The 55,108-nt window shown below is 71.9% G+C and carries 51 protein-coding genes and 1 pseudogene (2 of these 52 only partly in view); 20 read left to right on the top strand and 32 right to left on the bottom strand.

Features of this window, described 5'->3' with window-relative positions; all coding sequences use genetic code 11:
- Both ACLQ2N_RS11125 and ACLQ2N_RS11120 read left to right on the top strand, forming a co-directional pair.
- Nucleotides 1–368, top strand: partial view of a DUF4865 family protein gene (locus ACLQ2N_RS11125; protein ID WP_425811592.1) — the 3' portion only. It extends 214 nt beyond the left edge of the window; 368 of the gene's 582 nt are visible here — the last part of the coding sequence; the start codon falls outside the window, past its left edge; the stop codon is at nucleotides 366–368.
- Nucleotides 362–1,282: a phosphotriesterase family protein gene (locus ACLQ2N_RS11120; RefSeq protein ID WP_425811590.1), complete on the top strand. Its 921-nt coding sequence runs from the start codon at nucleotides 362–364 to the stop codon at nucleotides 1,280–1,282. Before ACLQ2N_RS11125 ends, ACLQ2N_RS11120 begins: the two co-directional genes overlap by 7 nt.
- A gap of 15 nt (nucleotides 1,283–1,297) precedes the next feature.
- Here ACLQ2N_RS11120 and ACLQ2N_RS11115 read toward each other — a convergent pair whose 3' ends face one another.
- Nucleotides 1,298–2,512 (bottom strand): ROK family protein, encoded by a 1,215-nt coding sequence (locus ACLQ2N_RS11115; RefSeq protein ID WP_425811588.1) that lies wholly within the window; start codon nucleotides 2,510–2,512, stop codon nucleotides 1,298–1,300.
- Nucleotides 2,513–2,667: 155 nt separating this feature from the next.
- Between ACLQ2N_RS11115 and ACLQ2N_RS11110 the strand changes: the two genes are divergently transcribed.
- The 3 genes from ACLQ2N_RS11110 to ACLQ2N_RS11100 are packed head-to-tail and all read left to right on the top strand — an operon-like array spanning nucleotide 2,668 to nucleotide 4,936.
- Nucleotides 2,668–3,891 (top strand): MFS transporter, encoded by a 1,224-nt coding sequence (locus tag ACLQ2N_RS11110; RefSeq protein WP_425811586.1) that lies wholly within the window; start codon nucleotides 2,668–2,670, stop codon nucleotides 3,889–3,891.
- Nucleotides 3,795–4,136, top strand: coding sequence for an SCO4225 family membrane protein (locus ACLQ2N_RS11105; protein WP_425812352.1), 342 nt, complete (start codon nucleotides 3,795–3,797; stop codon nucleotides 4,134–4,136). The genes ACLQ2N_RS11110 and ACLQ2N_RS11105 overlap by 97 nt, the downstream gene beginning before the upstream one ends.
- A 44-nt stretch (nucleotides 4,137–4,180) precedes the next feature.
- Nucleotides 4,181–4,936 carry a maleylpyruvate isomerase family mycothiol-dependent enzyme gene (locus ACLQ2N_RS11100; RefSeq protein ID WP_425811584.1) on the top strand — a complete coding sequence of 252 codons (756 nt, stop codon included), beginning with the start codon at nucleotides 4,181–4,183 and terminating at the stop codon, nucleotides 4,934–4,936.
- A gap of 12 nt (nucleotides 4,937–4,948) precedes the next feature.
- Here ACLQ2N_RS11100 and ACLQ2N_RS11095 read toward each other — a convergent pair whose 3' ends face one another.
- The gene (locus ACLQ2N_RS11095; RefSeq protein ID WP_425811582.1) at nucleotides 4,949–5,662 is read right to left on the bottom strand and encodes a TetR/AcrR family transcriptional regulator; all 714 of its coding nucleotides are present in this window, start codon (nucleotides 5,660–5,662) and stop codon (nucleotides 4,949–4,951) included.
- Nucleotides 5,663–5,806: 144 nt separating this feature from the next.
- Between ACLQ2N_RS11095 and ACLQ2N_RS11090 the strand changes: the two genes are divergently transcribed.
- A complete protein-coding gene (locus ACLQ2N_RS11090) occupies nucleotides 5,807–6,271 on the top strand; it encodes a nitroreductase/quinone reductase family protein (protein WP_425811580.1) in 465 nt (154 codons plus the stop codon).
- A gap of 38 nt (nucleotides 6,272–6,309) precedes the next feature.
- Here ACLQ2N_RS11090 and ACLQ2N_RS11085 read toward each other — a convergent pair whose 3' ends face one another.
- The gene (locus ACLQ2N_RS11085; RefSeq protein ID WP_383300891.1) at nucleotides 6,310–7,524 is read right to left on the bottom strand and encodes a geranylgeranyl reductase family protein; all 1,215 of its coding nucleotides are present in this window, start codon (nucleotides 7,522–7,524) and stop codon (nucleotides 6,310–6,312) included.
- A gap of 184 nt (nucleotides 7,525–7,708) precedes the next feature.
- Here ACLQ2N_RS11085 and ACLQ2N_RS11080 point away from each other — a divergent pair, with 184 nt between their 5' ends.
- Both ACLQ2N_RS11080 and ACLQ2N_RS11075 read left to right on the top strand, forming a co-directional pair.
- Nucleotides 7,709–9,073: a dipeptidase gene (locus ACLQ2N_RS11080; protein WP_425811578.1), complete on the top strand. Its 1,365-nt coding sequence runs from the start codon at nucleotides 7,709–7,711 to the stop codon at nucleotides 9,071–9,073.
- Between the two features lie 96 nt (nucleotides 9,074–9,169).
- Nucleotides 9,170–9,853, top strand: a complete 684-nt coding sequence (locus ACLQ2N_RS11075; protein WP_425811576.1) for an MBL fold metallo-hydrolase — start codon at nucleotides 9,170–9,172, stop codon at nucleotides 9,851–9,853.
- A gap of 236 nt (nucleotides 9,854–10,089) precedes the next feature.
- On the opposite strand, the gene ACLQ2N_RS11070 is transcribed toward ACLQ2N_RS11075, so the two are convergent.
- Both ACLQ2N_RS11070 and ACLQ2N_RS11065 read right to left on the bottom strand, forming a co-directional pair.
- Nucleotides 10,090–11,127 (bottom strand): NUDIX domain-containing protein, encoded by a 1,038-nt coding sequence (locus ACLQ2N_RS11070; protein WP_425811574.1) that lies wholly within the window; start codon nucleotides 11,125–11,127, stop codon nucleotides 10,090–10,092.
- Between the two features lie 111 nt (nucleotides 11,128–11,238).
- The gene (locus ACLQ2N_RS11065) at nucleotides 11,239–11,505 is read right to left on the bottom strand and encodes a hypothetical protein (protein WP_143625684.1); all 267 of its coding nucleotides are present in this window, start codon (nucleotides 11,503–11,505) and stop codon (nucleotides 11,239–11,241) included.
- Nucleotides 11,506–11,670: 165 nt separating this feature from the next.
- On the opposite strand from ACLQ2N_RS11065, the gene ACLQ2N_RS11060 reads away from it, so the two are divergent.
- A complete protein-coding gene (locus ACLQ2N_RS11060) occupies nucleotides 11,671–12,243 on the top strand; it encodes an excalibur calcium-binding domain-containing protein (RefSeq protein ID WP_425811572.1) in 573 nt (190 codons plus the stop codon).
- Nucleotides 12,244–12,287: 44 nt separating this feature from the next.
- Here the strand turns inward: ACLQ2N_RS11060 and ACLQ2N_RS11055 are convergent, their stop codons facing one another.
- From ACLQ2N_RS11055 to ACLQ2N_RS11045, 3 genes are read right to left on the bottom strand one after another with little or no spacing between them, the layout of a single operon-like run.
- Nucleotides 12,288–13,199, bottom strand: coding sequence for a carbohydrate ABC transporter permease (locus tag ACLQ2N_RS11055; protein ID WP_425811570.1), 912 nt, complete (start codon nucleotides 13,197–13,199; stop codon nucleotides 12,288–12,290).
- Entirely contained in the window at nucleotides 13,196–14,110 is a 915-nt protein-coding gene (locus ACLQ2N_RS11050) for a carbohydrate ABC transporter permease (RefSeq protein WP_425811568.1), read from the bottom strand. The genes ACLQ2N_RS11055 and ACLQ2N_RS11050 overlap by 4 nt, the downstream gene beginning before the upstream one ends.
- A gap of 16 nt (nucleotides 14,111–14,126) precedes the next feature.
- Nucleotides 14,127–15,416 (bottom strand): ABC transporter substrate-binding protein, encoded by a 1,290-nt coding sequence (locus ACLQ2N_RS11045; RefSeq protein WP_425812350.1) that lies wholly within the window; start codon nucleotides 15,414–15,416, stop codon nucleotides 14,127–14,129.
- Between the two features lie 263 nt (nucleotides 15,417–15,679).
- Here ACLQ2N_RS11045 and ACLQ2N_RS11040 point away from each other — a divergent pair, with 263 nt between their 5' ends.
- Nucleotides 15,680–17,716, top strand: coding sequence for an NPCBM/NEW2 domain-containing protein (locus ACLQ2N_RS11040; protein WP_425811566.1), 2,037 nt, complete (start codon nucleotides 15,680–15,682; stop codon nucleotides 17,714–17,716).
- Here the strand turns inward: ACLQ2N_RS11040 and ACLQ2N_RS11035 are convergent.
- Nucleotides 17,706–18,665 carry an ROK family protein gene (locus ACLQ2N_RS11035; protein ID WP_425811564.1) on the bottom strand — a complete coding sequence of 320 codons (960 nt, stop codon included), beginning with the start codon at nucleotides 18,663–18,665 and terminating at the stop codon, nucleotides 17,706–17,708. The genes ACLQ2N_RS11040 and ACLQ2N_RS11035 overlap by 11 nt on opposite strands.
- Nucleotides 18,666–18,841: 176 nt before the next feature.
- Here ACLQ2N_RS11035 and ACLQ2N_RS11030 point away from each other — a divergent pair, with 176 nt between their 5' ends.
- A complete protein-coding gene (locus tag ACLQ2N_RS11030; protein ID WP_425811562.1) occupies nucleotides 18,842–19,870 on the top strand; it encodes a LacI family DNA-binding transcriptional regulator in 1,029 nt (342 codons plus the stop codon).
- 10 nt (nucleotides 19,871–19,880) lie between these two features.
- On the opposite strand, the pseudogene ACLQ2N_RS11025 reads toward ACLQ2N_RS11030, so the two are convergent.
- From ACLQ2N_RS11025 to ACLQ2N_RS11000, 6 genes and pseudogenes are all read right to left on the bottom strand, one after another.
- Nucleotides 19,881–21,178 (bottom strand): annotated as a pseudogene (locus ACLQ2N_RS11025) (DUF6986 family protein).
- A gap of 171 nt (nucleotides 21,179–21,349) precedes the next feature.
- Complete coding sequence (locus ACLQ2N_RS11020; protein WP_425811560.1) at nucleotides 21,350–22,312, bottom strand: electron transfer flavoprotein subunit alpha/FixB family protein; 963 nt, start codon at nucleotides 22,310–22,312, stop codon at nucleotides 21,350–21,352.
- A gap of 57 nt (nucleotides 22,313–22,369) precedes the next feature.
- The gene (locus ACLQ2N_RS11015; protein ID WP_425811558.1) at nucleotides 22,370–23,155 is read right to left on the bottom strand and encodes an electron transfer flavoprotein subunit beta/FixA family protein; all 786 of its coding nucleotides are present in this window, start codon (nucleotides 23,153–23,155) and stop codon (nucleotides 22,370–22,372) included.
- A 202-nt stretch (nucleotides 23,156–23,357) separates the two neighbouring features.
- Nucleotides 23,358–23,864: a flavin reductase family protein gene (locus tag ACLQ2N_RS11010; protein ID WP_425811556.1), complete on the bottom strand. Its 507-nt coding sequence runs from the start codon at nucleotides 23,862–23,864 to the stop codon at nucleotides 23,358–23,360.
- Nucleotides 23,865–23,907: 43 nt separating this feature from the next.
- A complete protein-coding gene (locus tag ACLQ2N_RS11005; RefSeq protein WP_376451235.1) occupies nucleotides 23,908–23,988 on the bottom strand; it encodes a putative leader peptide in 81 nt (26 codons plus the stop codon).
- A 72-nt stretch (nucleotides 23,989–24,060) separates the two neighbouring features.
- Nucleotides 24,061–24,387 carry a TlpA family protein disulfide reductase gene (locus tag ACLQ2N_RS11000; RefSeq protein WP_425811554.1) on the bottom strand — a complete coding sequence of 109 codons (327 nt, stop codon included), beginning with the start codon at nucleotides 24,385–24,387 and terminating at the stop codon, nucleotides 24,061–24,063.
- Nucleotides 24,388–24,605: 218 nt separating this feature from the next.
- On the opposite strand from ACLQ2N_RS11000, the gene ACLQ2N_RS10995 reads away from it, so the two are divergent.
- Nucleotides 24,606–25,328, top strand: a complete 723-nt coding sequence (locus ACLQ2N_RS10995) for a lysophospholipid acyltransferase family protein (RefSeq protein WP_425811552.1) — start codon at nucleotides 24,606–24,608, stop codon at nucleotides 25,326–25,328.
- Between the two features lie 73 nt (nucleotides 25,329–25,401).
- Here ACLQ2N_RS10995 and ACLQ2N_RS10990 read toward each other — a convergent pair whose 3' ends face one another.
- Genes ACLQ2N_RS10990 through ACLQ2N_RS10980 form a run of 3 tightly spaced genes read right to left on the bottom strand, consistent with a single transcriptional unit; the run spans nucleotide 25,402 to nucleotide 28,654 of the window.
- Nucleotides 25,402–26,484 (bottom strand): threonine aldolase family protein, encoded by a 1,083-nt coding sequence (locus ACLQ2N_RS10990; protein ID WP_425811550.1) that lies wholly within the window; start codon nucleotides 26,482–26,484, stop codon nucleotides 25,402–25,404.
- Entirely contained in the window at nucleotides 26,463–27,230 is a 768-nt protein-coding gene (locus ACLQ2N_RS10985) for an SDR family NAD(P)-dependent oxidoreductase (protein ID WP_425811548.1), read from the bottom strand. The genes ACLQ2N_RS10990 and ACLQ2N_RS10985 overlap by 22 nt, the downstream gene beginning before the upstream one ends.
- A 26-nt stretch (nucleotides 27,231–27,256) precedes the next feature.
- A complete protein-coding gene (locus ACLQ2N_RS10980) occupies nucleotides 27,257–28,654 on the bottom strand; it encodes a DUF6421 family protein (RefSeq protein ID WP_425811546.1) in 1,398 nt (465 codons plus the stop codon).
- A gap of 251 nt (nucleotides 28,655–28,905) precedes the next feature.
- Here ACLQ2N_RS10980 and ACLQ2N_RS10975 point away from each other — a divergent pair, with 251 nt between their 5' ends.
- The gene (locus tag ACLQ2N_RS10975; protein WP_425811544.1) at nucleotides 28,906–29,589 is read left to right on the top strand and encodes a glycerophosphodiester phosphodiesterase; all 684 of its coding nucleotides are present in this window, start codon (nucleotides 28,906–28,908) and stop codon (nucleotides 29,587–29,589) included.
- Nucleotides 29,590–29,593: 4 nt separating this feature from the next.
- Here the strand turns inward: ACLQ2N_RS10975 and ACLQ2N_RS10970 are convergent, their stop codons facing one another.
- The gene (locus ACLQ2N_RS10970; RefSeq protein ID WP_425811542.1) at nucleotides 29,594–30,148 is read right to left on the bottom strand and encodes a GNAT family N-acetyltransferase; all 555 of its coding nucleotides are present in this window, start codon (nucleotides 30,146–30,148) and stop codon (nucleotides 29,594–29,596) included.
- 232 nt (nucleotides 30,149–30,380) lie between these two features.
- Here ACLQ2N_RS10970 and ACLQ2N_RS10965 point away from each other — a divergent pair, with 232 nt between their 5' ends.
- From ACLQ2N_RS10965 to ACLQ2N_RS10945, 5 genes are all read left to right on the top strand, one after another.
- Complete coding sequence (locus ACLQ2N_RS10965) at nucleotides 30,381–30,974, top strand: DUF5134 domain-containing protein (protein WP_425811540.1); 594 nt, start codon at nucleotides 30,381–30,383, stop codon at nucleotides 30,972–30,974.
- Between the two features lie 86 nt (nucleotides 30,975–31,060).
- A complete protein-coding gene (locus ACLQ2N_RS10960; protein WP_425811538.1) occupies nucleotides 31,061–31,996 on the top strand; it encodes a M56 family metallopeptidase in 936 nt (311 codons plus the stop codon).
- A 72-nt stretch (nucleotides 31,997–32,068) separates the two neighbouring features.
- Nucleotides 32,069–32,761 (top strand): phosphatase PAP2 family protein, encoded by a 693-nt coding sequence (locus tag ACLQ2N_RS10955; RefSeq protein WP_425811536.1) that lies wholly within the window; start codon nucleotides 32,069–32,071, stop codon nucleotides 32,759–32,761.
- Between the two features lie 72 nt (nucleotides 32,762–32,833).
- Nucleotides 32,834–33,535 carry an HAD family hydrolase gene (locus ACLQ2N_RS10950; protein WP_425811534.1) on the top strand — a complete coding sequence of 234 codons (702 nt, stop codon included), beginning with the start codon at nucleotides 32,834–32,836 and terminating at the stop codon, nucleotides 33,533–33,535.
- A 70-nt stretch (nucleotides 33,536–33,605) separates the two neighbouring features.
- Entirely contained in the window at nucleotides 33,606–33,785 is a 180-nt protein-coding gene (locus tag ACLQ2N_RS10945; protein ID WP_202541586.1) for a hypothetical protein, read from the top strand.
- Between the two features lie 141 nt (nucleotides 33,786–33,926).
- Here the strand turns inward: ACLQ2N_RS10945 and ACLQ2N_RS10940 are convergent, their stop codons facing one another.
- The 7 genes from ACLQ2N_RS10940 to ACLQ2N_RS10910 all read right to left on the bottom strand — a co-directional run bounded on the left by ACLQ2N_RS10940 (nucleotide 33,927) and on the right by ACLQ2N_RS10910 (nucleotide 41,605).
- A complete protein-coding gene (locus ACLQ2N_RS10940; RefSeq protein ID WP_425811532.1) occupies nucleotides 33,927–34,307 on the bottom strand; it encodes an ArsR/SmtB family transcription factor in 381 nt (126 codons plus the stop codon).
- Nucleotides 34,308–34,386: 79 nt separating this feature from the next.
- Nucleotides 34,387–35,466, bottom strand: a complete 1,080-nt coding sequence (locus tag ACLQ2N_RS10935; protein ID WP_425811530.1) for an aldose epimerase family protein — start codon at nucleotides 35,464–35,466, stop codon at nucleotides 34,387–34,389.
- Nucleotides 35,467–35,567: 101 nt separating this feature from the next.
- Complete coding sequence (locus ACLQ2N_RS10930) at nucleotides 35,568–36,602, bottom strand: LacI family DNA-binding transcriptional regulator (RefSeq protein WP_425811528.1); 1,035 nt, start codon at nucleotides 36,600–36,602, stop codon at nucleotides 35,568–35,570.
- A 109-nt stretch (nucleotides 36,603–36,711) separates the two neighbouring features.
- The gene (locus ACLQ2N_RS10925; RefSeq protein WP_425811526.1) at nucleotides 36,712–37,776 is read right to left on the bottom strand and encodes an ABC transporter permease; all 1,065 of its coding nucleotides are present in this window, start codon (nucleotides 37,774–37,776) and stop codon (nucleotides 36,712–36,714) included.
- Entirely contained in the window at nucleotides 37,773–38,747 is a 975-nt protein-coding gene (locus tag ACLQ2N_RS10920) for an ABC transporter permease (protein ID WP_265870103.1), read from the bottom strand. Before ACLQ2N_RS10920 ends, ACLQ2N_RS10925 begins: the two co-directional genes overlap by 4 nt.
- The gene (locus ACLQ2N_RS10915) at nucleotides 38,744–40,399 is read right to left on the bottom strand and encodes a sugar ABC transporter ATP-binding protein (protein WP_425811523.1); all 1,656 of its coding nucleotides are present in this window, start codon (nucleotides 40,397–40,399) and stop codon (nucleotides 38,744–38,746) included. The genes ACLQ2N_RS10920 and ACLQ2N_RS10915 overlap by 4 nt, the downstream gene beginning before the upstream one ends.
- Nucleotides 40,400–40,516: 117 nt before the next feature.
- Entirely contained in the window at nucleotides 40,517–41,605 is a 1,089-nt protein-coding gene (locus ACLQ2N_RS10910; RefSeq protein WP_425811521.1) for an ABC transporter substrate-binding protein, read from the bottom strand.
- Nucleotides 41,606–42,117: 512 nt separating this feature from the next.
- Between ACLQ2N_RS10910 and ACLQ2N_RS10905 the strand changes: the two genes are divergently transcribed.
- On the top strand, nucleotides 42,118–44,421 hold the full coding sequence (locus tag ACLQ2N_RS10905; RefSeq protein WP_425811519.1) for a beta-L-arabinofuranosidase domain-containing protein: 2,304 nt from the start codon (nucleotides 42,118–42,120) through the stop codon (nucleotides 44,419–44,421).
- Between the two features lie 53 nt (nucleotides 44,422–44,474).
- Here ACLQ2N_RS10905 and ACLQ2N_RS10900 read toward each other — a convergent pair whose 3' ends face one another.
- Complete coding sequence (locus ACLQ2N_RS10900) at nucleotides 44,475–45,314, bottom strand: phytanoyl-CoA dioxygenase family protein (RefSeq protein ID WP_425811517.1); 840 nt, start codon at nucleotides 45,312–45,314, stop codon at nucleotides 44,475–44,477.
- 155 nt (nucleotides 45,315–45,469) lie between these two features.
- On the opposite strand from ACLQ2N_RS10900, the gene ACLQ2N_RS10895 reads away from it, so the two are divergent.
- Nucleotides 45,470–46,474, top strand: coding sequence for a LacI family DNA-binding transcriptional regulator (locus tag ACLQ2N_RS10895; protein ID WP_425811515.1), 1,005 nt, complete (start codon nucleotides 45,470–45,472; stop codon nucleotides 46,472–46,474).
- Between the two features lie 86 nt (nucleotides 46,475–46,560).
- Here ACLQ2N_RS10895 and ACLQ2N_RS10890 read toward each other — a convergent pair whose 3' ends face one another.
- The 5 genes from ACLQ2N_RS10890 to ACLQ2N_RS10870 all read right to left on the bottom strand — a co-directional run.
- Complete coding sequence (locus ACLQ2N_RS10890) at nucleotides 46,561–49,836, bottom strand: LamG-like jellyroll fold domain-containing protein (protein ID WP_425811513.1); 3,276 nt, start codon at nucleotides 49,834–49,836, stop codon at nucleotides 46,561–46,563.
- 231 nt (nucleotides 49,837–50,067) lie between these two features.
- Entirely contained in the window at nucleotides 50,068–51,165 is a 1,098-nt protein-coding gene (locus ACLQ2N_RS10885; protein ID WP_425811511.1) for an NADH:flavin oxidoreductase/NADH oxidase, read from the bottom strand.
- A gap of 118 nt (nucleotides 51,166–51,283) precedes the next feature.
- Nucleotides 51,284–51,562 (bottom strand): DUF1876 domain-containing protein, encoded by a 279-nt coding sequence (locus ACLQ2N_RS10880; protein ID WP_425811509.1) that lies wholly within the window; start codon nucleotides 51,560–51,562, stop codon nucleotides 51,284–51,286.
- Nucleotides 51,563–51,636: 74 nt separating this feature from the next.
- Complete coding sequence (locus tag ACLQ2N_RS10875) at nucleotides 51,637–52,017, bottom strand: hypothetical protein (protein WP_425811507.1); 381 nt, start codon at nucleotides 52,015–52,017, stop codon at nucleotides 51,637–51,639.
- Between the two features lie 37 nt (nucleotides 52,018–52,054).
- Nucleotides 52,055–55,108: the 3' portion of a glycosyl hydrolase 115 family protein gene (locus ACLQ2N_RS10870; protein ID WP_425811505.1), read on the bottom strand. 159 nt of this gene lie beyond the right edge of the window; only the last 3,054 of its 3,213 coding nucleotides appear in the window; its start codon lies beyond the right edge, outside the window — the gene reads right to left on this strand; it ends in the stop codon at nucleotides 52,055–52,057.

The raw sequence follows: 55,108 nt of genomic DNA, 5'->3' as shown, positions 1-55,108 counted from the left end.
GGGGCTCGGGATTCCAGGGCGTGGTCCGGGACTTCGGGCGCCCCGTGGTGCAGCACTGGACCGGGCTCTCGTACGAGGAGGGGCCCGCTTCGTCCGCGCTCCCCCGCTCGGCGACCCGCCACCGCTCGCCCGTACCGGCGTCGCTCTCCCCGGCGGACGCGGTGGAAGCGGCGCTGGAGGAGAGCCGCCGGCTCGCGCGGTCGCCGGGCGCCGTGGCCTCCGCGCTGGCGGCCGATCCGCGCCACTGGGAGCTCCTGCACTTCACGCTCTGGGACCACGACGCCCCGGCCGCGCCCGGCGAGCGTTTCCAGGTGCTCCACCTCAGCCGCCCCGAGCAGGACCTGATCGCGAAGGGGCGCCAGTGGTAGCCGCCGTCCGTACCGTCCTCGGTGACATCGCACCCGGGGAACTGGGTGTCTGCGACGCCCACGACCACCTCTTCCTGCGCAGTCCGGTGCTGCCCGGGCAGGAGCTGGACGATCCGGGCTCGGCGGCCGACCGGCTCCGCGCCTTCCACGCGCTGGGCGGCCGGGCCGTCGTGCAGTGGACGCCGCACGGCATGGGGCGCGGGGCCGGCGCTCTGGCCGCACTGTCCCGGGCGACGGGCACGCACGTGGTCGCCGCCACGGGGCTGCACCAGGCGGCGCACTACCCGCCGGAGCTGCTGGACCGGATCAGGGACCGCCTCGCCGCGCTCTTCGTCGCCGAACTCACCGAGGGCATCGGCGCCACCGGGGTGCGGGCAGGCCTGATCAAGGTGGCCGGCGCCTTCCACACGCTCGACGCGCACGCCCGGCTCACCATGACCGCGGCGGCCCGGGCCCATCACCGCACGGGGGCGCCGATCGCCGTCCACCTGGAGCTGGGCACGGCCGCGCTCGACGTCCTGGAGCTGCTGTGCGGGGAGCTGGGCGTCCCGCCGCACCGGGTCATCCTCGGGCACCTCGGCCGGTCCCCGGACGGGGCGGTGCAGCGGGAGGCGGCGCGGGCGGGCGCCTTCCTGGCGTTCGACGGGCCGTCGCGGGCCAATCACGCGACGGACTGGCGGCTGCCGGACGAGCTGGCGGAGCTGGCCGGGGCGGGGTTCACCGGGCAGTTGCTGCTGGGCGGTGACACGACGGTCCCGGAGACGCCCGGCATGCCGTACCTGCTGCGCCGGCTGCGGCCCCGCCTCGAGGAGGCGCTGGGGCCCGAGGTCATGGAGGCGGTGCTGGTGGCGAATCCGGCGCGGGCGTTCGCGTTCGAGGCGCCGGTGCCGGACGTGGCGTCGCGGGGCGTCTGAGCCCGGCGGGAGCTCTCAGGCCAGCGCCACCAGGGGGTCGTCCAGGACCGGCTGCCAGGCCAGTTCCGCCGCACCGACCAGGCTGTTGTGGTCCAGGGTGCAGGGCAGGATCGGCACGCTCCCGCTGCGGCCCCAGAGGCTGCGGTCGGCCACGACCGCCCGCAGCCGTTCCGGGTCGGCGTCGAGCAGGGCGCGGTGCAGCCCGCCGAGGATGATCCGGTCCGGGTTGAGGATGTTGACGAGACCGGCGAGCCCCAGTCCGAGCCGGTCGATCAGCTCCTCGGCGGCGGTGCGCACGGCCGGGTCCCCGTACTCGTGGCGCAGCAGGTCCCCGGACTGCTTGAGGAGCGACTCCTCGGGGCCCGGCGTGCGCCCGGCGGCGGTGAGGAAGGCGAGCGGGTCCGTCTCGACGTCCAGGCAGCCGCGCCCCCCGCAATGGCAGGGGCGGCCCTCGGCGTTGACGGTGAGGTGGCCGACCTCCAGGGCGAGCCCCGAACTCCCGGTGTGCAGGCGGCCGTCGAGAACCAGCGCCCCGCCCACGCCCCGGTGCCCGGTGGCGACGCACAGCAGGTGCTGGGCCTCGCGACCGGCGCCGTGCCGGTGTTCGGCGAGCGCGGCGAGGTTGACGTCGTTGCCGGTGAACGCCGGTCCCTCGATGCCCGCTTCGCGTACGCAGGTGGCGAAGATCTCGCGGACCGGGGCCCCGGCGGGCCAGGCGATGTGGAGCGGGTTGAGGGCGGTGCCCTCCGGCTCGGCGACCGCCGACGGCACGGCGAGCCCGGCGCCGACGCACCGCAGTCCGCTCTCCCGCAGCAGCCGTGCGCAGTGGTCCACGACCTCGCCGATGACCTGGGCGGGGTCGGCGGTGATGGTGACGCTGCCGGGGGCGGTCGCGACGAGCCGGCCGCCGAGGCCGACGAGCGCGGCCCGGAAGCCGTCCGCGTGCACCTGGGCGGCGACGGCGACCGGGCCGGACTCCCGTACGGCCAGCCGGTGCGAGGGCCGGCCCTGCGAACCGGCCGCCGAACCGGGGCTGGAGTCGACCCGGATGAGGCCGAGGGCTTCCAGCTCGGCGGCGACCGCGCCCGCCGTCGCGCGGGTGACCCCCAGCTCGGAGGTGAGGACCGCACGCGTGGGCGCGCGTCCGGTGTGGACCAGTTCCAGGGCGGGTCCGAGCGCGCTGCGGCCCCTCTCCAACTTCGTCCGGGTGGTGGTCGCCTTGCCGTTCATGGGGGCGAGTCTCCCATGATCCGGAGGTTCCTTTGACGCCGTGGTGGCCGACTTGCCCCGGGTGACGAGCCCTCGCGCACTCCGGAACCAAGCGCTTCGGGCCGGGCGGTGCATCCGTCTTGCACCGGCCGCCGGGCCACCCCTATGCTGAGTTTGTGCCGCAACTAAACAAACTGCGGACGGCACTCCCGGGGGGACCTGGCGGCAACACCGCCCCGCTCTCGTCGGCCCGTCTCCGTACCGCGCTGACCGTGTTCTTCGCCCTCGACGGTTTCCTCTTCGCCGGCTGGGTGGTCCGCATCCCGGCCATCAAGCACCAGACCGGCGCCTCGGCCGCCACCCTCGGCCTCGCACTCCTCGGCGTCTCCGCCGGGGCTGTGGTCACCATGACGCTCACCGGCCGGCTCTGCCGCCGGTTCGGCAGCCACGCGGTGACCGTGGTCTGCGCCGTTCTCCTCTCCCTCAGCATCGCACTGCCCGCCCGGACGCACTCGGCTTTGTCGCTGGGGCTCGTACTCCTGCTCTTCGGTGCCGCGTACGGCGGGGCGAACGTCGCGATGAACAGCGCGGCGGTGGACCTGGTCGCCGCCCTGCGCCGCCCCGTGATGCCCAGCTTCCACGCCGCGTTCAGTCTCGGCGGGATGCTCGGCGCGGGGCTCGGCGGGCTCGTCGCGGGCGGCCTCTCGCCCTCCGTCCACCTCTCCCTCCTGACCGGGACCGGACTGGTCGTCACCGCGCTCGCGGGACCGGTCCTCCTGCGGCACCCGGCGCCCGTGGCCCCGGAGCAGGCAGACGCCCCGCCCGCCGGCCGGTCCGCGCAGCCAGTGTCCGGGCGGGCGCGCAGGGTGGTGCTGCTGTTCGGCCTGATCGCGCTCTGCACCGCGTACGGTGAGGGCGCGCTGGCCGACTGGGGCGCCCTCCACCTGGAACAGGACCTGCACGCCCGCCCCGGAGTGGCCGCCGCCGGATACTCGCTGTTCGCACTGGCCATGACGGCGGGACGACTCAGCGGCACCGCCCTCCTCGAACGGCTCGGGCAGACCCGCACGCTGGTGGCGGGCGGCGCCACGGCCGCCGCCGGGATGCTCCTGGGCGCGCTCGCCCCGACGGCCTGGCTGGCCCTGCTCGGCTTCGCGGTCACCGGGATCGGCCTCGCCAACATCTTCCCGGTGGCGGTCGGCCGGGCCGGCGAACTGGCCGGACCCGGCGGGGTCGCGGCGGCCTCGACGCTCGGGTACGGCGGCATGCTGCTCGGGCCGCCCGCGATCGGGTTCCTGGCCGACTGGTTCTCGCTGCCGGTGGCCCTGACCACGGTGGCGGTGCTGGCCGGTGCGGCGGCGGCCCTGGGCTACGGCGCCCGCAAGGCGGCGCACGTCTGACCTTCATCGCCCACGAGGACGCCCCGTTCGCCGGTGTCCGGCTGTTCCTGCCGGCGGCGCCGACCGTCTTCGCGTTCCTGCTCGGCAGTTCGGCGGCCGGGGCGGAGTCCTTCGGCCCCGCCTGGTTCATGTACCTGGCGCTGACGGTAACCGTGCTGGTGCAGTCGCCGGCGCTGGCCCGTTTCGTACAGCTGGTACGCGGCGCCGCCCGCCGGAACCGCACGATCCGCCCCGAGGGCGCCTGACCGTACCGCCCTCCGGGGCCCCGCCCGGGTGGCACAATCCGGCCATGGAGATCACGGAACACATAGCGGCCCTGGCCGCCGAGGGCCGCCTGCTGGCGGATGCGGCGGGCGAGGCGGGCACCGGGGCCCCGGTGCCGACCTGTCCCGACTGGCGGGTGCGCGATCTGCTCAGGCACACCGCGATGGTGCACGCCTGGGCCGCCGCCTTCGTACGCGAGGGGCACACCTCGTACGTCCCCGACGGCGGCGAACCGGAGCTGGACGGACCGGAACTGCTGGCCCGCTTCCGCGAAGGACACCGGCTCCTGGTGGACGCGCTGGAGAACGCGCCGCAGGACGTGGAGTGCTGGTCGTTCCTCCCCGCGCCCTCACCGCTCGCCTTCTGGGCCCGCCGCCAGGCCCATGAGACGACGATCCACCGGGTGGACGCCGAGTCCGCGCGCGGCGGCGGCCTCTCCCCCGTCGCTCCCGCCCTCGCGCTGGACGGCATCGACGAACTGCTGCGCGGAATGCACGCCCGCCCCAAGAGCCGGGTGCGCACCGGGACCCCGCGCACGCTGCGGGTCCGGGCGACCGACACGGACACGGTGTGGACCGTACGGCTGTCCGCCGAGCCGCCGTCGGCGGTGCGCGAGGAGGGACCGGCCGCGGCATCCGCCGTGGACTGCGAGCTGAGCGCGCCGGCCGGGACGCTCTACCTGGCCCTGTGGAACCGGCTCCCGCTCTCCGCCCTCACGGTGGCGGGCGACGAGGGGTTGGCCAGGCTCTGGCGCGAGAACTCCTCGATCACCTGGTCCTGACGCCGTACCGGCTCAGCCGCGCCGGCCCAGGAGGCCCACCGTGCGGGCCAGTTCCGTGACCGCCTGGCGGAAGAAGACCTCGCGGGCCTCCACCACCCGATTGAACTGGCCGAACACCTCGAAGGAAATCAGCCCGAACAGCTGCGCCCAGGCCGCGACGAGCGGGGCGGCCACCGCCGGAGCCAGCCCCGGGGCCACGTCCGCGGCGAGCCGTTCGGCCTCCGGGCGCAGCTCGTCCGGGAGCGGCGCAAGCGCCAGGCCCTCGTCGCGGCGGGCCTCCTCCACGATGGCGATGAGCACCATGCCGACGCGTGCCGCAGGGCCGACGGTGTCCTGCGGAGCCGAGTAACCGGGCACGGGCGAGCCGTAGATGAGCGCGTACTCGTGGGGGTGGGCCAGCGCCCAGTCGCGTACGGCGCAGCCGACGGCGACCCAGCGGGTGAGACCGGTGGCGGGGGCGCCGGGCTCCGCGTCGGCGGCGCGGTGGGCACGCTCGGCGGCCTCGCCGACCGCGTCGTACGCGTCGACGATGAGAGCGGTCAGCAGGTCGTCCCGGCTGGGGAAGTAGCGGTAGAGGGCCGAGGAGACCATGCCCAGTTCGCGCGCCACGGCGCGCAGCGACAGCTTTGCCGCACCCTCGGCGGCGAGCTGTTTCCTCGCCTCGTCCTTGATGGCGGCGGTGACCTCGATACGGGCCCGTTCCCTGGCTCCCCGGATAGCGCTCATGGGCCTCAGTCTGCCACGCGTACAGAGCAGCGACCAATAACGAGAGCAGTGCTCTTGCTTTTGAACAGCGCTTCCGTGCACACTGATCTCAAGCGAGAGCACCGCTCTCGGAAACGCTCTTCTCCACCGTGGGGGTCACACGCCATGTCTCCGTCGCAGACGCAGCCGTACTACCTGCAGGGCAGCCCGCTCAACGTCCGCTTCAACAGCCTCGTCGGCTGGCTCGCGCGCCACGGGATCAGCCTGCTCGGCTCGCAGGAGCTGTCGGTGCGGGGCCGCAAGAGCGGCCGGATGCAGCGCGTCCCGGTCAACCCGCACACCTACGAGGGTGTGCGGTACCTGGTCTCCGCCCGCGGCCACTCGCAGTGGGTGCGCAACATGCGGGCGGCGGGCGGCGGGGAGCTGCGCCGCGGCCGTCGGACGCGGGCCTTCTCGGCGGTGGAGATCGCGGACGACGCGCACAAGGCGGCCGTCCTCCGCACCTACCTGGAGCGGTGGGGCTGGGAGGTCGACCAGTACTTCCAGGGCGTCACGGCGAAGTCCACCGACGCCGAGATCCTGGCAGCCTGCCCGGACCACCCCGTCTTCAGGATCGCCGACGCGGGCTGACGCACCGGACGGCGCGTCAGCCCTTGAAATCCCGCGTTCTAGCGGTCCATCGCCGAGAGCGCCCGCTGGGCCAGCGGGTGCGAACGGACCAGCTCGGCCAGCGAGGTCGTGCCACGCGTGATACCCGCGAACGCGTTCCACGCCGGGCGGAAGCCCGTCAGAACGGCGTGCAGCAGGCCCGGGCGCCGCTCGAACAGCTTCAGCATGCGCCGGCCCACGCTCATCTCGACGCCGAGTCCGGCCTTGATGGCAAAGGCGTAGTTGAGCGCCTGGCGGCGGGCGTCCACCGCGTCGTGCGCCTCGGCGACGCGCACCGCCCACTCACCGGCGAGCCGTCCCGAGCGCAGCGCGAAGGAAATGCCCTCGCGGGTCCACGGCTCCAGCAGCCCGGCCGCGTCACCGCACACCAGCACCCGGCCGCGCGAGAGCGGCGAGTCCTCGCTGCGGCAGCGCGTGAGGTGGCCCGAGGAGATCCTGGGCTCGAATCCGGCGAGGCCGAGCCGCGCGACGAAGTCCTCCAGATACCGCTTGGTGCCGGCGCCGTCGCCGCGCGCGGAGATCACGCCGACCGTCAGGGTGTCGCCCTTGGGGAAGACCCAGCCGTAACTGCCGGGCATCGGGCCCCAGTCGATGAGGACGCGGCCCGCCCAGTCCTCCGCGACGGTGGGCGGCACGGGGATCTCCGACTCCAGGCCGAGGTCGACCTGGTCGAGCTTCACCCCGACATGCGCTCCTATCCGCCCGGCACTGCCGTCGGCCCCGACCACCGCCCGGGCCAGGACGGTCTCGCCGCCGGACAGCACGACCGCGACCGTGCGCCGGTCGGGCACCGCGGCGCCGTGCTGCTCCACCCGTGAGACGGTCGCGCCGGTGCGCAGTTCGGCACCGGCCTTCTGCGCCTGCTCGACGAGCCCCGCGTCGAACTCGGGGCGGTTGATGAGGCCGAAGAGCATCCGCTTGGAGCGGCGGGTGCGCGCCAGCCTGCCGTTGAGCGAGAAGGTGACCGCGTGGATCCGGTCCCGCAGAGGCAGTTCGAACCCGGGCGGCAGCGCGTCGCGCGAGTACCCGATGATGCCGCCGCCGCACGTCTTGTAACGGGGCAGCTCCGCCTTCTCCAGGAGCAGTACCTTACGGCCGGCGACGGCCGCCGCGTATGCCGCGGAGGCTCCCGCCGGTCCGGCGCCGACTACGACGACGTCCCACACGGACGACTCTTCGTGCTCATGTCCGGCGTCTGCGTTCTCGCTGCTCACGATGTGCTTCTGCTCCCGATCCGACCAGTGGCCCAAGCTGCTCACGGCATCCTACGGCGCGTTCTGTCCGAGAACCGCTGTGGGAGGATCGCCCGAGTCTCCGACGTACCCGCGACGCCGCACTCCAGGCGGGCGAGTGACCGGAAACGTACACATAACGTCGCACCCACCAGGAGCGTGCCCCATGACCGGCCATCCGATTTCCGAGACCGTCGCCTCACTGATGCCCCGCGCCAAGGCGGAGCTGACCGAGCTGGTGGCCTTCCAGTCGGTGGCGGACCCCGCGGTCTATCCGAAGAGCGAGTGCGAGGGCGCCGCCGAGTGGGTCGCCGCCGCGCTGCGCACCGAGGGCTTCCAGGACGTGGCCCTGCTCGACACCCCGGACGGCACCCAGTCCGTCTACGGCTTCCTGCCCGGTCCTGCGGGCGCTCCGACCGTGCTGCTCTACGCGCATTACGACGTACAGCCGCCGCTGGACGAGGCCGCCTGGATCTCCCCGCCGTTCGAGCTGACGGAGCGTGACGGGCGCTGGTTCGGCCGGGGGACGGCCGACTGCAAGGGCGGCTTCATCATGCATCTCCTCGCGCTGCGCGCCCTGAAGGCGGACGGCGGGGTCCCCGTCTCGGTCAAGGTGATCGTGGAGGGTTCGGAGGAGCAGGGCACCGGCGGTCTGGAGCGGTACGCCGAGGCGCACCCCGGACTGCTGGCGGCCGACACCATCGTGATCGGTGACACGGGCAACTTCCGGGTGGGGCTGCCGACGGTCACCTCGACGCTGCGCGGCATGACGATGCTGCGGGTCCAGCTGGACACGTTGGAGGGCAACCTCCACTCCGGCCAGTTCGGCGGTGCCGCGCCCGACGCGCTCGCCGCGATGATCCAGCTGCTCGCGTCACTGCGCGCCGAGGACGGCTCGACCACGGTCGACGGCCTGACCGCGGACGAGGAGTGGGACGGCCTCCAGTATCCGGAGGAGGAGTTCCGCAAGGACGCCAAGGTCCTCGACGGGGTCGGGCTCATCGGCACCGGCACGGTCGCCGACCGGATCTGGGCGCGGCCCGCCGTCACCGTGATCGGCATCGACTGCCCGGCCGTGATCGGCGCGACGCCCTCCGTGCAGGCGAGCGCCCGTGCGCAGATCAGCCTGCGGGTGCCGCCGGGCCAGGACGCGGGGCAGGCCACGAAGCTCCTGACCGCGCACCTTCTCGCGCACGCCCCGTGGGGTGCGAAGGTCTCGGTCGAGCAGGTCGGCCAGGGACAGCCGTTCCGCGCGGACGTCGCGAGCCCGGCGTACACCGCGATGGCCGACGCCATGCGGATCGCGTACCCGGGCCAGGAGATGCAGTCCTCCGGCATGGGCGGCTCGATCCCGCTGTGCAACACGCTGGCCGGGCTCTACCCGGAGGCGGAGATCCTGCTGATCGGGCTCAGCGAGCCGGAGGCGCAGATCCACGCGGTGAACGAGAGCGTGTCGCCCGACGAGCTGGAGCGGCTGTCCGTCGCCGAGGCCCTGTTCCTGCGCAACTACGCGGAGTCGAAGGCGGTCTGAGCCCTCGCCGGGACCGGCGGCGGCTACGCGTTGAGCGAAGCTCGCCGAGAGCGTAGATCCATGCGGTGGCCGTCCGCCGCCGCTTACGTTCGCCGCATGGATCTCGTGGAAGTGCTTCCCCGGTTGCACATGTTCCGCTTCCCGATCGGCCAGGCGTACCTCTGGCGCGACGGGACGGAGCTGACCCTGATCGACGCGGGCGACGTGAACGCGGCGCCCGCCATCGAGGACGCGGTGCGCGGCCTCGGCCACGACCCCGCCGACATCGCCCGGATCGTCATCACCCACGGCCACCGGGACCACTACGGCGCCGCCCAGGAGCTGGCCGACCGCCACGGTGCCGAGATTCTGGCGCACCGGCTGGACGCGCCGGTGATCCGCGGCGAGGAGAAGGTCGGGGAGCCGGTGCTCCTGGACTGGGAACGCCCGCTGTACGAGCACGCGCTGACCGTTCCCCCGGCGCCTGCGACCCGGGTCGACAGCGAACTGTCCGACGGGGCGGTGCTGCCGTTCGGAGGCGGGGCGCGGGTGGTCCACTCCCCCGGGCACACGCCCGGCTCCATCGGTGTGCATCTTCCCCGGCACGGCGTGCTGTTCACCGGCGACTGCGTGGCCGGGGTGGGCCGGGTGATGCTGGGCGTCTTCAACATCGACCGGGAGCAGGCCGTGGCCTCGTTCCGGAGGCTGGCCGCGCTGGAGCCGGCCACGGTCTGCTTCGGTCACGGCGACCCGCTCACCGAGGACGCCGCCGCGGTCCTGCGGGCCGCAGGCCCTGTCTGAAGTTCCCCGCCTGCGCACCGACCGCCGCTGCGCCCACGCTCCGCGCGGACGACGGGAAACTTCAGACAGGACCCAGTGCCGCGTCAGCCAAGGTTTGCCCGGTAAGGAGCGGCGTCAGGTGCGTGCTCTCGGCGGGCCGGCCGGAAGCCCTCGTACAGGACGTGCTCGGGCTTCCGGCCGTGCGGCGAGAGGGCGTGCATGGCGTCGCGACACGGCGAACCTCGGCTGACGCGGCCCTAGCCGACCGGGACGCCGGCCTCCAGGTTGAGCACGGCTGAGCGTTCGCGCGCCCGCAGTGCCCAGCACAGCCGCTCGTAGCGGGTGGGCGGCAGCAGGGTGGCCGCCTCCGCCTCGGTGACGAACCGCCAGCCGCGGAGCTCGGAGCCGGGGAGCAGCAGCCGTTCCGCGTCGGCCCGGGGCAGCAGTCCGCCGTCGAAGAGGAGGCGCAGACCTCCGTACCCGGGCGGGTCGGGCGCCTCCCAGTCGATGACGAGCAGCTTGGGCACCCGTTCGAGCTGGATGCCGATCTCCTCGGCGACCTCCCGGATCCCGGCCTGGGCCGGGGCCTCGCCCGCCTCCACGACGCCGCCGGGAAACTCCCAGCCGGGCTTGTACGTGGGGTCGACGAGCAGGAACCGGTCGTGCTCGTCGAAGAGGAGCACCCCGGAGGCGACGGTCTCCGCGGTGGGCTCCGGGGTCTGGACGATCTGGCAGGCGGGGGCCGCGCCGGTGCGCACGGCCTCCGCGATCCGCTCGGCCGTCTCGCGCGGGGTGAGCACGCTGTTGTCGATGGTGTGGGCGTCCCCGGTGATCCAGCCGAGGGCCGATCGGTACGGCTCGATCCGGTCGTACGCCCAGCGGCCGGTCGGGTCCACCCCCTCCGCGTCGCCCGGGTACTGAGCCCGGTGGGCGATGCGGGTGCGCAGGATCGTTTCGTCAGGTGAGAGCAGCACATGACGCACCGGTATGCGCCGGGCGGCGAGGCCGCCGAATATCTCGTCGCGGTACTCCTGCCGTAGGAGGGTCATCGGCACGACGAGGACTCCGCCCAGCTCGGCGAGGAGCGCGGCGGCGGTGTCCACCACCAGGCGCCGCCAGATCGGCAGGTCCTGGAAGTCCGTCACCTCGGCCAGTTTCTTCTGGGGCAGCAGGCTTCCGAGCCCCGTCCCGGTGAGTTCCGGGTCGTACAAGGTGCTGTTCGGGATCAGATCGATCAGTTCACGCGCGGCGCTGGTCTTTCCGGCGCCGAACGCACCGTTGATCCAGACGATCACGGTTCCCCCTCTTCCGTAGCAGCCCCCTGTGGCTTGCCCGCAACACCCTGCCGCGAAAACCCGCCCGAGGCGATGCGTTGCGCGGACGGGACGACGGGGGCCGTGCACGGGCTACGGCGTATCGCCCCGCCAGTCCCACTTGTCCGGCTCGTCCGGGCGCGGCCCGTACTCCGCGCGGCCTCCCGGTCCGTACGCACCGATCTCGGTGACCAGGGCGGAGCCGTCCGCGAGGGCCACCGGTGTCCACCCCGTCACGTCCAGGAGCAGTCCGTCCAGCGGCCCGCCGACCAGTTCGCGGTACTCGCGGCCGGGCCGCGGGCCCGGGTCGGGGTCTTCGTGGTCGGCGCCGTACACCCGCCGTCGCATGATCTCGTCCATGCACGCAGGATCGCACCCGCCACTGACAACGGCGGGCCCGCGCGGACCGTGGCGGGACACCGGCTCCACACGATGGTCACAACTCCATCACTTACGGAGGATTGACCTCCCGCGCGTTCGGCGCCGTGGCTACGGTCGTCCCTCCACGCGCCTTCTGGGGATCCCATGTCGCACAGCCCTTCGCCGCAGACGCCGCCTTGGGGGCCGCCGCCGCAACCGTCCCCGTTCGGTCCGCGGGGTCCGGGCGCACCCGGGGGCGGCGCGCCCCGCTGGGCGAGGAAACGGATCGTCATCCCGGCGGCGGCCGTCCTCTTCCTCATCGGTGCGGGCATGGGCGCCGCGGGCGGGGACTCCGGCGCGGAGGGGACCGAGGCCGCGGCGAAGTCCTCGCCCGCGCCGACCGTCACCGCCACGGTGTCGGTCACGCCCGCGCCGGACCCCGCCGTGACCGAGACGGTCACCGCGAGCCCCGAGGCGGTGCCGACCGTCACGAAGACGAAGACCGTCAGGGTCACCGTCGCGCCGGAGGCCCCCGCCGGGACCTCCGACGACTCCGGTCCGGACGACTCCGGCCCGGACGACTCCGGTTCCGGCGGCGGGGGCTCGGGAGGCGGCGGCTCGGCGTACTACGCCAACTGCACCGCCGTCCGCGCGGCCGGCGCGGCCCCCATCCACCGGGGCGACCCGGGGTACGGCCCGCACCTCGACCGCGACGGGGACGGCGTGGCCTGCGAGTAGGGCGCTTCCGGCCTGTCCGGCGGCACTCCGCCGGACAGGCCCCGTCACCCCTTTCCGGACCCCAGGGTGAGCCCGGCGATGAAGTGCCGCTGGAGCAGCAGGAAGACGACGAGGGTCGGGAGCGCGACGATCACCGAACCGGCGGCGAGCAGGTTGTAGTCCGTGAAGAACTGCCCGCGCAGGTTGTTCAGCGCGGAGGTGATGGGCAGCTTGTCGCCGTCGGAGATGAAGACCAGGGCCCACAGGAAGTCGTTGTACATCCAGGTGAACTGGAGCGTGCCCAGCGCGGCGAGCGCCGGGCGGCACAGCGGCAGGGTGATCCGCCAGAACCGGGTCCACACCCCTGCCCCGTCCACCACGGCCGCCTCCAGGATCTCCGGCGGGAGGGTGCGCATGAAGTTGGCCATGACGAACACGCAGAAGCCGATCTGGAAGCCGATCTGCACGAGGATGACGGCCCAGAAGGAGTCGAACATCGTCATCGAGTCGGACATCCAGTAGGGCAGCGGAATCCGGTTGAAGACGACGTACAGCGGGGTGACGATCACCTGCTGCGGGAGCAGGTTGCCCGCCGCGAAGAGCATCAGCAGGACCAGCCCGCCGCGCAGCTTCAGCCGGGCGAGCGCGAAGGCCACGAACGAGGCGAGGAACAGGGTGATCAGGACGCCCGGCACCGCGATGATCAGGGTGTTGACGAAGTACTTCGTCATGCCGGAGTCGATGAACGCCTGCCGGTAGTAGTCCAGGGAGAGATGGCGTGGCAGCGAGAAGTAGCCGTACTCGGAGGTCTCGTCGTACGGCCGCAGGGACGCGTACACCGCGAGCAGCAGCGGGGCGAGGAAGGCCAGCGAGACCGCCATCAGGAAGGCGTGCACACCGAGTCGCCCGGGGCGGAGCCGGCGGCGGGCCGCGGCAGGGGCGGCCGGGACCGCGCGGGTGGTCTGCGTGGTGGTCATCGGTCTTTCTCCCCTCGGAGCTCCTGGACCAGGTACGTCGCCACGAATCCGAGGGAGACGGTCAGCAGGACGACGGCGATCGCGGAGCCGAAGCCGATGCGGCTGGCCTCGCCGATGATGTTGTCGGTGACGAGCACCGACAGCAGTTCCAGGCCGTTGCGGCCGTGGTTGACCGCGTACACGATGTCGAAGGCGCGCAGCGACTCGATCACGGTGATGACGCCGACGATGACGTTGACCGGCCGCAGGGTCGGGAAGACGACGCGGAAGAAGGTCTGCGCCTCGCTCGCCCCGTCGATCGCCGCCGCCTCCTTGAGCGACTGGTCGACGGCCTTGAGCCCGGCGAGGTAGAGGATCATCACATAGCCGGTGTGGCGCCAGGCAGCGGCCAGCAGGATCATCCAGATGTTGAGGTCCGGATCACCGAGCCAGTCCGTCGGGGTCTCCGTGTCGCCGATGACCGCGTTGAGCGCGCCCTGGTCCCGCGAGAACACGAGCTGGGCGATGAAGCCGACCACCGCGAGCGAGAGCACGACGGGCATGTACAGCGTGGACTGGTAGAACCGGCTGAACCGCACGCCCCGGTCGATCAGCACGGCCAGGAGCAGCCCGAACGGGGTGGCGACGAGGCCGAGGAAGGCGAGCCAGAGCAGATTGTGCCGGGCGGCGGGCCAGAACTGCGGGTAGTTCGTGAACAGGTTCGCGTAGTTCCGGGTCCCGACCCACTCGATGTCGCCGATCCCGTCCCAGCTGGTGAACGAGAGGACGACGGAGGCCAGGGTCGGGCCCCAGACGATGGCGAGGTCGAGCAGGACGGGCAGACCGAGCAGCACACCCAGCACGGCGAGGTCGCGGCGGGTGTACCGCCGCGTGCCCCGTCGCCCGGTGCGCCTCCCCGAGATGAACGGCACGGTGCGTACTCCCGGTTCAGTCCGAGGCGAAGATGGTCTTCTTCTGCCGTTCGATGTCGTTGACCAGGCCGTCCACGTCGTCGGGACTGCTGATGAACTTCTGGATGGCGGGGATCATGACCGTGGACGAGAAGTCCGGGCGGGTGTCCCGGTCGAGGAACTGCGAGATCTGCTTGGCACCCGAGACGAGCGCGACGGCCTTCTTCTGGATCGCGGAGTACCCGGAGGTGTCCGCCTCCTCGCTGACCGCGATGTTGTTGGGGTCGCCCTTGAGGTAGATGTCCTCGGCCTTTCCGGTGGCGAGCCACTTCAGCAGGTCCTTGGCGCTCTCCAGCGTCTTCTTGTTCTTCAGGTTCTTGGACTTCTTGGCGAGCAGGAAGCCGTCGATGGGCGCCTCCACGGCGTCCTGGCCGTGCTCGGGGTTGATCACGGGGAACGGGAAGAAGTCCAGGTCGGCCTGTTCGTCCTTGGGGAACTGCTGCCCGGGGTGCGGCAGGCCGAGCACGGTCATGCCCGCCTCGCGCTTTTGGAGACTGGTGGCGGCCTCCTGCCAGGTACGGCCGTTGGCGCCGGGCTGGCAGTACGGGAGGAGGCGCCGCCAGGTGTCGAAGACCTCCCGGACACGCTTGTCCGTCCAGGCTTCCTCGCCGGCCATGAGGCTCTTGTGGAATTCGTATCCGTTGGTGCGCATGTTGATGTAGTCGAACGTGCCCATGGCGGGCCAGCCGTCCTTGTCGCTGAAGGCGATGGGGTCCAGCTTGTCCTTCTTCATCTGCCTGGCGAGCGCCACGTACTCGTCGAGTGTTTTGGGCACCTGATAACCGCGCTCGCCGAACAGGCTCTTCCGGTGGAAGACGGCCCACGGATAGTAGTAGTACGGGGTGAGGTACTGCTTGCCGTCCTCGCCGGTGGACTGGTCCTTCAGGGCTTCGGAGAATCCCGTGTAGTGCTGCCAGTTGTCGCTGATGTCGTACAGCAGGCCCTTCTTCGCGAAGAACTGCATGCGGTACCCGGCGAACCACATGAAGACGTCGTCGGGCTTGCCCTGGAGATAGCGGTTGATGTTCTCCTGGAAGGTGTTGTGGTCGACGGTGTTGACCTCGACCTTCCGGCCGTCCGACTGCTCGGCGTACGTCTTGAACGCGTCGGCGAACGCCTTTTTGGGAACGGGGTCGGACGCGTTCGATCCGAGGGTGATGGTCTTTCCGTCCCCGCCGGGGCCTTGGCCGCACGCGGTGAGCAGAGCGGGCAGCGTGACCGCACCGGCACCGAGCGCCGCGCCTCGCAGCAGGCTCCGCCGGGACATCCGGTGTCCCGCGACACTGCCGGGCAGATCCGATCTGTTGTACGAGTGTGCCATGACCCCGTCCTCCGGAAGGCAACCGAACACAACCGATCGTGCGCTTGGATCTCACTCCCAACATGGGGCGCAGTCAAGGGTTTTGACGAGATGTAGGTGACAGGGCATTCGCCCTCTTCCAACAGAGTTCAACACGCTCTAACGTATTCGCTCGTCTTGGCGTGCACATGTCGCCACCTGATCCGGCACGAGTACGGAGGAACGTAACGATGCGTCATCTTCCAAGCCGTCCCACCCGAACGAACCGCCACAGAGTCCTGGGAGCCCTGGCCGCGGGCCTCCTGTGTACGGCGGGGGTCGTGGCTCCCGCCGCCGCGCACGCCCCGGCACCGGCGCCGACCGCCGGGCCCCGGGCCGCGAACGGACTGGCCCTCACCCCGCCCATGGGCTTCAACAACTGGAACTCCACGCATTGCCGGGCCGAGTTCAACGAGGCGATGGTCAAGGGAATCGCCGATATCTTCGTGGAGAAGGGGCTGAAGGACGCCGGGTACGAGTATGTCAATCTGGACGACTGCTGGGCGGTTCCGGAGCGCGACGCGGATGGGAAGCTGGTAGCCGATCCGGTGCGCTTTCCGCACGGCATCAAGGCGGCCGCCGACTATGTGCACGCGAAGGGCCTGAAGCTGGGGATCTACACCAGCGCCGGCACCAGGACCTGCGACAGCGTGGGCATCCCCGGCGCGCTCGGCCATGAATTCAGTGACGCCCGGCAGTTCGCCGAATGGGGCGTCGACTATCTCAAGTACGACAACTGCAACAACCAGGGCGTGGACGCGAAGGAGCGTTATACGACGATGCGCGACGCGCTCGTCGCGACCGGCCGGCCCATCGTCTACAGCATCTGCGAATGGGGCCAGAACAAGCCCTGGGAGTGGGCCGCCGAACTGGGCAATCTCTGGCGCACCACGGGCGACATCAACGACAGCTGGGGCAGCATGCTGTCGATCATGAAGCAGAACCTCCCGCTGGCCGCCGCGGCCGGCCCGGGGCACTGGAACGACCCCGACATGCTGGAGGTCGGCAACGGCGGGATGACGGACACCGAGTACCGCACCCACTTCTCGATGTGGTCGGTGATGGCGGCGCCGCTGCTCATCGGCTCCGACCTGCGCACCGCCTCGCAGGAGACGTTCGACATCCTCTCCAACGAGGAGGTCATCGCCGTCGACCAGGACCCCCTGGGCCGGCAGGGCGAGGTGCTCTCCTCCGAGGACGGGCGCTGGGCCGTCGCCAAGGAGATGCAGGACGGCTCGCGGACCGTGGCGCTGTTCAACGAGACCGGCAGCGCGCAGCGGATCTCCACCACGGCCGCCGCGGTGGGCCTGCCGCGCGCCTCCGGGTACACCGTCCGCGACCTGTGGGAGCACACCACCCGCAACACGGCGGGCGCACTCTCGGCGACCGTGCCCGCGCACGGCACCGTGCTGCTGCGCGTCGCCGCCGGCCACCGCTGGGCCGCGCACCCGCCGGCCGTCGAACTCGCCCTGGAGGGCAGCCCGCTGGTCGAGGCGGGCCGCACCACCGCGCTGACGACCGAGGTCACCGACCTGGGCCGCACGCCCGCGCTCACGGTGTCCGCCGCGCTCACCGGCCCGGAGGGCTGGCGGGTCGAATCCGCGTCGGCGACGAGCACCGCGGCGCTGCCCACCGGCCGCGCGCTGGCCACCCGGTGGCGGGTGACGGCCCCCGCCGGAACGGCCCCCGGCGGCTACGACCTGACGCTCACCGCCCGGTACCGCACCCCCGCCGGTGAGCGGATCCGGTCCACCGTCCCGTTCCGGGCCCATGTGGTGGTCCCGCCCCCGGCCGGGGGCGGCTACCTCAGCGACCTGCCGCAGCTCAGCGCCTCCAACGGCTACGGCCCCGTCGAGAAGGACACCAGCAACGGCGAGAGCGCCGCGGGCGACGGCCATCCGCTGACCATCGGCGGCCAGGTGTTCGCCAAGGGGCTCGGCGCGCACGCGGCGAGCAGCGTCGAGTACTACGCGGGCGGCGCGTGCACCGCCGTGACGGCGCAGGTGGGGGTGGACGACGAGAAGGGTGCCAAGGGCAGCGTGACCTTCGAGGTCCGGGCGGACGGCGAGAAGGCCGCCTCGACCGGGATCCTCACCAACGCGATGGCTCCGCAGACCCTCTCGGCGGACGTGACCGGGGCCCAGGTCGTCCGGCTGGTGGTCACGGACGCCGGCGACGGCGTCGACTCGGACCACGCGGACTGGGGGGACCCGCGGATCACCTGCTGAGCGGGTCCGCGAGCGGCCGGGCGGTGGTGGCCAGCGCGGCCGCCGCCGCACCGACCAGGCCCGCGTCGTTGCCCATGACCGCGGGCACCACCGTCAGGTGCTGGACGAAGGAGAGCGTGGCGTACCGGCGCAGCGCCGTACGCAGCGGGGCGAACAGGAGGTCGCCCGCCCCGGCCACCCCGCCGCCGATCACCGCGATGTCGATCTCGACCAGGGTCGCCGTCGCGGCGATCCCCGCGGCCAGGGCCTGCGCGGCGCGTTCGAAGGAGGCCGCGGCGACCGGGTCGCCGGCCCGCGCCGCCGCCGCGACGCCGACCGCGGTCGCGTCGCCGTCCGGGCCGGGCAGCCAGCCGGCGTTCAGCGCGCGGCGCGCGATGTTGGGGCCGCTCGCGATGCGCTCGACGCAGCCGCGCGCCCCGCACGGGCAGAGGTCGCCGTCGAGGTCCACGCTGATGTGCCCGATGTGGCCGGCGTTCCCGCTGGGGCCGGGGTGCAGGGCTCCGCCGAGGACGAGCCCGCCGCCCACACCGGTCGAGACCACCATGCACAGGGCGTTGTCATGACCGCGCGCCGCGCCGAGCCAGTGTTCCGCCGCGGTGATCGCGACGCCGTCGCCGACCAGCGTGACCGGAAGGCCGCCCGTGGCGTCGGCGACCCGCTCGACCAGGGGGAAGCACCGCCAGCCGGGCACGTTGACCGGGCTGACCGTCCCTCCGGCGGCGTCCACCGGGCCCGCGCTGCCGATGCCGACGGCCGTCGCGTCCCCCCAGTGCGGGGACGCGGCCAGATCGGCCAGGACGCCGCCGACCGCCTCCATGACGCGTTCGCCGCTCTCCCGGGCGGGCGTCGGCCGCTGCGCGCGCGCCACGAGCGTGCCGTCCCGGTCCACCAGCGCACCGGCGATCTTGGTGCCCCCGATGTCCAGGGCGGCGACGAGGTCGGTTTGCATCGGTGTGGCTCCGGGGTGTGGACGGGACCTGCGGCTCAGGTGCACAGTGTGCCCAGTCTCCATCCCCTTGACAACGTTGTCCAGGGCCTATGCTCGACGCCACACCCCTCCGGGAGCACGCACGGCAGCCGCCGTGGCCCGCCGGGACCGCCCGACCGACGACAGGACAGCGCACCGTGGCCGAGACCGCCCGTCATCCCGAGCCCCGTTACGGCAACCGGCCGACCATGAAGGACGTGGCCGCCCGGGCCGGGGTGGGCCTGAAGACGGTCTCGCGCGTGGTCAACAGCGAGCCGGGGGTCACCCCGGACACCGAGCGCCGTGTGCAGGAGGCCATCGAGGCGCTGGGCTTCCGCCGCAACGACAGCGCGCGGGTACTGCGCAAGGGCCGCACCGCCTCCATCGGTCTGGTCCTGGAGGACTTGGCCGACCCCTTCTACGGGCCGCTGAGCCGCGCGGTCGAGGAGGTGGCCCGCGCGCACGGCGCCCTGCTCATCAACGGTTCCAGCGCCGAGGACCCGGAGCGCGAGCAGGAACTGGTCCTCGCCCTGTGCGCGCGCCGGGTCGACGGGCTGATCGTGATCCCGGCCGCGGACGACCACCGCTATCTGGAGCCGGAGATCAAGGCCGGGGTCGCGACGGTGTTCGTGGACCGCCCGGCCGGGCAGATCGAGGCGGACATGGTCCTCTCGGACAGTTTCGGCGGGGCCCGCGAGGGCGTCGCCCATCTGATCGCGCACGGGCACCGCCGTATCGGCTTCATCGGTGACCAGCCGCGCATCCACACCGCGACCGAGCGGCTGCGCGGTTACCACGCGGCCATGGCGGAGGCCGGGATAACCGTCGAGGACGCCTGGGTCTCGCTGGGCTCCACGGACCCGGGCCGCGTCCGTGCCGCCGCCGAGGCGATGCTCGCGGGCCCGGAGCCGGTGACGGCGCTCTTCTCCGGCAACAACCGGGTGACGGTGACGGCGGTACGCGTCCTCGCGGACCGGGAGCGGCCGGTCGCCCTGGTCGGCTTCGACGACATCGAACTGGCGGACCTGCTCGGCATCACCGTCGTCTCCCAGGACCCGGCGGCGGCGGGCCGCACCGCCGCCGAACACCTCTTCCGGCGCCTGGACGGGGCCGGACACCCCCCGGCGCGCGTGGAGCTCCCGACCCGTCTGATCGCCCGCGGTTCGGGAGAGATCCCGCCGGCCTGAAGGAGGGCCCTCAGGGCGCGGTGACCGTCAGGGTGCCGCGCCGGGCGAGGCGAAGGCGTCGAGGTCCGCGCGGGTCAGCCCGGTCAGCTCCGCGACCTCCCCGGTGTCCAGGGCGCCGCAGTCGATGCCGCGCAGCAGGTAACCGCTGAGCGCCTTGGCGGTGGCCGGTTCGTCCATCACGTCGCCGCCGGCCTTGGCCACGTACGCGGCGAGCCGGGCGGCGGCCTGCTCCAGGCCCTCGCGGTAGAAGGTGTAGACGGCCGCGTACCGGGTCGGCAGGTGCCCGGGGTGCATGTCCCAGCCCTGGTAGTAGGCGCGGGCCAGGGCGCGCCGCGTGAGGCCGTAGTGCAGCCGCCATGCCTCGTGGACCTGAGAGGCGGGGCCGACGGGAAGGACGTTGGTCGAGCCGTCGGAGACGCGGACGCCGGTCCCGGCGGCGGCGACCTGCATGACGGCCTTGGCGTGGTCGGCGGCCGGGTGGTCGCTCGCCTGGTACGCCGCGCTGACGCCGACGCAGGCGCTGTAGTCGAACGTGCCGTAGTGCAGCCCGGTGGCCCGCCCCCGGGCCGCGTCGATCATCCGGGCCACGGCCGCGGTGCCGTCGGCGGCCAGGATGGACTGGCTGGTCTCGATCTGGATCTCGAAGCCGATCCGCCCGTCCGGCAGTCCGTGCGCCTGCTCGAAGGCTTCGAGGAGCTGGACGAAGGCGGCGACCTGTTCGGGGTACGTCACCTTCGGCAGGGTGAGGACGAGCCCGTCGGGGAGTCCGCCCGCCCGCATGAGGCCGGTGAGGAAGACGTCCGTGGTGCGGATGCCCCGGTCCCGGACGGCGGCTTCCATGCACTTCATCCGGATGCCCATGTACGGGGCGGCGGTGCCGTCGGCGTACGCCTCCGAGACGAGCCGGGCCGCACGGGCGGCCGCCTCGTCCTCCTCGGCGTCGGAGCGGGGCCCGTAGCCGTCCTCGAAGTCGATCCTCAGGTCCTCGACCGGTTCGCGCTCCAGCTTGGCGCGTACGCGGTCGTGGACCGGTCCGGCCAGCTCGTCCGGGATGCCGAGCACCCCGGCGAGTGCCGCCGCGTCGGGGGCGTGCTCGTCGAGCGCCTTCAGCGCCTCGTTGCCCCAGGTGCGCAGGGTGCCTGCCGTGAAGGTGTCGCCCGGTACGTAGACCGTGTGCACGGGCTGGCGGGTGCCGGGGTCGCCCGGGTAGCGGCGGGCGAGTTCGGCGTCCACCGGCGCGAGGGAGGCGCTGATCCCGTCGCTGACCGCACCGGCGAGGCTCGTCGCCACGTTCTCCTGCTGACCCATCGTCCGCACCCTCCATACTCCGCTTGTTTCCGCTTCCCGGAAACAGCAATCCGTATAGTGAAGTTATAAGGCGGTCGCATCCGAGTCAACGGTCACCGGAAACGGCCCGGGGCCGCACGGTGCGTTCACCGTGCGGCCCCGGGCCGTCGCTCGTGCGAAACCGTTCGACGATCAGCCCTTGCGGGTGTTGATCTCCTCGGTGAGCTGGGGGACGACGTCGAAGAGGTCGCCGACGACGCCGTAGTCCACGAGGTCGAAGATCGGGGCCTCGGCGTCCTTGTTGACCGCGACGATCGTCTTCGAGGTCTGCATCCCGGCCCGGTGCTGGATCGCGCCCGAGATGCCCGAGGCGATGTACAGCTGCGGGGAGACGGACTTGCCGGTCTGGCCGACCTGGTTGGTGTGCGGATACCAGCCCGCGTCCACGGCGGCACGCGAGGCACCCACCGCGGCACCCAGCGAGTCGGCGAGCGCCTCGATGACCGCGAAGTTCTCCGCGCCGTTGACACCACGGCCACCGGAGACCACGATCGCGGCCTCCGTCAGCTCCGGACGGCCCGTCGACTCACGCGGCGTACGCGAGAGCACCTTGGTACCGGTGGCCTGCGCCGAGAAGGAGACCGCGAGGGTCTCGACGGCACCGGCGGCCGCGGCCGGCTCGACCGGGGCGGAGTTCGGCTTGACCGTGATGACCGGAACGCCCTTGGAAACACGGGACTTGGTCGTGTACGAGGCGGCGAACGCGGACTGCGTGGCGATCGGGCCCTGGTCGCCGGCTTCCAGGTCGACGGCGTCGGTGATGATGCCGGAGCCGATCCGGACCGCGAGGCGGGCGGCGATCTCCTTCGCCTCCGCGGAGGAGGACAGCAGCACGGCGGCCGGGGACACGGCGTCGAAGGCGGCCTGGAGGGCGTCCACCTTCGGCACGACCAGGTACTCGGCGAACTCGGGGGCATCAGCGGTCAGCACCTTGACCGCGCCGTGCTCGGCAAGCACGCCGGCGGTCTCCGCGGCGCCGTTGCCCAGGGCGACGGCGACGGGCTCGCCGATGCGGCGGGCGAGCGTCAGCAGCTCCAGGGTGGGCTTGCGGACGGCACCGTCCACGTGGTCGACATAGACGAGAACTTCAGCCATGGGACTTCAATCTCCTGCGTGTGCGAGGGAGTGCGGGGGTGGTGAGGGGGCCGGGGCTCAGATGAACTTCTGACCGGCCAGGAACTCGGCCAGCTGCTTGCCGCCCTCGCCCTCGTCCTTCACGATCGTGCCCGCGGTGCGGGCCGGGCGCTCGGTCGCGGAGTCGACCGCGGTCCACGCACCCGCCAGACCCACCTGCCCGGCGTCGATACCCAGGTCGTCCAGGTCCAGGGACTTCACCGGCTTCTTCTTCGCCGCCATGATCCCCTTGAACGACGGATAGCGGGCCTCACCGGACTGGTCGGTCACCGACACGACCGCCGGGAGCGACGCCTCCAGCTCCTCCGACGCACTGTCCCCGTCCCGGCGGCCGCGCACCACACCGCCCTCGACCGACACCTGCGACAGCAGCGTCACCTGCGGCACACCCAGCCGCTCCGCGAGCAGCGCCGGAACCACACCCATCGTGCCGTCCGTCGACGCCATCCCCGAGATCACCAGGTCGTACCCGGTCTCCTCGACCGCCTTCGCCAGCACCAGCGACGTACCCAGCGCGTCCGTGCCGTGCAGATCGTCGTCCTCGACGTGAACCGCCTTGTCCGCACCCATCGACAACGCCTTGCGCAACGCGTCCTTGGCATCCTCCGGACCCACCGTCAACACGGTGACCTCCGCATCGTCGGCCGCCTCCGCGATCTGCAACGCCTGCTCGACCGCGTACTCGTCCAGCTCCGACAGCAGACCGTCGACATCCTCACGGTCCAACGTCAGGTCATCGGCGAAATGCCGGTCACCGGTCGCGTCGGGCACGTACTTCACACAGACAACGATCCTCAAGCTCACGCCGGCTCTCCTACTGCATCGTCATTTCCGGGGCTGCCTTGTTGCACGCAGCATAGGCGCCTGATGGGGCGTTTTCCGGTCGGGGCGACCGACGCTCCGACCGTCATATTACTCGCCAGTACACCCAGCGTGTGCCCAATGAGCAAGCGCTTTGCACTGTGATCTGCCCAACGCGGTCCACCCGGGAACCCCCGGGACCGCGTCAGTCCCGCAGAGCCGTGAATCGCCCCTGGTGATAGACGAGTGGCCGGCCTTCGCCGACCGGGTCGCCCTCGACCACCTGGGCGATCACGATCCGGTGGTCGCCCGCCGGGACGCGGGTCACCACGCGGCAGACCAGCCACGCCAACACGCCGTCGAGGAGCGGAACGCCCTCCGGGCCACTGCGCCAAAAGGTGGACGGGCCGAACCGGTCGGCGCCGCTCCGGGCGAAGGTGGCGGCCAGTTCCCGCTGGTGTTCGCCGAGTATGTGCACGCCCACGTACTCGGCCTCGGCAAGTACCGGCCAGCTGGAGGACGCGGTGCCGACGCCGAAGGAGACGAGGGGCGGCTCCGCGGCCACGGAGTTGAGCGAGGTGGCGGTGAAGCCGACCGGACGCTCCCCGGCCGCGGTGATCACGGCGACTCCGGCGGCGTGCCGACGGAACACGGAGCGCAGAAGGTCCGGGGACGCCGTGCGCGTGTGGCCGAGCCCGGGCGATGCCGTCATGGAGATGTCCTTCTGCACGTCGGAGATGCGGGGTCGTGGATGCTCAGGCACCCGGACAGCACGCGCCGGCGGTGCGGGCGAGGTCGATGTACGCCCGGCCATGGAGAAGGGGATCTGACGGCATAGCGTCAGACTGACGATGCGTGGGCCGCGCAGTCAAGGGCGTCCCCTCAGGTGGGAGAAGCATCACGGTCCGTCATATCGCCCGGCCGAGGGCGGCGACGACATCGACGGTGCGGGGCTGCCCCTCGGCCCGGCGGACGATCCGGCCCCCGGCGTCGAGAACCAGGACGGTCGGGGTCCGGCTGATGCCGAGGGCGCGCACGAGCCCGAGACGCGCCTCCGCGTCGATCTCCACATGGGCGACGCCTTCGACCATTGCGGCCACCTCCGCGAGGGTGCGGCGGGTGGCCCGGCACGGCTGGCAGAAGGCCGTGGAGAACTGGACGAGCGTGGCCCGCTCCCCCAGGTCCGCGCCGAGTTGCGCGGCGTCCAGCCTTCCGGCGCCTGCCTGCCCGTCCACATCGGCCTCCTGTCAGAGCTCTACGCAGAGGGTCAGCGTCCGCGACGGCCCGGGCATTCCCGGGCGCCCTACGTGACGAGAATCTCGCGTCCCGTCGCCGCCGGGACTGGCCACCACGTCGCCGCATGGGGCACGATCGGCGCAATGCCGAAAACCTACGGCTGCGTAACTTCCGCCGGGAGAACCTCCGCGGGCGCTGAAGAAAGGGTCTTCCCCAGATGGCAGAACTCGTCTATCGGCCGGTCATCGGCGCCGCTCGCACGTTTTTCAAGGCGCTCGACCTGAAGATCGACACTCAGGGTTCGGAGCACATCCCGAAGACCGGTGGCGCTGTTCTGGTCAGCAACCACATCAGTTATCTGGATTTCATCTTCAGTGGCCTCGCCGCGCTCCCGCAGAAGCGGCTGGTGCGTTTCATGGCCAAGGAATCCGTATTCCGGCACAAGGTCTCCGGCCCGCTGATGCGCGGCATGAAGCACATTCCCGTCGACCGCAGGCAGGGCGAGGACGCCTACGCGCACGCACTGGCCTCGCTGCGGTCCGGCGAGATCATCGGAGTGTTCCCCGAGGCGACGATCTCCGAGTCGTTCACGCTCAAGAGCTTCAAGTCCGGTGCCGCACGCCTGGCGCAGGAGGCCGGGGTACCGCTGATCCCGATGGCCCTGTGGGGCACGCAGCGGCTGTGGACCAAGGGCCGGCCGCGCAACTTCAAGCGCGACCACACCCCGATCACCATCCGCGTCGGAGAGGCCGTGGAGGCCCCCACCGACCAGTACGCGGGCGCCATCACACGGCGGCTGCGCGAGCGGGTGCAGGAATTGCTCGAAGCGGCCCAGCGGGCCTATCCGGTCCGGCCGAAGGACGCGAGCGACACGTGGTGGGTGCCCGCGCACCTGGGCGGGACGGCTCCGACGGCGGCCGAGGTCCGCGAGCGCGGCTGAAACGCCGCACCGGGGTGCGGACGGCCCGTCCGCACCCCGGTGCGCTCTGTCTCCGCCGGACAGGGCAATACGCCTAGACGGCGGCCATCTCCTCCTTGAGCGCGAGGAGGAACGCGTCGACGTCCTCCTCCGTGGTGTCGAAGGCGCACATCCAGCGCACGTCACCGGCCTGCTCGTCCCAGAAGTAGAAGCGGAAGCGCTTCTGGAGCCGCTCGGTCACCGCATGCGGCAGCCGCGCGAAGACGGCGTTGGCCTGGACGGGGTAGAGGATCTCCACGCCGTCGATCCCGCGCACGCCCTCGGCGAGCCGCTGGGCCATCGCGTTGGCGTGCCGGGCGTTGCGCAGCCACAGGTCGCCCGCGAGCAGCGCCTCCAGCTGCACGGAGACGAAGCGCATCTTGGACGCGAGCTGCATGGACAGCTTGCGCAGGTGCTTCATGGCCCGGACGGCGTCGGGGTTCAGGACGACGACGGCCTCGCCGAAGATGGCCCCGTTCTTCGTGCCGCCGAAGGAGAGCACGTCGACGCCGACGGTGTTGGTGAACGTACGCATGGGCACGTCCAGGGAGGCCGAGGCGTTGGCTATCCGGGCGCCGTCGAGATGCACCGCCATGCCGTGCCCGTGGGCGTGGTCGCAGATGGCTCGGATCTCGTCGGGTGTGTAGACGGTGCCCAGTTCGGTGTTCTGGGTGATCGAGACGACCTGCGGCATGGCGCGGTGCTCGTCGTCCCACCCGTACGCCTGCCGGTCGATGAGCTCCGGCGTGAGCTTGCCGTCCTCGGTGGGGACGGTGAGCAGCTTGAGGCCGCCGACCCGCTCGGGCGCCCCGCCCTCGTCCACGTTGATGTGCGCGGACTCGGCGCAGATGACCGCGCCCCAGCGGTCGGTCATGGCCTGGAGCGACACCACGTTGGCGCCGGTGCCGTTGAAGACCGGGAACGCCTCGGCCGTGGGGCCGAAGTGGCTGTGCATGACGCGCTGGAGATGGCCCGTGTAGTCGTCCTCGCCGTAGGCGACCTGGTGGCCGCCGTTGGCGAGGGCGAGTGCCGCGAGGATCTCGGGGTGCGTCCCCGCGTAGTTGTCACTGGCGAAACCGCGGACCTGCGGGTCGTGGTGGCGACGCGCGTCGGTCCTTACGGTTGCGGGGTCAGCCACAGGCGCTTTCCGTTCACTTCCGGGGCGGGCCGGTCCCAGACGCCGGCGATGGCATCGGCCAGGTCCTTGACGTCGGTGAAGCCCGCGAACTTCGCATTCGGGCGCTCGGCGCGCATCGCGTCGTGCACCAGTGCCTTCACGACCAGGATCGCAGCCGCGCTGCGGGGGCCGTCCTCGCCCCCCGCCTTGCGGAAGGAGTCGGCGAGCGCGAGGGTCCACGCCTCGGCGGCCGCCTTGGCCGCGGCATAGGCGGCGTTGCCCGCGGTGGGCTTGCTGGCGCCCGCCGCGCTGGTCAGCAGGAAGCGCCCCCGGTCGCTGCGCAGCAGGCAGTCGTGAAAGGCCAGCGAGGTGTTCTGCACCGTGCGGATCAGCAGCTTCTCGAGCAGAGTCCAGTCGGCGGGGTCGGTCTCGGTGAAGTTCGCGCTGCCGCGCCAGCCGCCCACGAGGTGGACGACGCCGTCGATACGGCCGAACTCCTTCTCCGTCTTGGCAGCCCACTCCCGGGTGGCGCCGAGGTCGAGCAGGTCGACGGTGTCGCCCGTGACGGTCGCGCCGCCGTGGGCGTAGCGTGCCGCGTCGACGGCTTCGGCGAGCCGGGTGGGGTGGGAGTCGGACGCGACGACGACCGCGCCCGCCTCGGCCAGCCGCAGCAGCGTGGCCCGGCCGGCCGGCCCGGCGGCTCCCGCGACGGCGACCACGGCCCCTTCGAGCGCGCCGCTCGCGTCGCCCGTGCTTGTTCCGTCCATGGCCTCCGCCTCCTTGGAACCTGTGCTCACGCGGCAGCCTTCCCCGCGTCCGAGCCGGTGATGCCCTTGGCCGAGGCGATCACGCTCTTCAGCTTCTTGGAGAGGGCCTCATAGAACATGCTCAGGGGAAACTCGTCCGGAAGCACGTCGTCCACGAGTTTCCGGGGCGGCTGGGAGAGGTCCAGGGCGTCGGGGCCCTTGGCCCAGCGGGAGCCGGGGTGCGGGGCGAGGTAGGTGGAGACGAGGTCGTACGCGGCGAACCAGTGGACCAGCTTGGGGCGGTCGATGCCGTCCCGGTACAGCTTCTCGATCTCGGCGCAGAGCTGGTTGGTGACCCGCGGGGCGCGCTCCCAGTCGATCCGGAGCGTGTTGTCGGTCCAGCGCACCACGTCGTGCTTGTGGAGGTACGCGAAGAGGAGCTGGCCGCCGAGGCCGTCGTAGTTGCGGACCCGCTCGCCGGTGACCGGGAAGCGGAACATCCGGTCGAAGAGCACGGCGTACTGCACGTCACGGCCGTGCGGGTTGCCCTCGGACTCCAGCTTCACGGCCTCCTTGAAGGCGGTGAGGTCACAGCGCAGCTCCTCCAGGCCGTACATCCAGAACGGCTGCCGCTGCTTGATCATGAAGGGGTCGAACGGCAGGTCGCCGTGGCTGTGGGTGCGGTCGTGGACCATGTCCCAGAGCACGAACGCCTGCTCGCAGCGCTGCTGGTCGCTGATCATCGCGCGGATGTCGTCGGGCAGCTCGACACCGAGGAGGCCGACGGCCGCCTCGGTGACGCGGCGGAAGCGGGCGGCCTCGCGGTCGCAGAAGATGCCGCCCCAGCTGAAGCGCTCGGGGGCCTCGCGGACGGCGATGGTCTCGGGGAAGAGCACCGCGGAGTTGGTGTCGTAGCCGGACGTGAAGTCCTCGAAGGTGATGCCGCAGAACAGCGGGTTGTCGTAGCGGGTGGCCTCCAGCTCGGCGAGCCAGTCGGGCCAGACCATCCGCAGCACGACCGCTTCGAGATTGCGGTCGGGGTTGCCGTTCTGGGTGTACATGGCGAAGACGACCAGGTGCTGGAGGCCGTCGGCGCGCCCCTTGGCCGGCTGGAAGGCCAGCAGGGAGTCCAGGAAGTCGGGGACGTCGAAACCGCCGCCCACCCAGCCGCGCAGGTCCTTCACGAGGGCGCGGTGGTACGCGGCGTCGTGCGGCAGCAGCGGGGACAGCTCCTCGACGGCGCCGATCACCCGCTCCACGGCGGCCTCGGCGAGCGCCGGGGCGGGCGCGCCCTCGGCGTCGAAGTCGATGGAACCGTCCTTCGACTGCCAGGGGCGGATCTCCTCCACGGCGTTCTTGAGCGCGGGCCAGGCCGGGTGCTCGATCACCCGTGGGGCGGCAGTTATGTCGCCGGATGCGGCGTCGTGCACAAGAATTTCCGTCATCACACTTCCTCCACGGGAGAACCTCGCGTCAGACCACCGTATCCGCGCGCGAGCCCCCGAGACAAGTGGGATTGTGGAAATTATCCTGCCGACCCCCCATGGTCACCGTTATTTTTCCTGTGGGACGCCCCCACGGCGGCTTCTTCGAGGGTTTCGCGGGGCGCTGCGCGCTCGGCCCCGCCTCTCCCCCGCCCGGCGTTCCGGGGCCACTAGGCTGCGAGGAACAGAGCGTCGACGGAAGCGAGCGGGCCTTGTCCATTCTTACGATCGGTCATCGCGGAGCGCCCGGCTTCGAGCCGGAGAACACACTGCGCTCGTTCGTCCGTGCCGAGAAGGAGGGCGTGGACCTCATCGAGCTGGACCTGCATCTGAGCAAGGACGGCGCACTGGCCGTCATGCACGACGCGGAGGTGGACCGTACGACCGACGGCGAGGGCCCGATCGCGGAGAAGACGCTCGCCGAGCTGCGCGCGCTCGACGCGGGCCTGGGCGAGCGGGTGCCCGTCTTCGAGGAGGTTTTGGACGCCGTGCGGTCCCCGCTCCAGGCGGAGATCAAGGACGTGGCCGCCGCCCGCACCCTGGCCCGGGTCATGCACGAGCGCGACCTGGTCGAGCGCGTCGAGGTGATCTCGTTCCACGACGAGGCGATCGCCGAGATCGCGCAGCTGGTCCCGGGCGTGCGGACGGCGCTGGTGGCCAGCCGGTGGGGCGGGGACCTGGTGGACCGCGCGAAGGCGGTGGGCGCGAGCCGGCTGATCCTCAACATCCGGCGCATCACGCTGGAGCTGGTCGAGAAGGCCCACGCCGAGGGGCTGACGGTCTTCGGCTGGACGGTCAACACCCAGCGGCAGCTGCGCCTGGCCCAGGGGCTGGGACTCGACGGCGTGACCACCGACCACCCCGACATTCAGCGCGGGGGCGGCGCATCCGCCTGAGCAGTCAGCCGTCCAGCTCCTTGACCAGCAGCTCGAAGGCCAGGTCGTCGCGCTGCGGGATGCCGAAACGCTCGTCGCCGTACGGGAACGGGGACAGCTTGCCCGTGCGGCGGTAGCCCCGGCGCTCGTACCAGGCGATGAGCTCGTCGCGGACGGAGATCACGGTCATGTGCATCTCCCGCACGCCCCAGCTCCGCCGGACGGTGCGCTCGGCCTCGGCGATGATCGCCTTGCCGAGGCCGGCGCCCTGGAGCGCGGGACGGACCGCGAACATGCCGAAGTACGCGGCGGCGCCGCGGTGCTCCAGCTGGCAGCAGGCGACGGGCGCGCCGCCCCGCTCCACCACGAGCAGCCGGCTGCCCGGGCTCTCGACCACCTCGCGCACGCCCTGCGGGTCGGTGCGCTGCCCCTGGAGGATGTCCGCCTCGGTGGTCCAGCCGGCGCGGCTGCTGTCACCGCGGTACGCCGACTCGATGAGCTCGACGAGCGCGGGGATGTCCGCTTCGGTGGCGTCGCGGAACGTCAGTTCTCCCGTGTCCCGGGGCGGGGCGGTGTCCATGGCGGGGTGTCTCCGGATTCTGTGCGGGGGCGGTGCCGGAGCAGCGTAACTCCGGGGGCGGCGCCGGGGATCCCGGCGGTCCTCACGGGGCGCGCGGGGGCGTGCACCGGGCGTATCCCGGAAACACTCCCGTGGCGCGCTCCCCCTGCACCTCCGTGCGCCGCGTACGGATGTCCGGCCCCGGGCATCTACTGGTCGACGGCGATGTCGTTCGCCCGGGGGGAGGGCCGCTGTGCACGGACCGGCGATGTCCGGATGGCTGCTGATGGCGTTGTGCGCGGTGACGGGCTCGTACTGCTTGCTGCGCACCCGCACGGGGAGCGCGGAGGAGCGCAGAGCCGCGCGGGCCGAGGCGCTGATGGGCTTCGGCATGGCCGCGATGGCGATTCCGGCCGCCGCCGTCGCCCCGCCCGCGTGGGGGTGGGGGCTCTACGCGGTGTTGTTCGGGGTCGCGGCGCTGCGGGCGCTGTGGTTCTCCCGGCGCAGCGGACACCATCTGCACCACCTGGTCGGCTCCTCCGCGATGGTCTACATGGCGCTGGTGATGGCCCGGGCCGGAGCCGGCGGGCACGGCGGCAGCCACGGCTCGCACGCGATGGGCTCCCCCAGCATGGCCGGCGCGGGCGGCATACCCCTGCTCACCGGGCTGCTCCTCCTCTACTACGCGGTGTACGTGCTGCGCTCCGGCGCCCGGCTGGTGCCGGTGGCCGCGGCGGCCACCGGCGGGGGGCCCGCGCCCGGGGGCGGGGGGGGCCGCCCGGAGCTGGCTCTGGCCTGCCGGCTGACCATGGGGATAGCCATGTTCGCGATGCTGCTCACCCTGTGAGACGGGAAGGGCTGCCTTTCGTGGTGTGCGTCACTTGGCGCGCGGAGCCATACCCGTGTGTGGCGCGGCCCTCATAGGCTGACGCCATGTGGGTCTCCCTAGCGCTGCTGCTGCTCGGTGCACTGGCCGCCGTCGTGACCCCGCGCCTGATGGCGCGGGCCGAGTGGCCGGAACGCGAACCGGTGGTGGCGCTGTGGGTGTGGCAGTGCGTGGTGGCCGCGGTGCTGCTGTCGTTCGCCCTCTCCATGACGCTCAGCGCGGCCGCCGCCTGGCAGGCGGTACGGGGTCATGTCTTCGCGCCCGCGCCGCGCGCCGTCGTGGAGGCGTACGCGCTCGCGGGTCACGGGGTGTGGTCGGCGGTGATGGCCGTGCTGCTGGCCCTCGGCGGCGTGTGGACGGCTGCCATGCTGGCCCGGGAGATCCACCGGGCGCATCTGCGGCGCAGGCAGCGGCGGACAGAACTCCTGCTGCGCGCCCCCTTGATGCCCGGCGAGGAGCCGGGGTCAGGGCGGCTCGTGGTGCTGGAGGGTGAGCGTCCGGACGCCTGGTGGCTGCCGGGGTCAGCGCCCCAACTCGTCATCACCACAGCCGCGCTGGGAAGGCTGAAGGGACGCCGGCTCGACGCGGTTCTGGCCCATGAGCAGGGTCACGCGCAGGCCCGGCACGACTGGCTGCTCAACTGCTCGGAGGCGCTGGCCTCCGGCTTCCCGCAGGTGCCGGTGTTCGCGGCCTTCCGCAACGAGATGCACCGGCTGGTCGAGCTGGCGGCCGACGACGTGGCCTCGCGGCGCTTCGGACGGCTGACGATCGCCCTCGCCCTGGTCGAACTCAACGAGGACCGGGGCGTGTTCGGCCCGTCCTCGGCCGCGGACGCGGAACTGCCGCTGCGGGTGAACCGGCTGCTGGCCCCGGCGGGCAGGCTCACGGCCGGGCGGCGGCTGCGGCTGACCGCGGCGGCGGCCCTGGTGCCCGTCGTTCCGCTGCTGGTGGCGTTCGTTCCGGGGCTCAGCGCGCTGAAGTAGCGAGCGGGGGCTCTTGGGCTTTCCGGCGCGCTGCAATGGCCGGAGGGGGCGCCGGTCGGCGAGGATCGTGCCATGCACATTCCGCTGCTCTCCCCCGTCGGCCGGGTCCGCCCCGCTTCGCGCCTCTCGCGGACGGGCGCGGTCTGCGCGGTGCTCGGCGGTGCGGTGACGGCGCTGGTCGTCGCCCGGTGGCGGCCGCTGGTGGACCTGGACGCGCGGATCGCGGAGGCGCTGCACCGGCGGGCGGTGACCGAGCCCGGCTTCGTCCACGTCAACCGGTTGCTGACGGACTGGCTGTGGGACCCGTGGACGTTCCGCGCCCTGATCTCCGTCGCGGTGGTGGCCCTGTGGTGGCGTGGCGCCCGGCCGCTCGCGGTGTGGGCCGCGGCGACGACGCTGCTCTCGGCGCTCGCGCAGCAGGGCGTCAAGGCGGCCGTCGACCGGGACCGGCCGCAGTGGGCGGACCCTGTGGACTCCGCCCACTACGCGGCCTACCCCTCGGGGCACGCGATGACGGCGACGGTGAGCTGCGGGCTGCTGCTGTGGCTGCTGCACCGGTCCGGTGCGCGGGGCGGGATGTGGGGGGCGGCGGTGGGCGCGGCGGCCGTCTCGGTGCTCGGGGTCGGGCTCACCCGGCTGTACTTGGGCGTGCACTGGCCGTCCGACGTGCTGGGCGGGTGGCTCCTGGGGGCGGCGCTGGCCGCCTTCGCGATCCGGGGCTTCGACCGGTGGTGCGCCGCCGCACCCGCGCGCCGGGGGCTCTGACCAGGCGGTTGCCGTGGTGGCCAGGTCAGGCGCCCTTGCCGGGCGCCCCCCGGTTCGGCGAGGATCGGTGCCATGCCGATCAAGGGTGCCCTCTTCGACTTCTCCGGGACGCTGTTCCGGATCGAACCGGTCCGTTCCTGGCTCGCCGCGACTCTCGCCGAACGGGGGGTGCGCGTGGACGAGGCCGCCTTCGAGCGGTACGCGGCGGAGCTGGAGGCGTTCGGCGCGCTGCCGGGCGGGCCCGCCCCGAGGCGGATGCCCGCTGAGCTGGCGGACGGCTGGGCGCACCGCGACGAGAGCGCCGAGCTGCATCGCGCGGTGTACACCGGTCTGGCCCGCCAGGTCGCCCTGCCGGACCCCGGTCTGTACGACGCGCTCTACGACCGCCATCTGAGCCCGGATGCCTGGCGCCCCTACCCGGACGCGGCGGAGGTTCTGGCCGGGCTGCGCGCTGCCGGGGTCCGGATCGGGGTCGTCAGCAACATCGGCTGGGACCTGCGGCCCGTCTTCCGCTCGCACGGCCTGGACGGCTACGTGGACGCCTACGTCCTCTCGTTCGAGCACGGGGTCCAGAAGCCGGACGCACGGCTCTTCCACACCGCGTGCACACTTCTGGGACAGGATCCGGCGGATGTGGTGATGGTCGGCGACAACCGGCGCGCCGACGGCGGGGCCGCGGCGCTGGGTTGCGAGGTGCGTTTCGTGCGCCACCTGCCGGTGGATGAGCGGCCGGACGGGCTGCGGGAGCTCGGACTCACCGAGAAGGTTGCCTGAGACACATGTGAGAGATGTCCCTGACGTGCCATGGGTCGGATTGTCACATCGTGGCCTTAGCCTGGAGAACATGTCCCCGACTCCGTGCCCGTCCGACTCCGTACGCCCCGCAGCAGTGGTGAATGAAGACATTCGCGACCTGTGGCGGCGTTCGGGCGGCCACCTGTCCCCGGAGGACGAGGAGCAGTACCAGCGTCTGCTGGTGGAGTGGGCCGCCGCGACCGGGGGCGGCGAGAGGCCCGCGTACTGAGACGTCCCGGCTCCGGCGATCCCCTGCGTCGCCGGAACCGGTCCGTGGCGGGGGTACAGCATGTCCCGTCAGGGCTGATCGGTCAATGAAGTACTACGCTCGGCGACCGCACCGGTCCGCACGGTGACCGCACGGCCCTCCTCAGTCCTCGCCGAGGCGCACCGCCTGGCAGGCCGCCGCTTCGAGGATGCGGTCGAGCAGCCCGGGGAACAGCGCGTCGAGGTCGTCCCGGCGCAGCCCGTTCATCTTGGCGGTGCCCCGGTACGTCTGCTGGACGATGCCGCTCTCGCGCAGCACCCGGAAGTGGTGCGTGGAGGTGGACTTGGTGACCGGCAGGTCGAAGCAGGAGCAGGTGCGCTCGCCCTCGGCGGCGGCCAGTTCCCGTACGACACACAGCCGCACCGGGTCCGAGAGGGCGTGCAGGACCGCTTCGAGCCGGATCTCCTCACGGGCGGGGTGGGGCAGGGCGCGCGCGCCCGCTGCCGGGGCGGTGGGGGCAGGGGTCACGGTCGCTCTCCGCATCGTCGCTCCGTCCGGGGCTCCCATACTACGAGGCTCATCGTAATTCGCCGTACGGAACGGGAGCCCCGCCGGCACGGACTCACGCCCTGCGGGCCGCCAGGTGCGGGAAGCGGTATTCGGTGCGGCTGCGGAAGTGTTCGCCCGGGCGCAGGACGGTGGCCGGCAGGTCGGGGCGGTTGGGCGAGTCGGGGAGGTGCTGGGTCTCCAGGCAGACGGCGCTGTGGCGCTCGTGGTGGCCGCCGTCGACGTCGGCCAGGGTGCCGTCCAGCTGGTTGGCGGTGTAGACCTGGATGCCCGGTTCGGTGGTCCACACCTCCATGACGCGCCCGCCGTCGGGTGCCGTGAGGCGGGCGGCGCGGCGGGGGGACGCCGGTGCGTCCGCGCCGTCGAGGACCCAGCAGTGGTCGAACCCGCCGGCCCGGCGCAGCTGTTCGTGCGGCAGGGCGATCCGGTCCGCGAGGGTCTGCGGCTCGGTCAGGTCGAACGGGGTGGCGGCGACGGGCGCGGCGGGGCCCTCGGGGATGCCCTCCTCGTCCACGGGGAGGTAGTGCCCGGCGTCCACCTGGAGGGTGTGGCCGAGGATGTCGCCCCGGCCGGTGAGGTGGAAGTACGCGTGGTTGGTGAGGTTGACGACGGTGGCGCGGTCGGTGGTGGCCGCGTAGTCGAGGGCGAGGGTGCCGGCGGCGTCGAGGGTGTAGGTCACGGTGACGTCCAGCGCCCCGGGGAAGCCCATGTCGCCGTCGGGGCTGTGCAGCGTGAGCCGCAGGGCGGCCGCCTCGTCCGTGGCGGAGCCTTCGGCCTGCCAGATCCGGGTGTGGAAGCCGTCCGGCCCGCCGTGCAGGGCGTGGCCCCGGTCGGTGGCGGGGACCTGGTGCTCCGCGCCGTCGAGGGTGAACCTGCCGTGCGCGATGCGGTTGGCGTAACGGCCGACGAGGGCGCCGAAGAAGGGGTTCTTGCCCGTGTAGTGGTCGAGGGCGGGCAGCGAGCGGACGACGGAGGCCGGGGCGCCGGCGGTGTCGGGCACGGTGAGCCGGTGCAGGATGCCACCGTAGGTGAGGATCTCGGCCCGGACCCCGGTGCCGGAGTCGAGCGTCCAGATGTCGACGTCCGTGGGCCCGTGGGCGCCGAACGGTTTGCTGTACACGGTGGGGCGAGGCATCGGTGATCCTTGGGGCGGTCGGAAGGCCGGAGGGCCGGACGGGCGGGCCGTGAGCGAGGGCGGCGCACTCCCCAGGGGTGGCGGGGAGTGCGGCCCCTGGTCTACGGCAGGGGCCGGCCGGCGGCGGGCCGGGGAACGGTGGATTCGCGGACGACGAGCCGGTAGCCGGGGCGGGGCCGCCGGGGCTCCGCCACCGGCTCGCCGGAAAGGCGCTCGACCAGGCTGTCGACGGCGAGCCGGGCGATGGCCTCCTTGTCGGGCGCCACGGTGGTGAGCGTGGTCGCGCCGTAGAGGCTTTCCTCGATGTCGTCGAACCCGACGACGGCGACGTCCTCGGGGATGCGCAGGCCGCGTGCGGTGAGCGTGCGCAGGGCGCCGATGGCGATGAGGTCGTTGTACGCGAAGACGGCGTCGGGCCGCTCACCGCGGTCCAGCAGCGCGGCCATGGCGGAGGCCCCGTCCTCGCGGCCGTAGCCGTCGGTGACGACGACCAGCGCCTCGTCGGGCTCGATGGAGGCGGCGGCCAGTTCCTCGCGCCAGCCGCGCAGCCGGAGGTGGGCGGGCTGGCGTTCGCGGCCGGTACGGGAGCCGAGGAAGGCGATGCGGCGGTGGCCGAGCTCGATGAGGTGGCGTACCGCCTCGCGCGCCGCCGCGACGTTGTCGATGGCGATGTGGTCGTAGGGGGCCTCGTACTCGCGCTCGCCGAGCAGGACCAGCGGCGCGGTCTCGGTGCGCGCCATCAGGTCCTCGGTCTCCAGGTGGATCGGGCTCATGATGAGCCCGTCGATGACGTGGGACCGGAACCCCTGGCTGACCAGGAGTTCCTTCTCGCGCAGTCCGCCGGTGTGGTCGACCAGCACGGTGTAGTCGTGCCGGGCGGCGGCGTCGACCACCGCGCCCGCCAGCTCCGCGAAGTACGGGTTGCCGAATTCGGGGACGGCGAGCGCGATGATCCCGGTGCGGCCCTTGCGCAGGTGACGGGCGGTCAGGTTCGGCCGGTAGCCGAGCTCGTCGATGGCCTGCTGCACCTTGGCGCGCATCTTCGGTGTGACGTGCTGATAGTTGTTCACCACGTTCGACACGGTCTTGATGGAAACACCCGCCCGTTGCGCAACGTCCTTGAGGCTGACGCCCACGGCACTCCCTGAATCGACTTGTCGCGCGGTGAGGCGCGGTGGCCCGGCTCCCGCCGGCTCGGCTCGATCGGCTCGAACGGTGCCGGGGAGGTGGGGCCCCGGCACCGGTTCAGGTGGTTCTGCGGCTGCGCGCCAGATAGCGCTGGGCCACGACGACAACGATAAGGAAACCGCCGCTGACGACCGACTGGTACGAGGAGTTCAGCGAGCCAATCTGGTTGATCAGGTTCTGGATGACCTGAAGGAGCAGGACGCCCCAGAGCGTCCCGCTGATGGAGCCCGCGCCGCCGATGAGGAGGGTGCCGCCGATGACGACGGCGGAGATCGCGTCGAGCTCCATGCCCACGCCGACGATGGTGACTCCGGAGGAGAGCCGGGCGGCGTTGAGCGCGCCGGCCAGCCCGGCCAGCAGCCCGCTGAGCGTGTAGACGAGCATCTTCGTACGGGCGACGGGCAGGCCCATCAGCGTGGCGGCGTCGCTGCTGCCGCCGACGGCGAAGATCGACTGCCCGAACGAGGTGCGCTGGAGGAGGAGTCCGCCGAGGCCGAACAGCGCGAGGGCGATGAAGATCGGGTAGCCGAAGCCCCAGACGGCACCCTGGCCGAGTTCGGCGAAGGCGGAGTCCTTGGGGACCAGGTAGGTGGTGGCGCCCTCGTCCGTGATCGCGAGGAGCAGTCCGCGCGCCCCGAGGAGGGTGGCGAGCGTGACGATGAACGGGGCCATTCCGGCGCGCGCCACGAGGAAGCCGTTGAGCAGGCCGATCGCGCCGCACACCGCCAGCGGGACCAACAGGGCGGGCAGGACGCCCCATTGGGAGGCCCAGGCGGCCAGCACCCCGCCCAGGGCGAAGACGGATCCGACGGAGAGGTCGATGCCGCCGGTGATGATGACCATGGTCATCCCGAGCGCGACGACGGCCAGGAACGATGCCTGGACGGTCACTCCGCGGGCGTTGTCCAGGGTGGAGAACGTCGTCGGGTAGATGCAGGACGCGACGATCACGACCGCCAGGAAGACGACCAGGACGCCCTGGCGTTGCAGGAGTTCGGCGATCCGCCGGCCGGTCGTGCGCGGCGCCGCGGCACCGGGCGCCGGTGCGGTGGCGCCGGAGGCGGCGGGGGTCTTGCGCGGGGCCGGGGCGGGGGCCGCCGGGGCAGGTGAGGTTTCGTTCATCGGGACCGACGCTCCCGGGCGACGTAGACGGCGGCGATGATGATGGCCGCCTGGGCGATCTGTGCGGTGGAGTCGGGCAGGTCGTGCTTGATGAGGGTGGCCCGCAGCAGCTGCATCAGCAGGGCGCCGGCGACGGTGCCGAGGACCCGGATGGAGCCGCCGTTGAGCGGGGTTCCGCCCACCACGACCGCCGTGATGGCGGAGAGTTCCATGAGGGTGCCGAGCGAGGAGGGGTCGCTGGCGGTGAGCCTGGCGGTGGCCAGGACTCCCGCGAGGGCGGCGAGCACCCCGCAGAGCACGTACACGCCGATGAGCACCCGCCGTACGGGCAGTCCGGCCAGGGCGGCGGCGGAGCGGTTGCCGCCGATGGCGACGACCTGCCGGCCGAAGGTGGTCCGGGTGACGAGGAAGGCCACGGCGACGGCGAGGACGCCGGCGATCAGGACGACCAGCGGGATGCCGAGGAAGGAGCCGGTGCCCAGGGAGAGCAGGTCGGGGTTGACGATCTGCTTGAGCTGGCTGTCCGCCATGACCAGGGCGAGGCCCCGGCCGCCGACGAACAGGGCGAGTGTGGCGACGATCGGCTGGAGGCCGACGAGCGAGACCAGGGTGCCGTTGACCGCTCCGACGAGGGCGCCGGCCAGCAGCGCCATGACGAGTGCGGGGACCAGTCCGTAGCCGAGGTAGAGCGGCAGCAGCGCGGCGGCCAGGGCCATGGTCGAGCCGACGGACAGGTCGACGCCCTCGGTGCCGATGACGAGCGCCATGCCGAGGGCGACGATGACGATCGGGGCGACCTGGACAAGCTGGGTGCGCAGGTTGTCCACCGTCATGAAGTGCTCGGTGAACAGGGCGTTGAAGACGAGGACCACCGCGACGGCGAGGTAGACGCCGTACTCCTGGTACCAGGCGGGGTCGCGCAGCCGGGCGAGCGGCCGGGCTGCGGGGGTGGTGACTGCGGCCTGGGTCATCGGGGGTCCTCCTTCGCGGCCGGCGCCTTGTCCGCGGCTGCCGGTGAGTGGTCGGCGAGCACTTCGAGCAGATGGCTCTCCGCCACCTCGTCTCCCGCCAGTTCGCCCGCGACCGCGCCGCCCCGCAGGACGACGATCCGGTCGGCGCCCTCGATCAGTTCCTCGATGTCGGAGGAGATGAGCAGGACGGCCAGGCCCTCGCGGGCGAGGTCGTCGATGAGGCTCTGGACCTCGGCCTTGGCGCCGACGTCGATGCCCCGGGTGGGTTCGTCCAGCAGCAGGACCTTGGGTTCCAGGCAGAGCCAGCGGGCCAGCAGCACCTTCTGCTGGTTTCCGCCGGAGAGCTCGCCGACCTTCTGCTCGGGGCTCGCCGCCTTGATCCTCAGTCGCTTCATGAAGATGTCGACAATGCGGTCCTGCTTGGCGCGCGAGACGATGCCGGCGCGGGAGAGCCGGGGCATCGCGGCCAGCACGATGTTCTCGCGGACCGAGAGCCCGGGCACGATGCCCTCGGCCTTGCGGTCCTCGGGCAGCAGGCTGATGCCGGCCCGGATAGCGCCGGCGGAGGTGAGGCGGCGCAGGGTGCGCCCGGCGATGCTCACCTCTCCCGAGTTCAGGGAGAGCGCACCGGCGATGGCCTTCGCGGTCTCGCTGCGGCCGGAGCCGAGGAGGCCGCCGAGGCCCAGGACCTCACCCGCGTACAGGTCGAGGGAGATGTCGTGCAGCTGGTGGTCGCGGGAGAGGCCTGTGGCGGTGAGGACGGGGGTGCGCGCGGCCTCGTGACCCTCGGAGCCGAAGCTGGTGAGCCCTTCGCGGCGTACCTCGGCCATGTCGCGGCCGAGCATCATCGAGACGAGCTGCATCCGGTCGAGGTCGGCGAGGTCGCCAGTGTGGATGTGGTGGCCGTCGCGCAGGACGGTGACCCGGTCGCAGATCCGGTACAGCTCGTCCATGCGGTGGCTGACGTAGAGGACGGCGATGCCGCGTCCCCGGAGGTCCTCGATGACCCGGAAGAGGGTCTCGACCTCGCGGGGTTCCAGCGAGGAGGTGGGTTCGTCCATGATGACGACCTGGGCGTTCACCGAGACGGCGCGGGCCATCGCGACCATCTGCTGGGTGCCGATGCCCAGGGTGTGCAGGGGGCGCTTCGGGTCGACGCGGACGCCGAAGCCGTCGAGCAGTTCGCTCGCCTCGCGGTGCATCCGGGGGAAGTCGATCAGGCCGAAGCGGTTCTTGGGCTCGCGGCCGAGGAAGATGTTGCGCGCCACGCTCATCAGCGGGACGAGGTTCACCTCCTGGTAGATCGTGGAGATCCCGGCCTCCTGCGCCTCGAACGGCCGGGCGAACGCGATCGGCCGGCCGGCCAGGCGCAGTTCGCCCTCGTCGGGGCGGTAGACGCCGGTCAGCACCTTGATGAGGGTGGACTTGCCGGCGCCGTTCTCCCCCACCAGGGCGTGGGTCTCGCCGGCGCGCAGGGAGAAGGAGACACCGTCGAGGGCGACGACGCCCGGGAACCGCTTGCTGACCGAGCGGGCCTCCAGGACGGCCGGTGCCGCGGCGGCCTCGTCCGCGAGGGCCGTTCCGGCCGCGTTCCTCTCCTTCACGTCGGCGGCCGGCTCCGGCGGCTGCGGTACTGCTTCGGGTGGTGCCATGGCTGGTCTTGGCCTTCCGCTCTTCCAAGGATGGGGGCCCGGTGGCCGCCGTGACGGGGTGCGCCACGGCGGCCGGGAACCGACGGAGCCGGTACGGGCAGTTGGGGCCGGCTGGGATCAGAACGCGTTGCCGACCGTGGACTTGGCGTTGGACTCGTCGTAGGAGCGGTCGCTGATGATGACGTTCTCGGGGATCTCCTCGCCGCCGTAGAACTTCTGGGCGGTCGCGAAGGCCAGCGGGCCGAAGCGCGGGTTGGACTCGATGACGGCGTTGTACTCGCCGTTGACGATGGCCTGGACGGCGTTGCGGGTGCCGTCGACGGAGACGATCTTGATGTCCTTGCCGGGCTTCTTGCCGGCGGCCTTCACGGCGGTGACGGCGCCGAGGCCCATCTCGTCGTTCTCCGCGTAGATGGCGGTGATGCCGGGCTTGGACTGGATCAGCTGCTCGGTGACCTGCTGGCCCTTGTCGCGGGCGAACTCACCGGTCTGCTGGGCGACGATCTCCATGTCGGGGGCCTTGGCCTTGAGCTGGTCGACGAAGCCCTTGGTGCGGTCGGTGGTGACGTTGTTGCCCGACGACCCGAGGAGGATGGCGACCTTGCCCTTGCCGCCGGTCGACTTGATCATCGCGTCGGCTGCGCGCTTGCCCTGCTCCACGAAGTCGGAGCCCAGGAAGGCCACGTAGTCCTTGCAGGCGGTGGCGTTGAGCTTGCGGTCGACGGTGAGGACCGGGACCTTCTTGGCGGCGGCGGCCTTGAGGGCCGGCTCCAGGCCGTCGGAGTTCAGCGGGGCGACGATGAGGAACTGGGCGCCCTGGGCGAGCATGTCCTGGATGTCGCTGATCTGCTTGGACAGCTGCGACTGGGCGTTGGTGGTGAGCAGCTTCTTGACGCCGATCTTCTTGGCCTCGTCCTTGATGGACTGGGTCTCGGCGATACGGAAGGGGTTGGCCTCCTTCTCCGACTGGGAGAAACCGACCACGGCGTTCTTCAGGTCGAGCTTCGGTGCGCCGTAGCTCTGCAGCGAGCAACCGGAACCGGACGACGACTCGGGGGTCTTGGCCGCCTGCGCCGCCTGACTGCTGTCGCTGCTCGCGGCGTTGTCCGAGCCCTCCGACTTGGAGCAGCCGGAAACGGCCAGCGTGGCGGTGGCGGCGAGAACGCAGGCCACGGCGAGGGTACGGGTTCGACGCTGGATCATCATGCGCGGGGGCTCCTTGGCGGGTTGACGGCACGCCGAAGGGCGTGCGGTCGGTCATGGCTGGACGATGCATCGGCCGCTGCGCGGCGGCCGATGTCACTGCACTCACGGCCCCGCTAGGAGACGGCCCCTAGCTGCACAAACTGCGGTCGTGAGAGCCTGCGCGGCCTCTCGGCGGCTCGGTTTACAACGTTATATAGGCGGTGCGGCACGGGCGGCAAGAGCGTGGTCGATGCGTTTCCAAAATGTGTCGGGACGAGCCTCGCCGGGCGGCGGCACCCGGCGGGGGCGATGCCGCCGCACCCCTGGACAGCCGCCCGACGACGTGCTGTCATACCGCCGGAACCCCGATTTCCAACGTTGCAGAAGAGGCATCGCACCCTCCGCCCGGGTCGTGGCGGCGTTCTTCGCCATGCGCGCATCCGAACCGGACCGCCGCACCGCCACATCCCCTTCTTGTCATGCGCATTCCTTCAGCCGGAGCCCCGCGTCCGGCAGAGCAGGAGCCCTCTCCCATGCCCCTGAACCGCAGACAGCTCATGACCGGCGCCCTCGCCACCGTCGCCGCCACCACGGCGGCCGGCCGCTGGTCGGCCACCGCGACCGCCGCCGAGCACCGCGCGCGGCCCGCGCACGGCGGCCACTACTCCCCCAACGCGCAACCCCTGCACCCCACCGCCTTCCTGAAACTCCCGCCCGGCAAGGTCACCGCGCGCGGCTGGCTCGCCGGGCAGCTGAAGCTCCAGCTGGACGGGCTGTGCGGCCGGTACGAGGAGTTCTCGCACTTCCTCGACTTCACGGCCACCGGCTGGGTGCGCCCCGAACTCGGCGGCTGGGAGGAGGTCCCGTACTGGCTGCGCGGCTACACCGACCTGGCGATCGTCACCGGCGACGCGAAGGCGCTCGCGGCGGTGCGCCGCTGGTTCGACGCGATCCTCGCCACCCAGCAGTCCGACGGGTTCTTCGGCCCGAAGGCACTGCGCACCTCGCTGAACGGCGGACCGGACTTCTGGCCGTTCCTGCCGCTCGTGCAGGCCCTGCGCTCCTGGCAGGAGTACACCGGGGACACCCGGATCATCCCCTTCCTGAGCCGGTTCTTCCGCTACATGAACGCCCAGGGCCCGGGCGCCTTCAACACCAGCTGGATCGCCCTGCGCTGGGGCGACGGCCTGGACAGCGTCTTCTGGCTCTTCAACCGCACCGGCGACACCTTCCTCCTGGACCTCGCCGACAAGATCCACGCGTACGGGGCCGACTGGGGCGACAACCTGGTCAACCCGCACAACGTGAACATCGCCCAGGGCTTCCGCGAGCCCGCGCAGTACGCGCTGCGCAGCGGCTCGGCCCAGGACACCCGGGACACGTACGGGACGTACGGCAAGGCCATGGACCAGTACGGCCAGTTCCCCGGCGGCGGCTTTGCCGGGGACGAGAACGCGCGGCCCGGGCACGGCGATCCCCGGCAGGGCTTCGAGACCTGCGGGATCGTGGAGTTCATGGCCAGCCACCAGCTGCTGACCCGGATCACCGGCGACCCGCTGTGGGCCGACCGCTGCGAGGAGCTGGCGTTCAACTCGCTGCCCGCCTCGCTCGACCCGTCGGGGAAGGCGATCCACTACATCACCAGCGCCAACAGCGTGGACCTGGACAACGTGCCCAAGTCGGAGCGCCAGTTCCAGAACGGCTTTGCCATGCAGGCGTTCCTGCCGGGCGTCGACCAGTACCGCTGCTGCCCGCACAACTACGGCATGGGCTGGCCCTACTTCACCGAGGAGCTGTGGCTCGCCACCCCCGACGGGGGCCTGGCCGCCGCGATGTACGCCGCCTGCGAGGTGACGGCCAAGGTCGCCGACGGAACCGAGGTCACGTTCACCGAGGAGACGGACTACCCCTTCAAGGAGACCGTCACCCTCACCCTGAAGGCGCCGAAGCGGCTGTCCTTCCCCCTGGTGCTGCGCGTCCCCGCCTGGTGCGACGCACCCGAGATCACGGTGAACGGGCGGCGCGTGGCCGCCCCGGCCGGACCCGCCTTCACCCGGATCGACCGCACCTGGGCCGACGGGGACCGGGTCGTCCTGCGCTTCCCGCAGCGCACCACCGTACGCACCTGGGCGCACAACCACGGCGCCGTCAGCGTCGACCGCGGCCCGCTCACGTACTCCCTGCGCATCGGCGAGACGTACGAGCGCATCGGCGGCAGCGAGCAGTTCCCCGAGTACGCGGTCCACGCGGCCGGCCCGTGGAACTACGGGCTCGTCCTGGACGCGAAGAAGCCCGCCGCGTCCCTGCGCCACCACACCGCCCGCGGGGTGAAGGGCGGCAACCCCTTCACGCTCGACGGGACCCCGCTGTCCATCACCGCGAAGGCGCGCCGCATCCCGGAGTGGACGGCCGACGACGAGCACGTGGTGGCCCCGCTCCAGGACTCGCCGGCCCGCAGCACCGAGCCGGTGGAGGAGGTCACCCTCGTGCCGATGGGAGCGGCGAGGCTGCGCGTCACCTCGTTCCCGACCGCTGCCCCGGACGCCGAACCGTGGCTCGCGGACCGCTGGTACCGCATCCGCAACCGCCACTCCGGCAAGGTCCTGGGCGTCGACAGCATGTCCACCGCCAACAGCGCGCACGTGGTGCAGTTCGGGGACACGGGCACCGACGACCACGACTGGCGGCTGGTCGCGGAGGGCGACGGCTGGCACCGCATCCGCAACCACCACTCGGGCAAGGTGCTCGGCGTCGACAACATGTCCACGGCCGACAGCGCGCACGTCGTGCAGTTCGACGACAACGGCACCGACGACCACCTCTGGCAGCTCGTCTGAGGTGAGCCGGGGTCCGGCCGGGGCCCGGCGGCTGCCGCCGGACCCCGGTTTCGTCACGCGTCGCCCATGACCAGGCCCTCGATGGTGTGCTTCTGCACGATGGGGGCGAGGCGGTCGACCACCGGGCAGCCCAGGTGCGCCCGGACCCGCTCGGGCAGCGACTCCCAGAAGCCCCTGGTGACCGCCATGTCGTGGTGGCCGTCGTTGCCCGCGCCCGGGGCGTCCACGCCGAGGACCAGGACCGGGCGCGGGTCCTGCGACTGGTTGGCCGTGCCCCGGTGGATGGTCAGGGCCGAGCGCGCCGAGATGTCGCCGCGCTGCGGGTACTTGCGCTCGGCCAGGGCCTCGTAGCGCGGGTAGTCCTCGCGGCGCGGGAACATCGCGTGCCCGAAGCGGGCGTCGTCGTCCCACTGGGTGCCGGGCGCGATCTCGAACGGGCCCATGTCCTCACGGGTGTCGACAGCGGTGAGGTTGAACGCCAGCGAGGTGAGCCTGCGGTCGCGGCGGGTCTCCTCGGGCATCGGGAAGTCGCGGTGCCAGGGCTGGTTCACCGCCCCGGCCAGCGGCACGTCGAAGCCCAGCTCCACGATCCGGTAACCGGGGCCGAGGACCGCCTCGCTGACCGCGCGCACCCAGGGGTGGTCGACCAGGTCCACGAAGCCCCGCAGCTGCTCCGGGTGGATCTCCACGTAGTAGCGGTGCGGGCCGCGGCCGACCGCGCCGCCCTCCCGGCCGCGCGCCTCGGCGAACGCCGCGTCGATGTCCTCGCGCATGCGGTCCGCCCACTCCGGGCTGAACGCCGCCCGGCAGGCGGTGATCCCCGGGCCGTACAGGTCACGCACCGCGTCCTCGACGGGCGGGAAGGGGGCGGTGGTGGTCGCGGCCTCAGTCATGGTGTGTTCCTTCCTTCGTTCGGAGCACCCTCATATTGCAACGTTGCAACCAACGTGGCAAGAGTCTGCGCGGCCGGATCGCGCACCACCTGTTACGGTCACTGCGCACAGGGCGCGGTAACTCCGCCCGCCGGCACAGAGCAGGAGCACCGAACGTGGCAGCGAGACTCAAGGACGTGGCCGCGCTCGCCGGTGTGTCCGTCAGGACCGTCTCCAACGTGGTGAGCAACGCGGCGGCCGTGGCCCCCGGCACCCGGGCCCGGGTGCTCGCGGCGGTCGAGGAGCTGGGCTACCGGCCCAACCTCGCCGCGCGCAACCTCCGCCAGGGCCGCACGGGGCTCATCGGTGTGGCCGTCCCGGAGATCCACTCCCCCTACTTCGGCGCGCTCACGGGCCTCCTCATCGACGCGGCCCAGGAGCGCGGCTGGACGGTGCTCGTGGAGCGGACCGGGGGCCGGGCGGACCTGGAGCGGAGGCTGCTTGACGGCTCCGAGGGGCACCAGGTGGACGGCATGGTCATCAGCCCGTGGTCGACGCCCCCCGCCGAACTGGCCTCGCTCGCGGGCGGCCTGCCGCTTGTCGTGCTCGGCGAACTCGATCCGCACGGGTCCATCGACCATGTGGCCCTGGACAACGTGGCGGCGGCCCGGGACGCCGCCCGGCACCTGGTGGCGGCCGGCCGCCGGCGGGTCGCCGCGATCGGGCTCCAGTCCGCGCTGGGGCACGGCACCGCCGAGCTGCGGGCCGAGGGCTTCCGGCAGGGGCTCGCCGAGGCGGGGCTGAGCCCGGTCGCCGAGGTGGAGGTGGCGGACCTGCACCGGGCGGAGGGGGCGCGGGCGCTGGGTGAGCTGCTGCTCATGCCGGAGCGCCCGGACGCGGTGTTCTGCTTCAGTGACGAACTGGCCCTGGGGGCGCTGCGGGCGGCCGGTGAGCGGGGGGTGCGGGTGCCCGAGGAACTGGCACTGGTGGGCTTCGACGACATCGAGGACGGTCGGTTCTCCACGCCTTCGCTGACCACGGTCTCACCCGACCTGGCGCAGATCGCCGAGCGGGCGGTGCAGTGCCTGAGCGAGCGCGTCCTCGGGCGGCTGTCGGGGCTGGCGGCGCGGCGGATCGTGGTCCCGCACCGGCTCCTCGTGCGGGAGAGCAGCGGGGCGTAAGGGCCCTTCTCCGGGCAGCCGGAAGCTCCCGGCGGTGCGGGCCTGTGCCGCGCACCGCCGGGAGCGGTCCTGGGTGCGGGGAGGGCTTACGCCTTCCCGCCGTCGTACAGCGCGGTCACCTCCTGGTCGGTGAGCGCCTTGTCGTACACCTGCACCTGGTCCACGGAGCCGTTCCAGAAGTCGGTGTTGTTGCCCGACCACTTGGCGCGGCCCAGGGAGAGGGCGCCGCTGCTCATGTCGGCCGATCCGGCCGCGGCGGTGGCGGCGAGCTTGCCGTCCACGTACAGCTTGATCCGGTCACCGCTGCGGACGCCGACCAGGTGGTACCAGTGGCCGAGCTCCGGGGTCATCTCCGCACGGGCCCGGTGGGCGCCGGGGGTGGAGAAGGCGAACGCGCCCTGACCGTACTGGAGGTAGAACGGGTTCTCCTGGCGCCGGCCGTCCTGGCTGACGACGGTGGCGTAGTTGCCGGGCAGCGCGTCCAGGGACGCCCAGGCCGAGATGGTGTAGTCGCCGGTGGTGTCGACGACCGGGCCGTCGGTCTCCGCGTACTGGCCCTCACCGTTGAACTTCAGCGCCGAGCCGTGCACGCCGGTGGTCCAGGACGTGCCCTCGGAGAGGGTGAGGTCCTTGTGGTTCGGGCCGCTGTCGGCGGCCTTGGTGCCCTTGTTCTCGTCCAGCGACCAGGAGCCGCCGCCCTTGACCGGGGTGCGGGTGCCCGCGGCGGCGCCGGCGGCGATGACCTCCTGGTTGATCTTGCGGACCTGGGCGGCGTCGACCTTGATCTCGCGGCGGTCGTACGTCCAGAGGCCGTTGAGCTCGTTCTCCAGGTCGGTCACCTGGGTGTAGATGGAGCCGGAGAGTTCGGCGCCGGCCGCCTCCAGGTAGTACTTGCGGGTGTTCTCGACGTACTTGGCGGTCAGCGCCGCCTTGTCGGCGACGCCGCTGTAGATCGCGGTCGGGGCGCCGGGCCACATGTGGCCGGGCATCCGCAGGGTGAAGCCGCCGTGCTCGCCGTCCATCGCGGCGCGGTTGGCGTCCGGGAAGGCCGGGTCGGTGTTGTTGTAGTCGTGGTGGTCGATGATGTCGCCCTTGCCCGAGTCACCCTTCGAGTTGCAGCAGTTGACACCGCTGTGGGCGTTGACGATGCGGGAGGGGTCGGCGGCCTGGACCTTCTCCGTGATCTTCCCGGTCTCGGTGCGGTCCCATTCGCCCCAGCCTTCGTTGAAGACGATCCAGGAACCGATCGAGGGGTAGTTGTGGAGCTGCTCCATCTCCTCGGCACCCTGATCGATGAAGGCCTGGTGGCCCTTCTCGTTGGTGAGGTTGCCGGATACGAAGTCCTGCCACACGAACAGACCGAGCTGGTCGGCGTGGTAGTACCAGCGGGCGGGCTCGACCTTGATGTGCTTGCGCACCGAGTTGAAGCCGAGGTCCTTCTGCGCCTTCAGGTCGAAGACCAGCGCGTCGTCACTGGGCGCGGTGTTCAGGCCGTCCGGGTAGAAGCCCTGGTCGAGCTGGGCGAGCGAGAAGAACGGCTTCCCGTTGAGGACGATCTTCTGGTAGCCGCCGACGTTGGCGATGCCGACGGAGCGCATGCCGAAGTAGCTGTCGACGGTGTCCTTGGAGCTGCCGTCCTTGAGGGTGACCTCCAGGTCGTACAGGTACGGGTCGTCCGGCGTCCACAGATGCTGCTTGGCGACGGGCAGGCTCAGGTCGCTGTTGGCCGGTCCGGTGACCGTGCCGACGACCTTGCCCTTCTTGTCGCGGGCGACGGCGGTGATCCGCGCCGACTTCGAGGCGTCCTCGGAGTTCACCTTCAGGGCCAGGCGGCCCTTGTCGATGTCCGGGGTGGTCGTCAGGGAGTCGACGGCCGCCGGGGCGACGGGCTCCATCCAGACGGTCTGCCAGATGCCGGAGGAGGCGGTGTAGAAGATGCCGCCGGGGTTGGCCGACTGCTTGCCGGTGGGCTGGTCGGGGCCGGTGGTGTCGGTGACCCCGACGACGATCTCCTGCGGGCCGCTGCCCTTGATCGCGTCGGTGATGTCGGCGGTGAAGGCGGTGTAGCCGCCGGTGTGCTCGGCGACCTTCTTGCCGTTGACCCAGACGGTGGCCTGGTAGTCGACGGCGCCGAAGTTGAGCTTCAGCCGGTTGCTCTTGCCGTGCTTGTCAGCCTTGACCGCCCAGTTCTGCGGGACGGTGACGAGCTTGCGGTAGAACATGTGGTCTTCGTGGCGCTCCAGGCCGGAGAGCTGCGACTCGACCGGATACGGAACGGTGATGCGCTCACCGAGCTTCTTGCCGAAGACGGGCTGCTCGCCCGCCTTGGCCCCGGCGAACTCCCACTGGCCGTTGAGGTTCTTCCACTTGTCGCGCACCTGCTGCGGCCGGGGGTACTCGGGCAGCGGGTGGTTGCGGTCGACCTTGTCGCCCCACTTGGTGGTGAGACGGTGCGTGGAGTTGTTGGTGGCGGTGCGGTTGATCTCCGGGACGGTCTCGCCGCCCGCCTTCAGGCCGCCCTCGCCGTCGTACGCGATCTTGACGCGCTGGCCCTTGAGCACGGCGGCGTCCAGCTTGACGACGAGTTCCTTGCCGCTGGGGGCCAGGGTGACGGACTTGACCGGCATCGGGGTGGTGTCGGCCTCGATGGTGAGGTGGTTCTTCAGGTCCGCGTAGTCGCTGACCTTGTCGTCGAAGACCGCGTGGAGCTCGGTGCCGTCGTCCCCGACGCTCAGCCCGACCGGGTAGACCTCGAAGTCGGCGGGCGGGGTGAAGGCGGACTCCGGGACGAACTGCCTGGCCAGGTTCGGGCTGGACCAGCGCAGGAACATGTTGGCGCCACCGACGTCCTGGAACATCTCCAGCTTGAACTCGTGCGGCTCGCCGGCCTTGAGCGATATCGGCTCGCTGGTCTGCTCGTTGTCCCAGTCCGGCTGCCAGTGGTCGATGACGGCCTTGCCGTCGATGAAGAGCCGGAAGCCGTTGTCGCCGCTGGCGGCGAAGGTGTAGTCGCCGTCCTCGGGGGCGGTGATGAAGCCGGTCCAGCGGGCGGTGGTGTTCTCCGTCTGACCGGTGGTCGACTCGAACGTGCCGGTGAGGCCCGGGAAGTTGATGTTCGGGTCGAGCGAGACCCCGCCCAGCTTGTCGAAGTCGCGCGCACCCGGCGCGGACATGCTGAAGTACTCGCCCTTCAGCCCGTGGACGGTGGTGGCCGGGTCGCCGGCCTTGAAGGTGGTCGAGGCGGCGCTCGCGGGGGCGGCCGCTGCGGCCGGGACGAGCGTGGCACCGAGGGGGATGAGCAGTGCGGCGGCGCAGGCCGCCGTCCTGAACAGAGCGCGGGGGTGGGGCGTTTGTGGTCTCAAGGCGTCGTCCTGTCGAGAGAGCTGAAGTGCCTCGAACCTGTGAGGCACAGCACACAATCGAACATTGAGCCACAGCACCAAACGCAAAACAACAGTCGTGCGCGAGGTTTTTTCAACGATAGAAAACACGGCCGGCGCGAGCCCCGCAAGGGAGCACGCAGACCGCCCCCTTCGCACACCTTGGGTGCGAAGGGGGCGGCCGGGTACGAAAGGGCAAGCCCTGAGGGCGGGTCAGATGGCGTAGCCGTAGGGGGCGGGGGCGTGCACCGTGCCGTTCAGCGCGCGGGCCGCGTCCCGGGCCCAGGAGGGGCTGCGCAGCAGTTCGCGTCCGAGGAGGACGGCGTCCGCGCGGCCCTCGCCGAGGATCTTCTCGGCCTGCTGCGGCTCCGTGATGAGGCCGACGGCCGCCACCGGCAGCGAGGTCTCCCGCTTCACACGCTCGGCGAAGGGCACCTGGTAGCCGGGGCCGGTGGCGATACGGGCGCGGGGCGCGTTGCCGCCGGTGGAGACGTCGAGCAGGTCCACCCCGTGGTCCCGCAGGAGCGCCGCGAGGCGCACGGTCTCGTCGGCCGTCCAGCCCTCGCGCTCATCCTCGGGATTCTCGGTGAGCCAGTCCGTCGCGGAGACGCGGAAGAAGACCGGCAGCTCCTCGGGCCACACCTCGCGTACGGCGTCGACCACCTGGAGGGCGAGGCGGACGCGGTTCTCGAAGCTGCCGCCGTACTCGTCGGTGCGGTGGTTGCTGTGCGGGGAGAGGAACTGGCCGATGAGGTAGCCGTGCGCCCCGTGCACCTCGGCCACCTGGAAGCCCGCGTCCAGGGCGCGGCGGGCGGCCCGGCGGAAGTCGTCCACGACGCGCGCGATCTCGTCGGCGGTCAGCTCGTGCGGGACCGGGTAGCCGTCGTCGAACGGCAGCGGGCTGGGGCCGACCGGGGTCCAGCCGTGCTCCTCGGGGCCGACGGGGCCGCCGCCGGTCCAGGGCGCGGCGGTCGACGCCTTGCGGCCCGCGTGGGCGAGCTGGATGCCGGCCACGGAGCCGTGCGCCCTGACGAAGTCGGTGATCCGGCGGAACGCCTCGGCCTGGGTGTCGTTCCAGATGCCGAGGTCGGCCGGGCTGATGCGGCCCTCGGGGCTGACGGCCGTGGCCTCGGTGAGGATCAGGCCGGTACCGCCGGTGGCGCGGGCGGCGAGATGGGCGAAGTGCCAGTCGTTGGGCACACCCGTCCCCGGCCCCTCCACCTCGGCGCTGTACTGGCACATGGGCGCCATCCACACCCGGTTGGGTACGACAAGCGACCTGAGGGTGAAGGGCTCGAAGAGGGCACTCACGACGGACTCCGTTTCGCCGGGTACGGAAGGATCGCTAGTACGATACATCCCGTAGTACGACGCCCGTCAAATTACGACCGCCCCCGTACAAGCGGTCCGCCGTTCCGCGGAGTCCGGGTCAGCGGGGTTTCAGCGGATACGAGCTGCGGCCGGCCGCCTCGTCTATCTCGTCGTGGGCCTTGGTCAGGAGCTTCATGGCCAGTTCGTTGAGCGCGCGGGCTCCGGCGATCTCCTCCCCGACCCGGGGCTGCTCGGCGTCGGAGGGGTGGCGGCTGGCGTAGCCGTGGGCGCGCACCTCCTGTCCGTCGGAGAGCCGCACCAGGGCGGCCGCGCGGGTGCGGTGGGTGTCCTCCTCGAATGCGAGCTCGATGTGCCATCCGACAGCGGTTCGGGTCATGGGGTTCCACCTCCGGAAGGTCTCCCTTCCAGGGTGCGCCCGTTCGCGGTCCGCGCGCGAGCGGGTGGCCCTCGTCAGGCGCCCGGCGGCCGGCCCCGGCGCCGGAGCGGGAGGGAGGCGTCGGCGTCGTACATCTGGTTCCAGCCGCGGCCCGCCCCGGAGGTCCAAGTGACATGGGCGGTGCCCCCGTCGACCCTGACCGCCTCCACGGTCATGGCGCGGTCGCCGTCGCGCACATCGCCGCGGCGCAGTTCCCCCGCCCTGACGGTGACGGGGTCGGCCGGCCCGCTCTCGGCCTCCTCCGCCGCCAGGGCGAGAGCGGCGGCCAGTTCCCGGGCCCGGGCCGGGGTGCACAGGAAGGTGTGCTCGCCGGACGGGACGGCGACCGTGATCCCGACCTCCGCCCCCGCGGGGGCGACCTCCAGGATTCCGCCGTCCCCGTGCTCGTCCGTCATCGTGCGCACCTTCCCGTGTACGTTCCGTGCTCCGGGCTCAGTCCAGCCGGAGGCTTTCCGGCGGGCCCAGGTAGCTCGGTTCGAGGCCGCCGGTGTCGATCACCAGGTTCTGGAGGACCACCGTCGGGTCGACCATCCAGAATTTCAGCACATGGACCCCGGGACCGGTGATGCGGTGGACCGTGCCGGTGATGTTGACGTTGTCGGAGGTGTGCCGGGCCCACTGGGGGTTCATGGTCCCGTCGTCGGCCCCCGTCGCCTTCGTGACGTTCACCCGCTGCGGGGCGGCGTCGTCGAAGGAGACCGCGTACGTCAGCCCGTCGGTCGGCAGCGGGTTGTTACGGGGCGAGAGGTACGCGTACACGGTGACCGGCCCGGTGGTGAAGAGGCTGACCCGGTACTCCAGGCGCGGGCTCCGGCCGCCGGGCGTCCGACGGGCCGCGGTGACCGGGAAGGGCTCCATGCCGGCACCGGTCCGTCCGATGTCCGGGATGCGCTGCCAGCCGATGCCCCCGCCGCCGACCGCCCGGTGGTAGTGGTCGGCCTCGATGGACACGTACCCCCCGGCCTCCACGAAGCCGCCGAGCCGGGACCGGGAGAGCGTCGGGCGGTCGGCCACCGCCGTGACGGTCACCTCCGCCCCGTCAGGACCGGTGACGGTGACCGGGACGCGGGTGACGCCCCGGGGCGCGCGGTCCCAGTCGACGCGCAGCGTGATCCGGTCCTGCGTGGTGACGCGGCCGCGCACCCGGTCGGCGGTCAGCCAGGACGCTCCGGTCCGCACCCGGTAGTCGAACGGGTCGCGGCCCCGGCTGAACACCTCGATGTACTGCGCGGGCCGGGTCTGGTACGGGCTGAACACCGGCAGCACGGCGGGCGCGGTCTCGTGCGGCCACCATGCGGTGGAGCCGTCGACGGCGACGCCCATCCGGGCCCCGGCCGGCAGGTCGATGCGCTTGACGGCCGGGAAGAGCACGTCCTTGATGGCGACGTTGTCGATCTCGGGCTGCTGCCAGGGCGCGTTGGGCCCGTAGCGTTCGACGTCGCCGTAGTCGATGTGCGGCTGGGTCTGGAAGCCCTGCCACTTGCCGCCCGCGATCTTCTTGTTGAAGCGGTCGGCCAGGGCGAAGTCGTCGGCGAGCCGTGCCTCCGCGGTGGCCGCCAGCTCGTTGGTGAGGGCCCGGCCCTGGGCCGCGTAATGGATGTTGGTGAACTCCGCCTCGCGCAGCGCGTACAGGTTGGCGGTGGCCGCGACCTCGTAGCCGACCAGTTCGTACCAGGCGTCCTGCGCGGAGGCGGGCAGCCGGCGCCCGATCCGCCCGGCGCGCTCGCCGAGCAGGCGCCACTCCTCGGTGACGCGTTCCAGCTCGCGGTAGTGGACGAGGCTGAAGGGGGTCGCCCGGTCGTCGTAGACCACGGCCGAGCTGTCGGTCGCGGGGTCCTTGGCCGGGTCGAGGGTGATGCGGCGGTTGAGGAGTTCGGGCTTGCGGCGGGCCTGCAGCCGGGCGTACTCACGCAGGACGGAGGCGATCTCGGCGGCCTGCTTCTCGCCGAAGTTCTGCCGGGCGTACGTCTCCTCCCACTCCGGCAGCCGGTCCAGCGTCCAGCGCTCCGGGTTCCAGGCGTACTCCAGGAAGAACTGCGTGGGCAGTTCGTTGCCCTTGAGGTCGCCGACGTTGGTGACCCACAGGCCGTGGTTGCCGTACGCGGCGCACTGGTGGAGCTGGTCCCACATGTTGGGGAGGGAGGCGGTGTCGACCCACTTGTAGTTGCGGCCGACGCCCACGTAGTCGAAGTGGTAGTACAGCCCGTAACCGCCCCTTCTCGGGCCCTCGGCGGGGTCGGGGAGCTTGCGGATGTTGGCCCAGTTGTCGTCGGTGAGGACCACGGTGACGTCGTCGGGGACGCGCAGGCCCCGGTCCCAGTAGCGCTGGACCTCCTTGTAGAGCGTCCAGACCTGCGGGATCGTCGTGACGTCCTTGCCGGAGACCTCGGCGAGGATCTGCCGCTGGGTGGCGATGATCTCGGTCATCAGCTCGATGCCGTCGCCGTCGGGGAGGCTGACGTCGCCGTTGCCGCGCATGCCGAGGGTGACGACGCCCTCGAAGTCCTCGTCCTTCATCCGGCGGATGCCGTCCGCCCAGTACGCCTTGAGCGCGTCGGCGTTGCGGCGGAAGGACCACTCGCCGGTGCCGCCGTAGGGGTCGTGGCCGGGGGTGGTGATGTTGCCCTCGCCGTCGCGTACGGCGGCGACGGCATGCCGGTTCCACTCCTCGATGCCGCGCATCATGGGCGCCTCGTGCGAGGTGCCCATGACGACGCCGTACGCCTTGGCGGTGGCGTGGTTGAGCGGGTCGTCCTCGGCGAAGGCGCGGCCCCAGACAGCCGGCCACAGGTAGTTGGCCTTGAGCCGGAGCATGACCTCGAAGACGCGGGCGTAGAAGTCCGCGTTGAAGCCGCCCTCGAAGCCGGGTGCCTTGCCGGGGCCGAAGTGGGCGGGGGCCCAGGTGCCGAGCGCCGGGTTCTCGTCGTTGATGAAGAAGCCGCGGTACTTCACGGCCGGGGTGCCCTGGGTGTGCCGTCCGGGCAGTACGTGGATCTCGTCGCGGTGTACGGGGACGACGTCGTCCCACCAGTACCAGGGCGAGACGCCGATGCCGCGCGAGACGTCGTAGGCGCCGAAAATGGTCCCGCGCTGGTCGCTGCCCGCGATGACGAGTGCGCGCTCGACACCGGGCAGCGGGTTGTCGACGACGGCCTGGAGGCTGGTCTCCCACTTGCCCCGGATCGAGGAGACGTCGAGCCGGCCGTCGGCGACCAGCCGGTCGATCAGGGGGCTGCGGCCCACGGTGCCGACGATGGTGATCTCGCGGGCCTCGGGCACCGCCCCGTGCGAGAGGGCGGGGCGGACTCCGGTGACGCGCTCGATGTCGTCGCGGAGGTCGCCGGCGACCCTGACGACGCCCGGCCAGTCGCGGTCGCTGACCAGGACCGGTGCCGCCCGTCCGTGCCTGACCAGCGGGAAGCTGCCGCGCCGTGCGGTGAACGAGATGTAGGCGCCGGGATCGGTGGGCCGTGGCGCGGGGCCGTG

It is taken from the genome of Streptomyces sp. DT224, assembly GCF_049844595.1.
Classification (GTDB): domain Bacteria; phylum Actinomycetota; class Actinomycetes; order Streptomycetales; family Streptomycetaceae; genus Streptomyces.
The sequence above is the reverse complement of the archived record's forward strand: the minus strand, read 5'-3'. Positions and strand labels throughout refer to the sequence as shown.

Excerpts from the sequence above, each read along its gene's own strand:
- ACLQ2N_RS11075 (WP_425811576.1), top strand. The coding sequence starts at position 9,170 with ATGGATCTCGTGGAAGTGCTTCCCCGGTTGCACATGTTCCGCTTCCCG.
- ACLQ2N_RS11010 (WP_425811556.1), bottom strand. The coding sequence starts at position 23,864 with ATGACGGCATCGCCCGGGCTCGGCCACACGCGCACGGCGTCCCCGGAC.
- ACLQ2N_RS10940 (WP_425811532.1), bottom strand. The coding sequence starts at position 34,307 with ATGCGGAGAGCGACCGTGACCCCTGCCCCCACCGCCCCGGCAGCGGGC.
- ACLQ2N_RS11035 (WP_425811564.1), bottom strand. The coding sequence starts at position 18,665 with ATGCAAACCGACCTCGTCGCCGCCCTGGACATCGGGGGCACCAAGATC.
- ACLQ2N_RS11040 (WP_425811566.1), top strand. The coding sequence starts at position 15,680 with ATGCGTCATCTTCCAAGCCGTCCCACCCGAACGAACCGCCACAGAGTC.
- ACLQ2N_RS11055 (WP_425811570.1), bottom strand. The coding sequence starts at position 13,199 with ATGACCACCACGCAGACCACCCGCGCGGTCCCGGCCGCCCCTGCCGCG.
- ACLQ2N_RS10980 (WP_425811546.1), bottom strand. The coding sequence starts at position 28,654 with ATGACGGAAATTCTTGTGCACGACGCCGCATCCGGCGACATAACTGCC.
- ACLQ2N_RS10905 (WP_425811519.1), top strand. The coding sequence starts at position 42,118 with ATGCCCCTGAACCGCAGACAGCTCATGACCGGCGCCCTCGCCACCGTC.
- ACLQ2N_RS10925 (WP_425811526.1), bottom strand. The coding sequence starts at position 37,776 with ATGAACGAAACCTCACCTGCCCCGGCGGCCCCCGCCCCGGCCCCGCGC.
- ACLQ2N_RS10945 (WP_202541586.1), top strand. The coding sequence starts at position 33,606 with ATGTCCCCGACTCCGTGCCCGTCCGACTCCGTACGCCCCGCAGCAGTG.
- ACLQ2N_RS10955 (WP_425811536.1), top strand. The coding sequence starts at position 32,069 with ATGCACATTCCGCTGCTCTCCCCCGTCGGCCGGGTCCGCCCCGCTTCG.
- ACLQ2N_RS11115 (WP_425811588.1), bottom strand. The coding sequence starts at position 2,512 with ATGAACGGCAAGGCGACCACCACCCGGACGAAGTTGGAGAGGGGCCGC.
- ACLQ2N_RS10920 (WP_265870103.1), bottom strand. The coding sequence starts at position 38,747 with ATGACCCAGGCCGCAGTCACCACCCCCGCAGCCCGGCCGCTCGCCCGG.
- ACLQ2N_RS10985 (WP_425811548.1), bottom strand. The coding sequence starts at position 27,230 with ATGGACGGAACAAGCACGGGCGACGCGAGCGGCGCGCTCGAAGGGGCC.
- ACLQ2N_RS11090 (WP_425811580.1), top strand. The coding sequence starts at position 5,807 with ATGTCTCCGTCGCAGACGCAGCCGTACTACCTGCAGGGCAGCCCGCTC.
- ACLQ2N_RS11100 (WP_425811584.1), top strand. The coding sequence starts at position 4,181 with ATGGAGATCACGGAACACATAGCGGCCCTGGCCGCCGAGGGCCGCCTG.
- ACLQ2N_RS10910 (WP_425811521.1), bottom strand. The coding sequence starts at position 41,605 with ATGATGATCCAGCGTCGAACCCGTACCCTCGCCGTGGCCTGCGTTCTC.
- ACLQ2N_RS10915 (WP_425811523.1), bottom strand. The coding sequence starts at position 40,399 with ATGGCACCACCCGAAGCAGTACCGCAGCCGCCGGAGCCGGCCGCCGAC.
- ACLQ2N_RS11095 (WP_425811582.1), bottom strand. The coding sequence starts at position 5,662 with ATGAGCGCTATCCGGGGAGCCAGGGAACGGGCCCGTATCGAGGTCACC.
- ACLQ2N_RS11060 (WP_425811572.1), top strand. The coding sequence starts at position 11,671 with ATGTCGCACAGCCCTTCGCCGCAGACGCCGCCTTGGGGGCCGCCGCCG.
- ACLQ2N_RS11045 (WP_425812350.1), bottom strand. The coding sequence starts at position 15,416 with ATGTCCCGGCGGAGCCTGCTGCGAGGCGCGGCGCTCGGTGCCGGTGCG.
- ACLQ2N_RS11080 (WP_425811578.1), top strand. The coding sequence starts at position 7,709 with ATGACCGGCCATCCGATTTCCGAGACCGTCGCCTCACTGATGCCCCGC.
- ACLQ2N_RS10970 (WP_425811542.1), bottom strand. The coding sequence starts at position 30,148 with ATGGACACCGCCCCGCCCCGGGACACGGGAGAACTGACGTTCCGCGAC.
- ACLQ2N_RS10935 (WP_425811530.1), bottom strand. The coding sequence starts at position 35,466 with ATGCCTCGCCCCACCGTGTACAGCAAACCGTTCGGCGCCCACGGGCCC.
- ACLQ2N_RS10875 (WP_425811507.1), bottom strand. The coding sequence starts at position 52,017 with ATGACGGACGAGCACGGGGACGGCGGAATCCTGGAGGTCGCCCCCGCG.
- ACLQ2N_RS10950 (WP_425811534.1), top strand. The coding sequence starts at position 32,834 with ATGCCGATCAAGGGTGCCCTCTTCGACTTCTCCGGGACGCTGTTCCGG.
- ACLQ2N_RS10880 (WP_425811509.1), bottom strand. The coding sequence starts at position 51,562 with ATGACCCGAACCGCTGTCGGATGGCACATCGAGCTCGCATTCGAGGAG.
- ACLQ2N_RS11065 (WP_143625684.1), bottom strand. The coding sequence starts at position 11,505 with ATGGACGAGATCATGCGACGGCGGGTGTACGGCGCCGACCACGAAGAC.
- ACLQ2N_RS11005 (WP_376451235.1), bottom strand. The coding sequence starts at position 23,988 with ATGCCGTCAGATCCCCTTCTCCATGGCCGGGCGTACATCGACCTCGCC.
- ACLQ2N_RS11020 (WP_425811560.1), bottom strand. The coding sequence starts at position 22,312 with ATGGCTGAAGTTCTCGTCTATGTCGACCACGTGGACGGTGCCGTCCGC.
- ACLQ2N_RS10995 (WP_425811552.1), top strand. The coding sequence starts at position 24,606 with ATGGCAGAACTCGTCTATCGGCCGGTCATCGGCGCCGCTCGCACGTTT.
- ACLQ2N_RS10960 (WP_425811538.1), top strand. The coding sequence starts at position 31,061 with ATGTGGGTCTCCCTAGCGCTGCTGCTGCTCGGTGCACTGGCCGCCGTC.
- ACLQ2N_RS10900 (WP_425811517.1), bottom strand. The coding sequence starts at position 45,314 with ATGACTGAGGCCGCGACCACCACCGCCCCCTTCCCGCCCGTCGAGGAC.